This is a genomic window from Porphyrobacter sp. THAI-01a (assembly GCF_056868655.1).
In genome coordinates this window covers 387,871-444,402 of the sequence record NZ_CP180579.1, presented here as the reverse complement: position 1 = coordinate 444,402, position 56,532 = coordinate 387,871, and the positions used below count along the sequence as shown (strand labels likewise).

53 protein-coding genes (2 of these 53 cut by a window edge) are annotated in these 56,532 nt (G+C 65.2%); 32 read left to right on the top strand and 21 right to left on the bottom strand.

The window, feature by feature from the left end; translation table 11 throughout:
• The 5 genes from ACMX37_RS02155 to ACMX37_RS02135 all read left to right on the top strand — a co-directional run.
• On the top strand, positions 1–860 hold the 3' portion of the coding sequence (locus ACMX37_RS02155; protein ID WP_483147327.1) for a trypsin-like serine peptidase. The gene continues 352 nt to the left of window position 1, outside the view; only the last 860 of its 1,212 coding nucleotides appear in the window; its start codon lies beyond the left edge, outside the window; it ends in the stop codon at positions 858–860.
• Complete coding sequence (locus tag ACMX37_RS02150; RefSeq protein WP_483147326.1) at positions 857–2,284, top strand: hypothetical protein; 1,428 nt, start codon at positions 857–859, stop codon at positions 2,282–2,284. The genes ACMX37_RS02155 and ACMX37_RS02150 overlap by 4 nt, the downstream gene beginning before the upstream one ends.
• A gap of 114 nt (positions 2,285–2,398) precedes the next feature.
• Positions 2,399–2,743: a DNA-directed RNA polymerase subunit omega gene (gene rpoZ, locus ACMX37_RS02145; protein WP_073976062.1), complete on the top strand. Its 345-nt coding sequence runs from the start codon at positions 2,399–2,401 to the stop codon at positions 2,741–2,743.
• A 186-nt stretch (positions 2,744–2,929) separates the two neighbouring features.
• Positions 2,930–3,661, top strand: a complete 732-nt coding sequence (locus ACMX37_RS02140; protein ID WP_483147325.1) for a ParA family protein — start codon at positions 2,930–2,932, stop codon at positions 3,659–3,661.
• Between the two features lie 61 nt (positions 3,662–3,722).
• Positions 3,723–4,772 (top strand): DUF3667 domain-containing protein, encoded by a 1,050-nt coding sequence (locus ACMX37_RS02135; RefSeq protein ID WP_483147324.1) that lies wholly within the window; start codon positions 3,723–3,725, stop codon positions 4,770–4,772.
• A 66-nt stretch (positions 4,773–4,838) separates the two neighbouring features.
• On the opposite strand, the gene ftsH is transcribed toward ACMX37_RS02135, so the two are convergent.
• Together ftsH and ACMX37_RS02125 are read right to left on the bottom strand one after the other, a co-directional pair.
• The gene (ftsH, locus tag ACMX37_RS02130; protein ID WP_483147323.1) at positions 4,839–6,797 is read right to left on the bottom strand and encodes an ATP-dependent zinc metalloprotease FtsH; all 1,959 of its coding nucleotides are present in this window, start codon (positions 6,795–6,797) and stop codon (positions 4,839–4,841) included.
• Between the two features lie 108 nt (positions 6,798–6,905).
• Positions 6,906–7,568, bottom strand: coding sequence for a TetR/AcrR family transcriptional regulator (locus ACMX37_RS02125; RefSeq protein WP_483147322.1), 663 nt, complete (start codon positions 7,566–7,568; stop codon positions 6,906–6,908).
• A 94-nt stretch (positions 7,569–7,662) separates the two neighbouring features.
• Between ACMX37_RS02125 and ACMX37_RS02120 the strand changes: the two genes are divergently transcribed.
• Genes ACMX37_RS02120 through ACMX37_RS02105 form a run of 4 tightly spaced genes read left to right on the top strand, consistent with a single transcriptional unit; the run spans position 7,663 to position 11,983 of the window.
• Positions 7,663–8,799, top strand: a complete 1,137-nt coding sequence (locus ACMX37_RS02120; RefSeq protein WP_483147321.1) for an ABC transporter permease — start codon at positions 7,663–7,665, stop codon at positions 8,797–8,799.
• A gap of 14 nt (positions 8,800–8,813) precedes the next feature.
• Positions 8,814–9,545 (top strand): ABC transporter ATP-binding protein, encoded by a 732-nt coding sequence (locus ACMX37_RS02115; RefSeq protein ID WP_483147320.1) that lies wholly within the window; start codon positions 8,814–8,816, stop codon positions 9,543–9,545.
• Positions 9,546–9,580: 35 nt separating this feature from the next.
• The gene (locus ACMX37_RS02110) at positions 9,581–10,567 is read left to right on the top strand and encodes an efflux RND transporter periplasmic adaptor subunit (protein WP_483147319.1); all 987 of its coding nucleotides are present in this window, start codon (positions 9,581–9,583) and stop codon (positions 10,565–10,567) included.
• Positions 10,568–10,570: 3 nt separating this feature from the next.
• Positions 10,571–11,983 (top strand): efflux transporter outer membrane subunit, encoded by a 1,413-nt coding sequence (locus ACMX37_RS02105; protein WP_483147318.1) that lies wholly within the window; start codon positions 10,571–10,573, stop codon positions 11,981–11,983.
• Between the two features lie 10 nt (positions 11,984–11,993).
• Here the strand turns inward: ACMX37_RS02105 and ACMX37_RS02100 are convergent, their stop codons facing one another.
• A complete protein-coding gene (locus ACMX37_RS02100) occupies positions 11,994–12,443 on the bottom strand; it encodes a MaoC family dehydratase (RefSeq protein WP_483147317.1) in 450 nt (149 codons plus the stop codon).
• Positions 12,443–13,525: a CaiB/BaiF CoA transferase family protein gene (locus tag ACMX37_RS02095; RefSeq protein WP_483147316.1), complete on the bottom strand. Its 1,083-nt coding sequence runs from the start codon at positions 13,523–13,525 to the stop codon at positions 12,443–12,445. Before ACMX37_RS02095 ends, ACMX37_RS02100 begins: the two co-directional genes overlap by 1 nt.
• Positions 13,526–13,666: 141 nt before the next feature.
• On the opposite strand from ACMX37_RS02095, the gene cysD reads away from it, so the two are divergent.
• The 7 genes from cysD to wecB all read left to right on the top strand — a co-directional run bounded on the left by cysD (position 13,667) and on the right by wecB (position 22,394).
• On the top strand, positions 13,667–14,569 hold the full coding sequence (cysD, locus tag ACMX37_RS02090; protein WP_483147315.1) for a sulfate adenylyltransferase subunit CysD: 903 nt from the start codon (positions 13,667–13,669) through the stop codon (positions 14,567–14,569).
• Positions 14,569–16,479, top strand: a complete 1,911-nt coding sequence (gene cysN, locus ACMX37_RS02085) for a sulfate adenylyltransferase subunit CysN (protein WP_483147314.1) — start codon at positions 14,569–14,571, stop codon at positions 16,477–16,479. The genes cysD and cysN overlap by 1 nt, the downstream gene beginning before the upstream one ends.
• Entirely contained in the window at positions 16,476–17,225 is a 750-nt protein-coding gene (locus ACMX37_RS02080; protein ID WP_483147313.1) for a 3'(2'),5'-bisphosphate nucleotidase CysQ, read from the top strand. The genes cysN and ACMX37_RS02080 overlap by 4 nt, the downstream gene beginning before the upstream one ends.
• Positions 17,226–17,346: 121 nt before the next feature.
• The gene (locus ACMX37_RS02075) at positions 17,347–18,612 is read left to right on the top strand and encodes a nucleotide sugar dehydrogenase (protein WP_483147312.1); all 1,266 of its coding nucleotides are present in this window, start codon (positions 17,347–17,349) and stop codon (positions 18,610–18,612) included.
• Positions 18,613–18,614: 2 nt separating this feature from the next.
• Positions 18,615–19,865 (top strand): glycosyltransferase family 4 protein, encoded by a 1,251-nt coding sequence (locus ACMX37_RS02070; protein WP_483147311.1) that lies wholly within the window; start codon positions 18,615–18,617, stop codon positions 19,863–19,865.
• A gap of 94 nt (positions 19,866–19,959) precedes the next feature.
• On the top strand, positions 19,960–21,264 hold the full coding sequence (gene wecC / locus ACMX37_RS02065; protein ID WP_483147310.1) for a UDP-N-acetyl-D-mannosamine dehydrogenase: 1,305 nt from the start codon (positions 19,960–19,962) through the stop codon (positions 21,262–21,264).
• Positions 21,261–22,394: a non-hydrolyzing UDP-N-acetylglucosamine 2-epimerase gene (wecB, locus tag ACMX37_RS02060; protein ID WP_483147309.1), complete on the top strand. Its 1,134-nt coding sequence runs from the start codon at positions 21,261–21,263 to the stop codon at positions 22,392–22,394. The genes wecC and wecB overlap by 4 nt, the downstream gene beginning before the upstream one ends.
• A 9-nt stretch (positions 22,395–22,403) precedes the next feature.
• Here the strand turns inward: wecB and ACMX37_RS02055 are convergent, their stop codons facing one another.
• Entirely contained in the window at positions 22,404–22,949 is a 546-nt protein-coding gene (locus tag ACMX37_RS02055) for a hypothetical protein (RefSeq protein WP_483147308.1), read from the bottom strand.
• A gap of 317 nt (positions 22,950–23,266) precedes the next feature.
• On the opposite strand from ACMX37_RS02055, the gene ACMX37_RS02050 reads away from it, so the two are divergent.
• From ACMX37_RS02050 to ACMX37_RS02035, 4 genes are all read left to right on the top strand, one after another.
• Positions 23,267–23,983 (top strand): polysaccharide biosynthesis/export family protein, encoded by a 717-nt coding sequence (locus tag ACMX37_RS02050; protein ID WP_483147307.1) that lies wholly within the window; start codon positions 23,267–23,269, stop codon positions 23,981–23,983.
• Positions 23,984–23,987: 4 nt separating this feature from the next.
• Positions 23,988–26,201: a GumC family protein gene (locus tag ACMX37_RS02045; RefSeq protein ID WP_483147306.1), complete on the top strand. Its 2,214-nt coding sequence runs from the start codon at positions 23,988–23,990 to the stop codon at positions 26,199–26,201.
• Positions 26,202–26,274: 73 nt separating this feature from the next.
• Entirely contained in the window at positions 26,275–27,501 is a 1,227-nt protein-coding gene (locus tag ACMX37_RS02040) for a glycosyltransferase (RefSeq protein ID WP_483147305.1), read from the top strand.
• A gap of 14 nt (positions 27,502–27,515) precedes the next feature.
• Complete coding sequence (locus ACMX37_RS02035) at positions 27,516–28,484, top strand: glycosyltransferase (RefSeq protein WP_483147304.1); 969 nt, start codon at positions 27,516–27,518, stop codon at positions 28,482–28,484.
• Positions 28,485–28,488: 4 nt separating this feature from the next.
• Here the strand turns inward: ACMX37_RS02035 and ACMX37_RS02030 are convergent, their stop codons facing one another.
• Positions 28,489–29,250, bottom strand: coding sequence for a WecB/TagA/CpsF family glycosyltransferase (locus ACMX37_RS02030; RefSeq protein ID WP_483147303.1), 762 nt, complete (start codon positions 29,248–29,250; stop codon positions 28,489–28,491).
• A gap of 522 nt (positions 29,251–29,772) precedes the next feature.
• Between ACMX37_RS02030 and ACMX37_RS02025 the strand changes: the two genes are divergently transcribed.
• Positions 29,773–30,042, top strand: a complete 270-nt coding sequence (locus tag ACMX37_RS02025) for a spike base protein, RCAP_Rcc01079 family (RefSeq protein ID WP_483147302.1) — start codon at positions 29,773–29,775, stop codon at positions 30,040–30,042.
• The gene (locus ACMX37_RS02020; RefSeq protein WP_483147301.1) at positions 30,042–32,528 is read left to right on the top strand and encodes a SwmB domain-containing protein; all 2,487 of its coding nucleotides are present in this window, start codon (positions 30,042–30,044) and stop codon (positions 32,526–32,528) included. Before ACMX37_RS02025 ends, ACMX37_RS02020 begins: the two co-directional genes overlap by 1 nt.
• A gap of 25 nt (positions 32,529–32,553) precedes the next feature.
• On the opposite strand, the gene ACMX37_RS02015 is transcribed toward ACMX37_RS02020, so the two are convergent.
• Together ACMX37_RS02015 and ACMX37_RS02010 are read right to left on the bottom strand one after the other, a co-directional pair.
• A complete protein-coding gene (locus ACMX37_RS02015) occupies positions 32,554–33,939 on the bottom strand; it encodes an O-antigen ligase family protein (RefSeq protein WP_483147300.1) in 1,386 nt (461 codons plus the stop codon).
• A gap of 113 nt (positions 33,940–34,052) precedes the next feature.
• The gene (locus tag ACMX37_RS02010) at positions 34,053–35,495 is read right to left on the bottom strand and encodes a flippase (protein WP_483147299.1); all 1,443 of its coding nucleotides are present in this window, start codon (positions 35,493–35,495) and stop codon (positions 34,053–34,055) included.
• A 295-nt stretch (positions 35,496–35,790) separates the two neighbouring features.
• Here ACMX37_RS02010 and ACMX37_RS02005 point away from each other — a divergent pair, with 295 nt between their 5' ends.
• The 4 genes from ACMX37_RS02005 to ACMX37_RS01990 are packed head-to-tail and all read left to right on the top strand — an operon-like array spanning position 35,791 to position 39,943.
• Entirely contained in the window at positions 35,791–36,810 is a 1,020-nt protein-coding gene (locus ACMX37_RS02005) for a class I SAM-dependent methyltransferase (RefSeq protein ID WP_483147298.1), read from the top strand.
• A complete protein-coding gene (locus ACMX37_RS02000) occupies positions 36,807–38,165 on the top strand; it encodes a rhamnosyltransferase WsaF family glycosyltransferase (protein ID WP_483147297.1) in 1,359 nt (452 codons plus the stop codon). Before ACMX37_RS02005 ends, ACMX37_RS02000 begins: the two co-directional genes overlap by 4 nt.
• A gap of 10 nt (positions 38,166–38,175) precedes the next feature.
• Complete coding sequence (locus tag ACMX37_RS01995; RefSeq protein ID WP_483147296.1) at positions 38,176–38,835, top strand: class I SAM-dependent methyltransferase; 660 nt, start codon at positions 38,176–38,178, stop codon at positions 38,833–38,835.
• A 13-nt stretch (positions 38,836–38,848) separates the two neighbouring features.
• Positions 38,849–39,943 (top strand): acyltransferase family protein, encoded by a 1,095-nt coding sequence (locus tag ACMX37_RS01990; protein ID WP_483147295.1) that lies wholly within the window; start codon positions 38,849–38,851, stop codon positions 39,941–39,943.
• A 49-nt stretch (positions 39,944–39,992) separates the two neighbouring features.
• On the opposite strand, the gene ACMX37_RS01985 is transcribed toward ACMX37_RS01990, so the two are convergent.
• From ACMX37_RS01985 to rfbA, 5 genes are read right to left on the bottom strand one after another with little or no spacing between them, the layout of a single operon-like run.
• Positions 39,993–40,937 carry a class I SAM-dependent methyltransferase gene (locus ACMX37_RS01985; protein ID WP_483147294.1) on the bottom strand — a complete coding sequence of 315 codons (945 nt, stop codon included), beginning with the start codon at positions 40,935–40,937 and terminating at the stop codon, positions 39,993–39,995.
• A 57-nt stretch (positions 40,938–40,994) separates the two neighbouring features.
• Entirely contained in the window at positions 40,995–42,041 is a 1,047-nt protein-coding gene (gene rfbB / locus ACMX37_RS01980; protein ID WP_483147293.1) for a dTDP-glucose 4,6-dehydratase, read from the bottom strand.
• The gene (gene rfbD, locus ACMX37_RS01975) at positions 42,034–42,891 is read right to left on the bottom strand and encodes a dTDP-4-dehydrorhamnose reductase (protein ID WP_483147292.1); all 858 of its coding nucleotides are present in this window, start codon (positions 42,889–42,891) and stop codon (positions 42,034–42,036) included. The genes rfbB and rfbD overlap by 8 nt, the downstream gene beginning before the upstream one ends.
• Positions 42,888–43,433, bottom strand: a complete 546-nt coding sequence (gene rfbC, locus ACMX37_RS01970) for a dTDP-4-dehydrorhamnose 3,5-epimerase (RefSeq protein ID WP_483147291.1) — start codon at positions 43,431–43,433, stop codon at positions 42,888–42,890. Before rfbC ends, rfbD begins: the two co-directional genes overlap by 4 nt.
• Positions 43,430–44,326 (bottom strand): glucose-1-phosphate thymidylyltransferase RfbA, encoded by an 897-nt coding sequence (gene rfbA, locus ACMX37_RS01965; RefSeq protein WP_483147290.1) that lies wholly within the window; start codon positions 44,324–44,326, stop codon positions 43,430–43,432. Before rfbA ends, rfbC begins: the two co-directional genes overlap by 4 nt.
• Before the next feature lie 224 nt (positions 44,327–44,550).
• Between rfbA and ACMX37_RS01960 the strand changes: the two genes are divergently transcribed.
• Entirely contained in the window at positions 44,551–45,693 is a 1,143-nt protein-coding gene (locus ACMX37_RS01960) for a nucleotidyltransferase family protein (protein WP_483147289.1), read from the top strand.
• A gap of 62 nt (positions 45,694–45,755) precedes the next feature.
• On the top strand, positions 45,756–47,438 hold the full coding sequence (locus ACMX37_RS01955) for an ABC transporter ATP-binding protein (RefSeq protein ID WP_483147288.1): 1,683 nt from the start codon (positions 45,756–45,758) through the stop codon (positions 47,436–47,438).
• A 15-nt stretch (positions 47,439–47,453) separates the two neighbouring features.
• On the opposite strand, the gene ACMX37_RS01950 is transcribed toward ACMX37_RS01955, so the two are convergent.
• The 5 genes from ACMX37_RS01950 to ACMX37_RS01930 form a co-directional block, all read right to left on the bottom strand.
• Positions 47,454–47,735 carry a PqqD family protein gene (locus tag ACMX37_RS01950; RefSeq protein WP_483147287.1) on the bottom strand — a complete coding sequence of 94 codons (282 nt, stop codon included), beginning with the start codon at positions 47,733–47,735 and terminating at the stop codon, positions 47,454–47,456.
• Between the two features lies 1 nt (position 47,736).
• Complete coding sequence (locus tag ACMX37_RS01945; protein ID WP_483147286.1) at positions 47,737–48,585, bottom strand: hypothetical protein; 849 nt, start codon at positions 48,583–48,585, stop codon at positions 47,737–47,739.
• A gap of 10 nt (positions 48,586–48,595) precedes the next feature.
• A complete protein-coding gene (locus ACMX37_RS01940) occupies positions 48,596–49,723 on the bottom strand; it encodes a methyltransferase domain-containing protein (RefSeq protein ID WP_483147285.1) in 1,128 nt (375 codons plus the stop codon).
• A gap of 146 nt (positions 49,724–49,869) precedes the next feature.
• Entirely contained in the window at positions 49,870–49,992 is a 123-nt protein-coding gene (locus tag ACMX37_RS01935; RefSeq protein WP_483147284.1) for a lasso RiPP family leader peptide-containing protein, read from the bottom strand.
• Positions 49,993–50,029: 37 nt separating this feature from the next.
• The gene (locus ACMX37_RS01930) at positions 50,030–51,970 is read right to left on the bottom strand and encodes an asparagine synthetase B family protein (protein WP_483147283.1); all 1,941 of its coding nucleotides are present in this window, start codon (positions 51,968–51,970) and stop codon (positions 50,030–50,032) included.
• 10 nt (positions 51,971–51,980) lie between these two features.
• Here ACMX37_RS01930 and ACMX37_RS01925 point away from each other — a divergent pair, with 10 nt between their 5' ends.
• From ACMX37_RS01925 to ACMX37_RS01910, 4 genes are all read left to right on the top strand, one after another.
• Positions 51,981–52,457 carry a lasso peptide biosynthesis B2 protein gene (locus ACMX37_RS01925; protein ID WP_483147282.1) on the top strand — a complete coding sequence of 159 codons (477 nt, stop codon included), beginning with the start codon at positions 51,981–51,983 and terminating at the stop codon, positions 52,455–52,457.
• A 118-nt stretch (positions 52,458–52,575) separates the two neighbouring features.
• The gene (locus ACMX37_RS01920) at positions 52,576–52,839 is read left to right on the top strand and encodes a hypothetical protein (RefSeq protein WP_483147281.1); all 264 of its coding nucleotides are present in this window, start codon (positions 52,576–52,578) and stop codon (positions 52,837–52,839) included.
• Positions 52,840–52,976: 137 nt separating this feature from the next.
• A complete protein-coding gene (locus ACMX37_RS01915; protein ID WP_483147280.1) occupies positions 52,977–54,299 on the top strand; it encodes an O-antigen ligase family protein in 1,323 nt (440 codons plus the stop codon).
• Positions 54,296–55,018, top strand: coding sequence for a hypothetical protein (locus ACMX37_RS01910; protein ID WP_483147279.1), 723 nt, complete (start codon positions 54,296–54,298; stop codon positions 55,016–55,018). Before ACMX37_RS01915 ends, ACMX37_RS01910 begins: the two co-directional genes overlap by 4 nt.
• On the opposite strand, the gene mmsB is transcribed toward ACMX37_RS01910, so the two are convergent.
• The 3 genes in view from mmsB to ACMX37_RS01895 are tightly spaced (each overlapping or abutting the next) and all read right to left on the bottom strand, a layout consistent with a single transcriptional unit that may run on beyond the window.
• Entirely contained in the window at positions 55,015–55,881 is an 867-nt protein-coding gene (gene mmsB, locus ACMX37_RS01905) for a 3-hydroxyisobutyrate dehydrogenase (protein ID WP_483147278.1), read from the bottom strand. The two genes, ACMX37_RS01910 and mmsB, sit on opposite strands and share 4 nt — an antisense overlap.
• Positions 55,878–56,135: a hypothetical protein gene (locus ACMX37_RS01900; RefSeq protein WP_483147277.1), complete on the bottom strand. Its 258-nt coding sequence runs from the start codon at positions 56,133–56,135 to the stop codon at positions 55,878–55,880. Before ACMX37_RS01900 ends, mmsB begins: the two co-directional genes overlap by 4 nt.
• A protein-coding gene (locus tag ACMX37_RS01895) for an enoyl-CoA hydratase-related protein (protein ID WP_483147276.1) crosses the window boundary here: on the bottom strand, positions 56,132–56,532 show its 3' portion. It continues 394 nt past the right edge of the window; the window shows 401 of its 795 coding nt (coding positions 395–795); its start codon lies beyond the right edge, outside the window — the gene reads right to left on this strand; it ends in the stop codon at positions 56,132–56,134. The genes ACMX37_RS01900 and ACMX37_RS01895 overlap by 4 nt, the downstream gene beginning before the upstream one ends.

Sequence of the window (56,532 nt, the reverse complement as noted above, 5' to 3'; positions counted from 1 at the left end):
TCCAGAAGAACTGCAAACCTGACGCGCGAAGCAATTGCACGCTTGCTGAAACGCTTCGGCAAATCGCACCCGGTCTGCGGCCCCGCCCGGAAGACGCGGGATGCGTGACGGCCGCGAATGCGCTGTACGTGATAACGGAGGTTCAGCGCCGCACCTGGCACACCACGCAAGAGGCGGCGACGTGGGAGACAGAGTGCCTCTCCGAAGTCGCACAGTCCGAAATAGGCCGGACACAGGCTGGCCCGGCAAGCACGGACAGGCTTTTGTCTTCTGTCGGAATTCTGTTCATCGGCACCACCCCGCACTGCTCCGGGCTCCTTACGTCGGACGGGCACTTCATCACCGCTCGCCACTGCATCGGGATTGGTCCCTATGACAATCTCAGGGTTCGGCAGGCCAATACCAACGCCGTGCGCGGGATCAGGCGCATCGACCAGAATACCGCGCCTGGGGTACCGGGAGACTGGGCGGTGTTCGCGCTCCTCGACGCTCCCTTTGCGGGTGTGCGGGATTACAGCGTGGGCGTACCGAAGCCCGGCGATGCGGCCTATCCGGTGGGGATGTCGCTGGTGTCGGTCCACCGGCTTGCGCCGCTCACCGATGTCGCGGCAGTGATCCGCACGCCGAGGGATGGAAAATGCCGGGTCGTCGTGCCGGCGAATGACTGCCTGCAACTGGCCTGCCAAACGCTGCAAGGATTTTCCGGTTCGCCGATTTTCTCGATCCCCTCGGCGGGCGGAGAACCGGTTCTGGTCGGCCTGCTGAGTGGCGGCAGGAACGAGCGGTGCGAAACCCCCCACCTGCCGCGCGCAACCTTCGCCGTCCCGCAAGCTCTCGTCAGATCGGAAGAAAGCCAATGAAGAAGCTGTACAAGCGGGGAGTGCTGATGACCGCACTTCTTGCCGCATCCTCGATCCCGCTGCCGGCACAGGCTGCCAACAGCGATATCCAGGCGCGACTTGTGGTGAGAGACCAATGCGTCCTTGCCCAGAAGAAGTTCGCGGCCGAGGCTCGTCCGGCAGGGGACAAGGAAGCCGCCTTCGTGGCTGCGATCCTTGCCTCCATCGCAGGCTCTCTTGCCCAGTCCGCCGTGTCCGGCCTTGCCGGCGCAATCGACCGCGCATCGAGCGAAATGACCTTCAAGGCCACGGGCATCGATCGCTTCGACCATGGCAGGATCGTGATCGATGCGGAAAACAAGACCGCGCCCTACGCCTATCGCGATCAGCCGAAATGCGCGATCATCGCTGTGCCGGACGAGATCGACGGCAAGCCGGCGAAGAACGCGATACCTTTCGAGAACATCGGACAGGCAAAGGGCGTCAAGGAGGTCTTCCCAGGTGCCGATTCCTCCGCTTTCACTAAAATGCTGGAAAAGGAATTCGGCCTCAAACACGTGCCGCTCGCCTATGCCGAGATCGCGATCCTGCCGTCCGAGGACGATCTGCGCATCGAGCCGATTGCCGTTTGGTACCGGAAGGCTATGCCCGGTGCCCCGGCGTCGAAGGCGCAGCGCGCCGAACTGCAGGTGTCGCTGGCAACAGCGGGCTATTCGACGACCGGCGATGCGCTGGGCAGCGTCTATGCCTTCGCGCGCATGCAACTGCCCCCGATGCGTCCGGGCGACTACCTCACCCACGAGGCGCTGCGCTTCGCCAATCTGATCTCCCACGCCTCGCGGCCAGTGCGCGATGCCGACAAGACCGCCGCCGCCGGATATAATCTCGCTCATGCCAAGGCGATCACCGCCAAGGAGGAATTGGCCGGGGCCGAGGCGCAACTGGCTCTGGCCCGGGCGGAACTCGCGGACAAGAACACCGCCGTGAACCGTCTGGCGGTGGAAGCGCGTGACAAAGCTTTCGGAAAGGCACGCGAAGCGGCCGACAAGGCCGATTATGCCCGCAGCCAGACACCGCCGGATGGTGACCCTGATCTGTTCGAAAAGGGCAAGACCAATGCACGGGTCGCCTTCATCGTCATCCGCGACGAGAACAAGTTTGGTAAGGCGATCGCCAACGCCCTGGGTGCGCAGGCCGAGGCCGTCGGCACGGCGGTGAAGAACCAGCTCACGCCCGCTCCGGCCTGGGCTGCAACCGATACCGCCTATGTGACGGCGCAGGCCGGTCTCGACAGCGCGATGGCCACACTGGATGCTGCCATCGGCGAAGGCGATGCGCTCAAGATCGCCGCGGCCGAGGCGGCCGTGCGGGTCGCCAAGGCGAAGCTCAACGAGGCCGCGGTGGGTGCGGACCGGTTGCCTCCATTCCCCGACATCGCGGGCTAACCACCCGGCGGAGCGGAGCGGCGTCCGCCGCCCCCCTTTTCCTTGACTTCGCGCCCCCCGCACCCTAGCTGGCGCGCTTCCCGTATTTTTGCGATTCTTGCACAAGGCCCGCCCATGGCACGCGTTACCGTTGAAGATTGCGTCGACAAGGTTCCCAACCGCTTCGACCTCGTGCTGCTCGCCGCCCAGCGCGCGCGCGAGATTTCGGGCGGGAGCGAGCTGACCATCGATCGCGATCGCGACAAGAACCCGGTCGTGGCGCTGCGCGAGATCGCCGAGCAGACCATCACGCCTGCCGCCCTGCACGAATCGCTGGTGACGGGCCTCCAGAAGATCCTGCCCGACGACGAGGACGAGGCCGACGAGATCGGCTCGCTGAGCCAGTCGGCCGAAGCGCTGCGCATCACCGCCTCGGCGCCCGCGCGGACCTCGTCGCTGGGCGGCGACTACGACGGCTGATCAATGCCGCGATGCGGCGCCCCTGCATCGGCAGGGCGTCGCATGGTCGTTGGCGGGTCGTCGGCCTGCCGTCGTCACCTTTTGACCGTTTCGTGACCATCCTGCGCGAGCCTTGCCATCGGCGGTCCGCTCGCTATCCCTTGTTGCTGTAATCAAACGGTAACATTTCCGGGTGGGCGGGGGCGCATGGCTTCGATCGCGGTCTACAGCGTCAAGGGCGGGGTCGGGAAGACCACCCTCGCGGTCAATCTCGCCTGGGTCGCGGCGAGCGTCTCGCGCCGCAAGACCCTGCTGTGGGACCTCGACGCCTCGAACGGATCGGGCTTTCTGCTCGGGGTGGATCCGAGGAAAAAACGCAGCGCCGACAGCATCTTCGCCGACGGGAGCGACCCTGCCCGGCTGATCCGGCACACCGACTACACCGGTCTCGACCTGCTCCCGGCGGACGAGAGCATCCGCGCGCTCGACCGCCAGCTCGACCGGCTGGGCAAGAAGAAGCGCCTCGCCAGACTGACCGAGGGGCTGGCGAAGACCTATGACCGGATCATCTTCGATTGCCCGCCGGTGCTGAACGAACTCTCCGCCCAGATCATTCGCGCCGCGGACCTCGTGATCGTCCCCCTGCCGCCCTCCCCGCTCTCCGCTCGCGCCTTCGAGGTGGTGGTCGAGGAGGTGCGGGGGCAGGGCAAGGGGCACCCGCCGATCCTCCCCGTGCTCTCGATGCTCGACCTGCGCCGCTCGCTCCACAAGGCCGCGCGCGAGGCGAACCCCAGGTGGCCCGCGATCCCGCTGGCGAGCGCGGTCGAGCAATGCGCGGTCGAGCGCCGCCCGGTCGGCGCCTTCGCCCCGCGCTCGCCCGCCGCCCGCGCCATCGCCCAGCTGTGGACCGCGATCGAGCGCAAGCTCGCCAGCAAGTAGCTTTCGCGCCGGCAGAATTTGCGCTTATATCCGGCGCATCGGGGCCGAAGGGGTGCGCGCGATGAACGGACTTGGCGAGGGTATCGGCACGGTGATCGAGGGCGGGCTGATGTCCCGCGCGGTGGAACCGGGCGCGGGCGAGGCGGCGGCGCACCCGGCAGGGCCCGTGACCTGCGCCAACTGCAAGACGGTGTTCTCCGGCCATTTCTGCCCCGAATGTGGGCAGAAGGCGCATCTCCACCGCAGCCTCGCCGCGATCGGGCACGACATCATGCACGGGGTCCTGCACCTCGACGGCAAGCTGTGGGAGACCCTGCCGCTGCTCGCCTTCAAGCCGGGCGAACTGACCCGCCGCTACATCGCGGGCGAGCGCGCGAAGTTCGTCAGCCCGATGGCGATGTTCCTGTTCACGGTCTTCGCGATGTTCGCGGTGTTCCAGATGGTCGGCATCTCCGCACCGACCGATCTGCCGGTCGAAGCCTTGACCTCGGACGAGGGCGATCCCTTCCGCGAGGAGCTGCGCGAACAGATCGCCACGCTCGAGAAGGAGCGCACCTCGCTCCCCGCCGGCAACCCGCGCCGCGCCGAGATCGACGACGAGCTGAAAGGCCTCAACCTCGTGCTCGACAAAGGCATGGCCCAGACCCCGACGGGCGGCCGGATGACCGTCAACACCGGCAGCGCCTGGCTCGACAAGGTGCTGCTCGAGAAGTGGAAGAAGAACCCGGGGCTGATGCTCTACAAGCTCCAGACCAACGGCTACAAGTTCAGCTGGCTGCTGATCCCGCTGTCAGTCCCCTTCCTGTGGCTGATGTTCGCGTGGCGACGGCAGTTCAAGGCCTATGATCACGCGATCTTCGTGACCTATTCGCTGAGCTTCATGTCGCTGCTGTTCATCGTCATGTCGATACTCAGCACGATCCCCGATGGCGGCAGCTGGGCCGCGCTGCTGTTCATGTTCGCCGCACCGCTGCACCTCTACAAGCAGCTGCGCTACGCCTATGGCCTGTCGCGCTTCTCGGCGCTGTGGCGGTTCTTCGTCCTGCTGTTCTGCACGCAGATCGTGCTGGCGCTGTTCCTGCTGATCCTCGGCGTGCTGGGCGCGTTCTGAGCGCCAAGGCAAAGGGGCGCCCGGATCGTTCCGGACGCCCCCTCTGGTGATTGGCTGGCGGGCCGATCAGGCGCCCTGCGGTGCCTCGTCGCTCTTGCCGCCGAAACGCTTGCCCGCCTTGGGGATCGCCGAGCCGCGCACCGGCGCCGTCACCGAAGGCCCGCGCGGCGCGTCGGGACGGTCGATCCGGCCGTTCTCGAGCAGCGTGTTGATCTCCTCGCCGGTCAGCGTCTCGTATTCGAGCAGCGCCTGGGCGAGCAGGTGGAGCTGGTCCTCGTGGGTCTTGAGAATATCGGTCGCGCGCTTGTGGGCGCCTTCGACCAGGCCCTTGATCTCGTTGTCGATCAGTTCGTTGGTCGAGCCCGAACGGAAGGTCCGCTGCGCCGCGCCCATGCCGAGATAGCCTTCGGACTGCTCCTCGTACTGGAGCGGGCCGAGCTTGTCCGACATGCCCCACTGGGTCACCATGTTGCGCGCAAGGCTGGTCGCATACTGGATGTCGGACGAGGCGCCGGAGCTGACCTTGTCGTGGCCGAAGATGATCTCCTCCGCCACGCGCCCGCCCATCGCGACCGAGAGGTTCGCGTGCATCTTGTCGCGGTGGTATGAGTAGCTGTCGCGCTCCGGCAGGCGCATCACCATGCCCAGCGCGCGGCCGCGCGGGATGATCGTCGCCTTGTGGATCGGGTCGGAGGCGGCCTCGTGGACCGAGACGATCGCATGGCCCGCCTCGTGATAGGCGGTCATCTTCTTCTCGTCGTCGGTCATCACCATCGAGCGGCGCTCGGCGCCCATCATGACCTTGTCCTTGGCGTCCTCGAACTCCTGCATCGCGACGAGCCGCTTGTTGCGGCGGGCGGCGAGCAGGGCGGCCTCGTTAACGAGGTTGGCGAGGTCCGCGCCCGAGAAGCCTGGCGTGCCGCGCGCAATCACGCGGGGGTTCACGTCGGGGGCGAGCGGCACCTTCTTCATGTGCACGCCGAGGATCTTCTCGCGCCCGTCGATGTCGGGCACGGGGACGACCACCTGACGGTCGAAGCGGCCCGGACGCAGCAGCGCCGGGTCGAGCACGTCGGGGCGGTTGGTCGCGGCGATGATGATGATGCCTTCGTTCGCCTCGAAGCCGTCCATCTCGACCAGCAGCTGGTTCAGCGTCTGCTCGCGCTCGTCGTTCGAGTTGCCGAGGCCGTGACCGCGCGAACGGCCCACCGCGTCGATTTCGTCGATGAAGACGATGCAGGGCGCGTTCTTCTTGGCCTGTTCGAACATGTCGCGCACGCGGCTCGCGCCGACGCCCACGAACATCTCGACGAAGTCGGAACCCGAGATGGTGAAGAAGGGCACGCCCGCCTCACCCGCGATGGCGCGGGCGAGAAGGGTCTTGCCGGTGCCGGGCGAGCCGACCAGCAGCGCGCCCTTGGGGATCTGGCCGCCGAGCTTGGAGAAGCGCTGCGGATCGCGCAGAAACTCGACGATCTCCTGAAGCTCCTCGCGCGCCTCGTCGATGCCGGCGACATCGTCAAACGTCACCCGGCCCGAACGCTCGGTCAGCATCTTGGCCTTGGACTTGCCGAAGCCCATCGCGCCGCCGCCGCCGCCCTTCTGCATCTGCCTGAGGGCGAAGAAGGCGATCCCGAGGATCAGGATGAACGGCAGCGAGTTGAGGAGGATGAACAGGAACACGTTCTGTCCCTCGCGCTGCTTGCCGGTGAAGCGCACGCCGTTCTCTTCCATCAGCTTGGTGATCTCGACATCGTTCGGCACGGGGACGGTGCTGAATGTCTCCCCGTTCTTGAGCGTGCCGGTGATGAGCTCCTCGCCCATCTGCACGTCCTGCACCTCGCCCTCGGCGACCGCGGCGCGGAAGTCGGAATAGCGGATGCCGGTGCCGCCCGTCTGGCCGGCGTTGCTGAACATCGTCACCACCAGCAGCAGGGCAAGGAAGATCCCGCCCCAGATCATCAGCTGCTTGACCCAGGGATTGGGGCCTTCGCCTTGCGGCTGGGGATCGTTCGGCTGGCTCATGGCGGCGGATTCCTTTCGTCAGCCTCGCAATGTAGGATGCAGGCGGTGAATGGCAAGATAATGCGCGCGCACGACCGGGCTCGCATTTTTCGAACAGACTGATGCGAATTATCGATCTGGGGTGGTGCCGTAGGCGCGGAGGAACACCTCGACGGCGCCGTCGATGCGGCGGTCGCGCTCCTCGGGGGTCGGGATCGCGCCGAAGCGCCGCTCGAGATCACCCATGCCCTTGACCATCGCCACGAACTGCTCGGCTGCCAGCATCGGATCGGCGATGGCGAGCTCGCCCGCCGCGGCGGCATGGGCGAGCCAGGCGGCGAAGCCCTCCTTCATCCGCCACGGTCCCGCCTGGAGAAAGGCGATGCCGAGCGCCGGCTCGGCCTCGGTCTCGGCGGCGATGCGGCGTTCGAAGCGAATCATCTCGGGCCGCGAGAGGAAGGCGAAGATCGCCTCGCCGATCGCGGTCAGGCGCTCGGCGATGGTGCCCTGCGGCATCGCACCGATCGAGAAATGCCCGCGCATCTTCTCGCACTCGCATTCGACCGCCGCGGCGAAGAGCGCGCGCTTGTCGCCGAACTGGTTGTAGATCGTGACCTTGGAGACACCGGCATCGGCCGCGACCTGCTCGATGGCGGTGGCGGCGAAGCCGTGGTGGAAGAAGTGATGCGCGGCCGCATTGACGATCGCCGCGCGCTTTGCGGCATCGAGCGGCCGTCCGGCTTTCCGCCCGACAGGTTTTTTTTCAGGACTGGCTGAATGCCGGATTGACAAAATGAACGGCCCCGTTCAGTTAAACGCGTCCGTTCAATAATGCAGCGAGTCTCTCCCTCGCGCAACCCCAACAGCTGGCAAAGGTTCCGCCCACGTGCTCTGGATCGCCATCAGGATGCTCACCGGGGATGCCCAGAAGTTCTACGGGCTGTTGTTCGGCATCGCTTTTTCGACCCTGCTCATCACCCAGCAGATGACGATCTTCGTGAACCTCGTCGAACGCGGGGCGAGCGGGGTCTACAACGCGCCCGAGGCGCAGGTGTGGGTGATGGACCCGGTCAGCCGCACCACCGACGTCAGCTACGCCATGCCCTCGACCGCGCTCGACAAGGTGCGTTCGGTGCCGGGGGTGGAATGGGCGGTGCCGCACCTGCGCGCTGTCGCCAATGTCCGCACCAAGGACGGCGATCTGGAAGGCGTCGCGGTGATCGGCGTGGACGATGCGACGCTGATCGGCCTGCCCAAGCGCATGGCGGTGGGCGACAAGTCGGTGTTCTTCGCCCCCGATACCGTGGTGATCGACGATGTCGGCACCACCCGGCTCTTCCCCAGCGCCGAGGCCGCGATGGGCCAGCGGCTCGAACTCAACGACCAGCGCGCGGTGATCCGCGGCGTTTCCGACGCGATCCCGAGCTTCACCAGCACCGTGGTGCTCTACACTCGTTATTCGAGCGCGCTGAACTTCGTCCCGGGCACCCGCAACCGGCTGTCCTTCGTGCTGGTCGGCATCTCGCCGGGCGAGACCCCCGAGGGCGTCGCCGCGCGCATCGAGGAGGCGACCGGGCTGAAGGCCGAAACCCGCGCCGAATTCGCCCGCGCCGGGGTCGACTTCATCATCGAGAACACCGGCATCCCGACCAATTTCGGCATCACAGTGTTCCTCGGCTTCGTGGTCGGCGTGGCGATCGTGGGGCTGACCTTCAGCCTGTTCCTGCGCGACAACATCAAGCAGTTCGGCGCGCTGAAGGCGATCGGGGTGACCAACAGCAAGATCGTGCAGATGGTCGCGGCCCAGGCGGGGATGGTCGGCTCGATCGGCTATGCCCTGGGGGTGATCGGCACGGTCGCCTTCATCAAGGGCTTCGGCTCCAACCCCTTCTTCAAGGGCTTCTACATCCCCTGGCAGATCCCGCTGATCAGCCTTGTCGCGGTGGTCGTGATCCTCGCCATCACCGGCTTCATCGCGATCCGCTCTGTCCTGAAGACCGAACCGGCGGCGGTGTTCCGGTGAGCGAGACGAGAACCATGGATACGAGCACCATCGGCGGCTGCGCCCCCGAAGCGGCGATCTGCGCGCGCGGCATCACCCGCGATTTCGAGGCCGGGCAGACCACCATCCGCGTCCTCCACGGCATCGACACAGACATCCGCTCGGGCGAGCTCACCTATGTCGTGGGCGAGAGCGGGTCGGGCAAGACCACCCTCATCTCGATCATGTGCGGCATCCTCTGGCCGACCGAGGGCGAGGTGAAGGTGTTCGGCACCGACATCTACAAGCTGTCCGACACCGAACTGGTCAAGTTCCGCCTCCAGAACATCGGCTTCATCTTCCAGCAGTACAACCTCATCCCCTCGATCGACGTCGCCTCAAACGCGGCCGTGCCGCTGATCGCGCAGGGAATGCCGCGCGAGGAAGCGCGCGAGCGGGCCAAGGTGCTGCTCGACAAGCTCAACATCGGCAACCAGGCCGACAAGCTCCCGCGCCAGCTTTCGGGCGGGCAGCAGCAGCGCGTCGCCATCGCCCGGGCGCTGGTGCACGAGCCGCGCCTCGTGGTGTGCGACGAGCCGACCGCCGCGCTCGACGCCTCCTCGGGCCGCCGCGTGATGGACCTCCTGCGCGAGGTCGCCGTCGCGCCGGACCGCGCCTGCATCATCGTCACCCACGACAACCGCATCTTCGATCTCGCCGACCGGATCATCGTTCTGGAAGACGGGCGCGTCACCCATGACGGGACGGAAATGCCCGATGACCACTGAGACCCCCTCCCCGCTTCAAACCGTCCGAGGACACCATGCTGCGTAATGTGAGCTTTGCCCGCCAGATCCTGCCGGCCGCCGCGCTGATCGGCATCGCCGTGGCCGTGTGGCTGATCCTCGTCGGCCTGCCCGACCGCTCGACCGCCGAACCGGCCGAACAGCCGCCCAAGGCGGTCGGCGACCTCGCCGGCAAGCCGCGCGTGGCCGGCGCGGGGATCGTCGAGCCGGCGAGCGAGGTGATCGACATCGGCTCGGCGCTCTCGGGCCTCGTCACCGAGGTGCGGGTGCGCCCGGGAGACCGGGTGGCCAAGGGCGAGGTGCTGTTCACCGTCGATGCCCGCGCCGCCCGCGCGCAGCTCGACCAGGCCGAAGCCGCGATCCGCGAGGCGCGCGCCTCGATCGCCGAGGCGGGCGCCGCGCAAAGGACCGCGCGCCAGCAGCTCGATCTCTACCGCAACCTCGCCGATCCCGCCGCCGTCAGCCGCTCGGAAGTGATCCGTGCCGAAGGCGAGGAGGCCGCCGCGACCAGCCGCCTCGGCCTTGCCCGCGCGCGCCTTGCCAGCGCCGAGGCCGCCGCCGCCGCCGCCCGCACCGAGATCGAACGCCTCACCGTGCGCGCGCCGATCGCGGGCGAAATCCTCGCCGTGAACATCCGCGCGGGCGAATTCGTCGCGACGCAGGGCGGGGGCAACAGCCAGCCCTTCATCCAGATGGGCGAGACCAACCCGCTCCACGTGCGCGTCGACATCGACGAGAACGAGATCGCCCGCGTCGCACTGGGCGAGCCCGCCGTCATCTCCCCGCGCGGCGCGGCCGAGATGCACGTCAAGGCCACCTTCGTGCGCGCCGAGCCGCAGGTGGTGCCCAAGCGTTCGCTCACCAACTCCGCCGCCGAGCGGGTGGACGTGCGGGTGCTCCAGCTGATCTACGCCCTGCCGCCCTCGGAAGCCTTCCGCGTCGGCCAGCAGATCGACGCCTTCATCCCCGCCAAGGCCGGCGCGGCCAACGCGTCGGAGGGCTGAGCCATGCGCCGCCTCCCGCCTCTCGCGGCCGCGCTGCTGCCGCTCGCCCTTGCGGCCTGCGCGCTCCAGCCTGCGCCGGAGATCGCCACCCCGACCCCCGACCTGCCGCCCGCCTTCTTCTTCCGCCCCGAAGGCGGGGCCGGGACGGAGCTTGCCGCGCTGCTTCCGCAGGGCGACCCGGCCTGGCAGACGCTCTCGCAGGCGGCCATCGCCGAGGGGCCGAGCCTTGCCGAGGCGCTCGCCCGGATCGACACCGCCCGCGCCGGTGCCCGCCGTGCCGGGGCCGAGCGACTGCCCAACATCACCGCCGATGCCGACGTCACCCGCAACCGCATCAACCCCGCGCAGTTCGGGCAGGCGGGCCAGCAGGGCTTCATCCCGCGCGAACAGACCTCCTACGGGGCCAACATCAATGCCAGCTGGGACATCGACCTGTTCGGCCGGCTGAAGGCCGAGGAACGCGCCGCCCTCGCCCGGATCGACGCCGCCTCCGCGCAGGCACAGGGCGTGCGCCTCGCCCTGCTGGCCGAGATCGCTGCGAGCATCACCGACTGGCGCACGCTCGATGCGCGCGCCGCGGCGATCGAGGCCGATGCCGCCGCCGCGCGCCAGCTTGCCGCGCTCGCGAAGACGCGCGAGGACGCCGGGATCGCCCCCGGCTTCGACCGCGTGCGCGCCGATGCGACCGCGAGTTCCTCGGCCGTGCGTCTCGCCGCGCTGGAGAGCGAGCGGGCACGGCTGGTCGGCCGGCTGGTGACGCTGACCGCGCTCGATGCCGCCGCCGTGCGCGCCGCACTCGCCGCCCCCGCTCCGGCGCTGGCCCTCGGTTCCGCGCCCGCCGCCCTGCCCTCCGAGCTGCTTGCCAACCGGCCCGATGTCGCCGCGGCCGCCGCGAACCTCGCCGCCGCCGACGCCGACCTCGCCGCCGCCGCCCGGGCGCGCTTCCCGCGGATCACCCTGTCGGGGGTGATCGGGCTGCTGTCGTTCCGCCCGCAGGATTTCTTCGACGATTCCCTCGTCGGCACCCTTACCGGCGGGATCGCCGGCCCGCTGCTCGATTTCGGGCGGGTGGGCGCCGGGATCGATGCCGCCGCAGGCGACAAGCGCGCCGCCTTCGCCGCCTATCGCGGGGCGGTGTTCACCGCTCTGGGCGATGCCGAGGCGGCCTATGGCACCGTCACCGCCGCCGATGCCGAGGCGCGGCTTTCGGTGGACGAGCGCGACCAGCTCGCCCGCGCGGCGAGCCTAGCCGAGACACGCTACCGCGCAGGGCTGGCGAGTTTCCTCGAAGTGCTCGAGGCCCGCCGAGCCGCCGACGCCAGCGGCGAACGCGCGGCGGCGGCCCTAGGCCGCGCGGCGCGGGCGCGGATCGTCCTGTGGCAGTCTCTCGGCGGCGAGGTGACGGCAGGACAATAGCCAAGCCGGATCAGGGCCGGCGCTGGATCAGCGCCGACCGCTCGCAGCGGCACACCACCTCGCCCCGCTGGTTGTGCATCTCGTGCACCCAGGTGACGATCCCGGCATCGGCGCGCGACTTGCTCTCGCGCAGGTCCTTCACCTCCGACGTCGCGCGCAGCGTGTCGCCGATGAACACCGGCTTGGGCGTCACCACCTTGTCGAAGCCGAGATTGGCGACCAGCGTGCCGAGCGTCGTCTCCCCCACCGACAGCCCGACCAGCAGGCTGAAGGTGAAGGTCGAATTGACAAGGATCTGCCCGAACCCGCTCGCCTTGGCCGCCTCCACGTCGATGTGGAGCGGCTGCGGGTTGTGGGTCATGGTCGAGAACAGCAGGTTGTCGGTCTCGGTCACGGTGCGGCGGATCGGGTGTTCGATCCGCTCGCCCACGGTCCATTCCTCGAAGAACTTGCCCGCCATCAGGCCTCGCTCCCCCAGCGCGCCACGACTTCGGCGCCGTCGTCGGCGCTCGATCGGACCGCCCCCGGGGTGCGGCTGAAGCGCGGCGCGGGGGCGGTGTGCCAGATGCCGTCATGCTCTACATAGGCTCCGCGCGCCTTCATGTGCGGATGCTCGCGCGCCTCCTCGATGCCGAGCACAGGCGCGAAGCAGGCGTCGGTGCCCTCGAGCAGGTCGCACCATTCGGCCCGCGTCTTCGTGGCGAAGAGCGCCGCCAGCTTCCCGGCGTAGTCGTCCCAGTTGGCCGGGTTCATCTGGCCCTGCGCCAGCTCCTCCGGCGCGCCCGCGCGCTGGAGCAGCTCGGCGTAGAACTGCGGCTCGATCGACCCGAGGGAGATTTCCTTGCCGTCGGCGCAGGTGAAGCAGCGGTAGAAATGCGCCGCCCCGCCGAGCATCCCCTTGCCGCGTTCGGTGGACAGATGCGGCAGGTGGCGCACGCCGAAGAAGAAGCTCATCAGGCTGGTCGCCCCGTCGACGATCGCGGCATCGACCACCTGCCCCTTGCCGGAGCGTTCGCGTTCGTAGAGCGCGGCCATGATCCCGAAGGCGCAATACATCGACCCGCCCCCGAAATCGCCGACGAGGTTCTGCGGCGGGGTGGCAGGCTCGCCCGCCTTGCCGACCGCCGCCAGCGCGCCGGTGATGGCGATGTAGTTGATGTCGTGCCCGGCGGCCTGCGCGAGCGGCCCCTCCTGTCCCCAGCCCGTCATGCGGGCGTAGACCAGTCGTGGGTTGGTCGTCAGCAGGTCATCGGGCCCCAGTCCCAGCCGCTCCATCACCCCGGGGCGGAAGCCCTCGATCAGCACGTCGGCGCTGGCGACGGCGGCGCGGACCTGCGCCTTGCCCTCCTCGCTCTTGAGATCGATCGCCAGCCGGTGCCGCGCGCGATCGACCACCGGATTGGTCGACACCGCCCCCGGCCGGTCGATCCGCACCACCTCGGCGCCCAGGTCGGCTAGCAGCATGGCGACATGCGGCCCCGGCCCGATCCCGGCGAATTCAAGAACGCGAAGACCGGCAAGCGGCCCCTTCGGCTGGCTCATGTGATCTCTCCCTTTGGGCCAGCCATAAGCAAGCCGCCTTCGGGAGAGCAAGTGCCGACATTGCCAGCCCCCAAGGCGGGCCATTGGCAGGCAAAGGCAAAATTGCTTGTTGCCCCGCGCGCAGCCTATACCTGCACCGCCATGCGCAATCTGACCCATCTCGAACGGCTCGAGGCCGAGAGCATCCACATCTTCCGCGAGGTCGTGGCCGAGGCCGAGAACCCGGTCATGCTCTATTCGGTGGGCAAGGACAGCTCGGTGATGCTGCATCTGGCGAGGAAGGCCTTCCACCCCGCGCCCCCGCCCTTCCCCATGCTGCACGTGGCGAGCGGGTGGGATTTCGCCGACCTGCTCGCCCACCGCGACCGCACGGTGCGCGAATATGGGCTGAGGCTCATAATCGCCCAGAACGAGGACGCCGAGGCGCAGGGGATCAACCCCTTCGACACCGGCAGCGCGCTCTATTCGCAGGCGCAGCTTACCGATCCGCTCAAGCGCGCTCTCACGCAGCACGGCTTCGACGCGGCCTTCGGCGGCGGACGGCGCGACGAGGAGAAGGCCCGGGCCAAGGAGCGCATCTTCTCCTTCCGCAACGCCGCCCACCGCTGGGACCCCAAGAACCAGCGCCCGGAACTGTGGAACCTCTACAACGCCAAAAAGGCCAAGGGCGAGAGCATCCGCGTCTTCCCGATCTCGAACTGGACCGAGCTCGACATCTGGCAATACATCGCGCTGGAGAAGATCGACATCGTGCCGCTCTATTTCAGCAAGCCGCGTCCGACGGTGGAGCGCGACGGGATGCTGCTGGTGGTCGACGACGACCGCTTCCGGCTGGAGCCGGGCGAGGAGCCGGTCACCCGCTCCGTCCGCTTCCGCACCCTCGGCTGCTACCCGCTGACCGGAGCAACCGAGAGCACGGCCACGGAAATGAACGACATCATCCAGGAGATGCTGCTCGCCACCGGATCGGAACGCCAGGGCCGCGCGATCGACAAGGGCCAGTCGGCGAGCATGGAAGACAAGAAGCAGGAAGGGTATTTCTGATGAACGACCATTCCTCCTTCCGGACCGACGCCCTCATCGCCGAGGATATCGACGCCTATCTCGACGCGCACCAGCACAAGAGCCTGCTGCGCTTCATCACCTGCGGCAGCGTGGACGACGGCAAGTCGACGCTGATCGGGCGGCTGCTCTACGACAGCAAGATGATCTTCGAGGACCAGCTTGCCGCGCTGGAGAGCGACAGCCTCAAGCACGGCACGCAAGGGCAGGAGATCGACTTCGCGCTGCTGGTCGACGGCCTTGCCGCCGAGCGCGAGCAGGGGATCACGATCGACGTCGCCTACCGCTTCTTCACCACCGAGAAGCGCAAGTTCATCGTCGCCGACACGCCGGGGCACGAACAATACACCCGCAACATGGCGACCGGCGCCTCGACCGCCGATCTCGCGGTGATCCTGATCGACGCCCGGAAGGGCGTTCTCCAACAGACGCGGCGGCACTCGTATCTCGTCCACCTGCTCGGCATCCGCCATGTGGTGCTGGCGGTGAACAAGATGGACCTCGTAAGTTACGACCAGCAGGTCTTTGACCGCATCGTCGCCGACTACCGCGCCTTCGCCACGAGCATCGGGATCGCCGGCTTCACCGCCATCCCGATCTCCGGCTTCAAGGGCGACAACATCACCGCGCTCTCGGCCAACACCCCGTGGTATGCCGGCCCGACGCTGATCGGGCATCTCGAGACCGTCGAGGTCGATGCGACAGCGGCGCAGACGCAGCCGTTCCGCATGCCGGTGCAGTGGGTCAACCGCCCCGACCTCGACTTCCGCGGTTTCGCCGGCCAGATCGCCAGCGGCACCATCCGCCCGGGCGATCAGGTCAGGATCGTGCCCTCGGGCAAGACCAGCACGGTCGCGCGCATCGTCACCTTCGACGGCGACCTCGAGGAGGCCGTGGCGGGCCAGTCCGTCACGCTCACCCTCGCCGACGAGGTCGATTGCTCGCGCGGCGATATCATCGCGGCTGCGGGCGACCCGCCGCAGGCCTCGGACCAGTTCTGCGCGACCTTCGTGTGGATGGACGAGGAGGCATTGAAGCCCGGACGCGGCTACTGGCTGAAGATCGGCACCCAGACCGTCACCGCCACGGTCCAGCCGCCCAAGTACGAGATCGACGTCAACTCCCTCGAGCATCTCGCGGCCAAGACCCTCGGGCTCAACGCCATCGGGGTTGCCGAGTTCGCCACAGACCGCCCGATCGCCTTCGAGCCCTACGAGACGAACCGCCAGCTCGGCGGGTTCATCCTGATCGACAAGTTCACCAACGCCACGGTCGCCGCGGGGATGATCGCGTTCAACCTGCGCCGTGCGGACAACGTCCACTGGCAGCCGGTGAGCATCACCCGCGATGACCATGCGGGCATGAAGAACCAGAAGCCGCGCGTGCTGTGGTTCACCGGCCTCTCGGGCTCAGGCAAGTCGACCATCGCCAACGAGGTCGAAAAGCAGCTGTTCGTGATGAACCGCCACACTTTCCTGCTCGATGGCGACAACGTGCGCCACGGCCTCAACCGCGATCTCGGCTTCACCGAGACCGACCGGATCGAGAACATCCGCCGCGTGGGCGAGGTCGCCAAGCTGATGGCGGATGCCGGGCTGATCGTGCTGACCGCCTTCATCAGCCCCTTCCGGGCCGAACGCGAGATGGTGCGCAAGATGCTCCCCGAAGGCGAGTTCGTCGAGATCTTCGTCGACACCCCGCTGGAGGTCGCAGAGGCGCGCGACGTCAAGGGCCTCTACAGGAAGGCGCGCGAGGGCAAGCTCAAGAACTTCACCGGGATCGACAGCCCTTACGAGCCGCCCGAGAACCCGGAGATCCGCGTCAACACCGTGGACATGACGCCGGAAGAGGCGGCGCGCTACATCATCGCAAGGATCCTTCCGCTCAAATGACCCTCGCCGATCTCGATGATGCCGCGCTCGCCGCCAGGCTTGCGCTCGAGGCCGGGCGCCTGCTGACAGAGGTGCGCGAGGCTTCGGGCCTCGCCGGGAAGGCGCTGGGCGAGCGCGGCGACCGCGACGCCAACCGTTTCCTGTGCGAGGCGATCCGCGCCGCGCGGCCCGGCGACGGCCTGCTCTCCGAGGAGGAGAAGGACAATGCCGCACGCCTCGCCAAGGCGCGGGTGTGGATCGTCGATCCGGTCGACGGCACGCGCGAATACAGCGAGGGACGGACCGACTGGGCGGTGCACGTCGCGCTGGCGATCGACGGGGCCCCCGTGCTCGGCGCGGTGGCGCTGCCGGGGCTGGCGGGCGAGGTGGTCCTGCGCTCCGACCGCCCCTCCCCCTTGCGCCCGATGGCCTTACGGCCCCGCTTCGTCGTGAGCCGCACCCGTCCGGCGCGCGAGGCCGAGGCGGTGGCGCGGGTGCTCGGCGGAGAGCTGGTGCCGATGGGCAGCGCCGGGGCCAAGGCGATGGCGGTGGTGCGGGGCGAGGCGGAGGTCTACCTCCATTCCGGCGGCCAGCACGAATGGGACAGCTGCGCGCCGGTTGCCGTCGCCGCGGCGCACGGCCTGCACTGCTCGCGCATCGACGGGTCGCCGCTGATCTACAACCGGCCCGACACCTTCATGCCCGACCTGCTCGTCTGCCGCCCGGAGCTGGCGGGCAAGGTGCTCGACTCCATCGGCGCGGCCTGATGTAGCCGCACGACCAACTGCCCCGCACCTGCGTTGACCTGAGTAGGTGTGATTTGCTCCCCCATGCCTCGCTTGCTAACCCCTCGGGGAAGGTGGGGTCGCCTACCACCGGGGATCATCAGTGAAAGTTGCCATTTTCGGACTTGGATACGTCGGCTCGACGGCGGCTGGTTGCATTGCAAGCCAAGGCCACACCATAGTAGGGGTGGATGTGAGCGAGGCCAAGGTCGCCACGCTCAACGCGGGCCGAGCACCGGTGTTCGAACCGGGGCTCGACGATCTGCTCGCCCAAGCCCACGCCGATGGCCGGATTTCGGCGACCGTCCGGCTGACCAACGAGCTCGACGATTGCGACATGGCGATCGTGTGCGTCGGCACGCCCAGCGGCGTCGATGGCGCGCACAACATGAGCTACATCGCGCAGGTCACCCGTGCGATCGCCGCCGCGGTCAAGCCGGACCGGGCGGCGCCGCTCACCCTCGTCTACCGCTCCACGATGCGCCCCGGCTCCTGCGAGAACATCATCTGGCCGATCATCGAGAGCCATCTCGGCGAGGCCGCCAGCCGGGCGGTCGAACTGGTCTACAATCCCGAGTTCCTGCGCGAAGCCTCTGCCATCGAGGACTTCTTCAACCCGCCCAAGATCGTCATCGGCACGCTCGGCGGAAAGCCGTCCGCCAACATGGCGAAGCTCAACGAGGGGATCGATGCGCCGGTGTTCGAGGTCGGCCTGCGCGAGGCGGAGATCACCAAGTTCGTCGACAACAGCTGGCACGCGGTCAAGGTCGCCTTCGCCAACGAGATCGGGCGCGTGTGCCAGAACCTCGGGATTTCCGCGAAGGAGGTCCACGCCATCTTCAAGAGCGACACCAAGCTCAACCTTTCGGCCTATTACACCCGCCCGGGCGGCGCTTTCGGCGGATCGTGCCTGCCGAAGGACGTGCGCGCGCTGCAATACATCGCTGCCGACACCGGCTCGTCCACGCATCTGGTGGATTCGCTCATCCGCTCGAACGAGGCACACAAGCATCACCAGTTCCTGCACGCCACCCGCGGGCTTGAGCCGGGCGCCAAGGTTCTGCTGGTCGGCCTCGCCTTCAAGATGGAGACCGACGACCTCAGAGAAAGCCCGGCGGTCGACATGGCGCGCAAGCTGCTCGAGGCGGGCTTCGATCTCGACATCTACGATCCCAAGGTCGCACCCGACAATCTGGTGGGCCAGAACCTCGGCTATGCCTATTCGGTGCTGCCGCGCATCGACGGGCTGATGGTGACGAAAGCCACGGCCGAGAGCCGCGACTACGCGCGGATCATCGCGAGCAACCGGCTGGTCGACACGCTGGCGGTCGACCGCGACAAGATCGTCGATACCAGCATCATCGCCTGAGGATGAGCGCCCCCGCCTCCCTGAACGCCGAGGAAGGCATTCCCGCGACCATTCCGGGCGAGCCGCTCAAGGGCCGGCACGTGCTGATTGTGGTCGAGAACCTGCCCCTGCCATTCGACCGGCGGGTGTGGCAGGAGGCGCGCACCCTGAAGGCGGCCGGCGCGCATGTCTCGATCATCTGTCCCACCGGCAAGGGCTACGAGGCACGCTTCGAGCAGATCGACGGGATCGACATCCACCGCCACCCGCTGCCGCTCGAGGCCAAGGGCGCGGCCGGCTTCCTCCTGGAATATAGCGCGGCGCTGTTCTGGGAAACGGTGCTGGCGTGGAAGATCCACCTCAAGCGCCGCATCGACGTGATCCAGGGTTGCAACCCGCCCGACCTGATCTTTCTCGTCGCCCTGCCCTTCAAGCTGCTGGGCACGCGCTACATCTTCGATCACCACGACATCAATCCCGAGCTTTACGAAGCCAAGTTCAACAAGCGCGGGTTCTTCTGGCGGCTGATGCTGCTGTTCGAGAAGCTGACCTTCATGGCGGCGGACGTGTCGATCGCCACCAACCACTCCTACCGGACAATCGCCATCGAGCGGGGCGGGATGAAGCCGGAGCGCGTCCACGTGGTGCGCTCGGGGCCCGATCTGTCCAAGCTCAGGCGCGTCGATCCGGTCCCCAGCTGGAAGAACGGCCGGGCGCACATGGTCGGCTATGTCGGGGTGATGGGCGAGCAGGAGGGGATCGACCTGCTGATCGATGCGGTCGAGCACATCGTGCGCAGGATGCAGCGCGAGGACATCCAGTTCGTGCTGGTGGGCGGCGGACCGGCACTGGCGGAGCTGCGCGAACTGGCTGCCAGCCGCGGGCTGGCCGACTACATCACCTTCACCGGACGCGCGCCCGATGCCGATCTGTTCGAGGTGCTCTCGACCATGGATCTCGGGGTCAATCCCGACCGCGTCAATGCGATGAACGACAAGTCGACCATGAACAAGATCATGGAATACATGAGCCTCGGCAAGCCGATGGTGCAGTTCGACGTGACCGAAGGGCGCTATTCGGCGCAGGACGCCTCGCTCTATGCCGCGCCCAACGATCCGGCCGACCTGGCCGAGAAGATCGTGGCGCTGGTCGATGATCCGGAGCGGCGCGAGCGGATGGGGGCCTTCGGCCGCGAGCGCGTGGTGAACCAGTTGAACTGGCAGCACCAGATCGCGCACTTGCTGGCCGCCTACACCCAGGCCCTGACGAAGTAGCCCGTACCCGGATGGTAAAATCGCGGGCAAGCCTAACGCGATTTTAAGGGCTTTGCGACCATGCCACCGGCTGACAACCGGGACAGGACCTCGCATGAACGCTCCCTTCGATGCCGCCGCAGCGCTCGGGCACAAGGCGCTTGGCCAGCCCGCGCCGGACCATCAGGTCGCGGTGATCGGGCTAGGCTATATCGGGCTGCCCACCGCTGCGCTGCTGGCCAGCTACGGCTGGAGCGTGTGCGGGGTCGATGTCTCGCAAGCCGTGGTCGACACGGTCAATGCCGGCGGGGTCCACATCGAGGAACGCGATCTCGACCGGCTGGTGCATGACGCCATCACCGCGCAGACGCTGGTCGCCTCGACCCAGGTGCCCACGGCAAGTTTCTACATGATCGCCGTGCCGACGCCGCTCGGGGAAGGCAAGTCGCCCGACATCTCCTACGTCGAAGCCGCCGCCCGTGCGATCGCGCCCAAGCTGATGCCCGGGGCCTGCGTCATCGTCGAGAGCACCTCGCCGGTCGGCACCACCGAGCGGGTGGCCGAGATCATCGCCGGTCTGCGCCCCGATCTGGTCGTGCCGCGGGACGGGGACGAGGGCGATGCCGACATCGCGCTCGCCTATTGCCCGGAGCGCGTGCTGCCCGGCCGGATCGTCAACGAACTCGTCCACAACGACCGGGTGATCGGCGGCGTCACCCCGGCCTGTGCCGAACGCGCGGCGGTGCTCTACACCAGCTTCGTGCGCGGCGACTGCCTGACCACCACCGCCCGCGTGGCCGAGACGGTGAAGCTGGTCGAAAACTCGTTCCGCGACGTCAACATCGCCTTTGCCAACGAACTCTCGATGATCGCCGATGCGATCGGGGTGGACGTCTGGGACGTGATCCGGCTGGCCAACCGCCATCCGCGGGTCAACATCCTCCAGCCCGGCCCCGGCGTCGGCGGGCACTGCATCGCGGTCGACCCGTGGTTCCTCGTCGCCGGCGCGCCCGAGGCCGCGCGGCTGGTGCGCACCGCGCGCGAGGTCAATGATCACAAGGCCGTGCACACGGAAGGCCGGATCCGCGCGCTGCTCGACGCTGCGCCGGAAGGCAAGGTCGCGCTGCTCGGCCTTGCGTTCAAGCCCGACATCGACGACTTCCGCGAAAGCCCCGCGCTCGAGATCGCCGAGGCACTCTCCCACACGCACGGCGACCGCATCCTTGTGGTCGAGCCCTTCACCGAAGAACTGCCCGCCGCCTTCGAGGGCACGGGCGCGCAGCTCGTAACGCTTGACGCGGCGCTCCGGCAGGCGGACATTGTGGTGGTGCTGGTCGATCACACCGCCTTCAAGCACCTCGGGCCCGCCGATCTTGCGGGCAAGCTGGTGTTCGACACGCGGGGTATGCTGCGCCGATGACGGACGGAAGCGGCAAGCCGCGCATCCTCGTCACCTTCGGCACGCGTCCGGAAGCGATCAAGATGTTTCCGGTGGTCTTTGCCCTGCGCGCGACCGGACGATTCGACGTGAAGGTCGTGGTGACAGCCCAGCACCGCGAACTGCTGGATTCGGTCCTGGCGCTGGCAGGGCTGGTCCCGGACGTCGACCTCGATCTCATGCAGCCCGACCAGTCACTCGATGCACTTTCGGCGCGCCTCATTGCGCGTTTCGGTGCAGTCTTGGACCAGTTGAGGCCCGATCGTGTGCTGGTGCACGGCGATACTTTGACCACCATGATAGCCAGTCTGGCGTGCTATTTCCGGCGGATTCCGGTGGGTCACGTCGAGGCCGGCTTGCGCAGCGGCGACATCTATTCGCCCTGGCCCGAAGAGGTGAACCGCAAGGTCACGGGTGTGATCGCGGACCTGCATTTTGCCCCGACCGAGACCGCTGCGGCCGCATTGCGCGCTGAGAACGTGAATGAAAAAGCCATCCACGTGACCGGCAATACGGTGATCGACGCCCTGCTTTTCGCGCAACGGAAAATTGCCGCCGACCCTTCCCTGGCACCCGCCATCGCGCCGCTAAAGGCGCGGTTCGCGGGCAAGCGGATCATTGCCGTGACGGCACACCGAAGGGAGAATTTCGGCCCCGGAATGGCGCAGATTGCCAAGGGTCTGCAACAACTTGCATCGCGCGAGGATGTCGCGATCATCTATCCGCTGCACCCCAACCCCAATGTCGCGGGCGTGATGCGGCCGGCGTTGTCGGGGCGTGACAATATCGCGCTGATCGACCCTTTGGACTACCTGGATTTCGTCGCGATGATGGCGGCGTGCGACATCGTCCTGACGGATTCGGGCGGGATCCAGGAAGAGGCGCCCAGCCTTGGCAAGCCGGTCCTCGTAATGCGTGACACCACGGAAAGGCCGGAGGGCATAGCTGCCGGAACGGCCCGGCTGGTCGGCCCGAATGCGGCCGCCATCCTCGAGGAGACCTCGCGGTTGCTGGACGATCCATTCGCCTATCTGGCGATGTCGAGGGCGCACAATCCCTATGGCGACGGCAAGGCGGCGGAGCGCATCGCCGCGCTGCTCGCTCCGGCGTGACGCCGCGCCTCAGGCCTTCGCGCCGCTCACCACCAGGCGATAGCGAAACGCGCTCGCCAGCACAGCGATGCTGAGCCCCATATCGGTGATCCAGTTCATCTTGAGCGGGCCGTAAAGCAGTTCGTCGACCGAGTGCAACGACACCAGCCGGAGCACCGCCAGAAAAATCATCCCGCCCGTGCATCCGATCGCGACAATCGCGGCGAGATTTCGCCTGCCTCTCACGCCTTTGGCCGCGAAATAGAATATGCCTGCCGCAATTGCTGCGGCCGTCAGGAACACAATGGCGAAAAGCGGACCCTGCAAGGCGCGACGCGTCTCGTAAGCGCCCTCACTGTAAAGCGCCGTGCGCAGGTTGACGCGCATGAGCTCCTCGATGCCGAAAACCCGCATCAGCGCGAGCACGACAAAGACCGCAGCGATCGCTGCCCAGCCGACCCGATGCCAGGCAATCTGCTGCCGAGACGACGCAATCCAGAACGCCGCCAAGGCGGCTGCAGCGACGAGCAGATACAGCCCAGCCGCCACGAGACTGAGGACAGAAGGTCCCACCATTAACTCCGTTTCGCGTCCCGCACCGCGATGCCGGCGATGACGCGAAGGGCGCCGACAATCGGCAATCTACCGGCCCCTCGCCGCGACGCAAGCTCCCCCGCTCGCCTCGGACACAGGAAGGCGGGCATCAGAATCCAACCATCACCAGCTCCGCATCCGGATCGGCTCATGGCGCGTCCGGGGCGCTTTGTCGGATTCGGAACGCGTTTCAGAGGCGACCGGCCGGTCCTTGCGCGAGAGGCGGGCTTTATCGTGTTGCGCTGCGAAAATCCTGCCGCTAAGCCTCCGCCGGACATAGCTGTTGGGGGAAAGTCACAATGACGAGACATCGCGCGCTCGCTACGTCAGTCAGCCTTGCTGCTTGCGTCGTGCTGCCGGCCTGCGCATCGACGCCGGACCCTGTGATCGGCATGGCCGCCTCGCAGCCGGTCGCCGAGCTCGGGCAAGCCAACTTCAGCGTTTCCCGCTCCGGCGTATATGCGATCCGTCCCGCAGACGAGCTTTCGGTCGTGGTGTTCCGCGAGCCGGAACTTTCGCTGCAAGCCGTGCGTGTCGGTGTCGAGGGCAATATCTCCCTTCCCATGATCGGCTCGATCCCGGCGGCCGGCATGACCGCCAAGGAGTTCGAGCAGGACGTCACCCGACGGCTGGCCGCAGCGGGCATCAAGAACCCGATGGTGAGCGTGAACATCGCCGAGTATGCCTCGCATCTCGTGACAGTCGAGGGTCAGGTCGACAAGCCCGGGGTCTACCCCTTCCAGCCCGGCGCCCGCCTCTCTGCGGCAGTGGCCTTGGCCGGCGGCGCCAAGCGGGCCTCGAAGGAGGAGCAGCTGGCTGTGTTCCGCGAGACGCCCGACGGCATCATGGTTGCCAAATTCGACTATAAGCAGGTGCGTCAAGGCACGATGCTGGATCCCGTTCTGCAGCCCGGCGACCGCGTCGTGATGGGCACAGACGGTCTTTCGCAATTCTGGGAGGACCTGCTCAAGGCGCTTCCCGCATTCGGTGTCTTTGCAGTAGCGGGCTTCAATTAAGAACATGACCGAACGTCCCATCATGGCCAACCCTGAACCCGCAGGACAGGGCACGTGGCTTGATGCCTATATGCCCGATCGTCAGCTGGCGGTGCAAAGCCAAGGCAACCAGCTGATCAACGTTGCCCTCATCCGGGGGATCCTGTTCCGGCAGCGCTGGCTGGTCGCTGGCGTGCTTTTTGCTGCAGGCGTTCTGGGGCTTGTCGTCACGCTGCTGATGACCCCGATGTACCAGTCCACGGCGAAAGTGAGCGTCAAGCCATTTGCCGATGTGATCGTCGAGGGCCAGGTGGACCAGGGTGTCCCGTCCAACCAGATTTACGAATATCTGTCCACGCTGGTGGAACGGATCAAGAGCCGACAGCTTGCCGCCGTGGTGGTGGACGACCTCAAGCTAGCCGAACGCATCGACCTTCTCGGCCAAGATGTCGAAGAAGCTCGCGCGCCGGGCATGAATGACGAACAATGGCGCAACGCCAAGCGCGAAATGGCGATCTCGATGGTGGCCGGTTCGGTCGTGGCCGAGGCGCCGCAGGCCAACTGGGTGATCGAGATTGGCGTGCAAATGGAAAATCCTGTTCTCGCCGCGGAAATCGCGAACGGGTATGCTGCGGCATTTGTCGCGTCGGATACCCGCTCGTCGGTAGAGAGCAACAAGTACGCGCTCACCTATCTCGCGCAACAGATCGAACAGACACGCATCCGCCTCCAGAGCGCGGAACAGGCGGCCAACGAATATGCGCGCGCGCGCGGAATCATCGTGCAGCCCGTCATCGGGGGCACGGACAGCGAGGAATCCAGCAGTGCGGCGACACTCACGTCCGCAAAGCTCGCCAGCATCAACCAGCGTTTCATCGATGCCCGCGCAGCGCGCATTGCCGCGGAGGAACGTTGGAGGGCGGTTCAATCTCTTTCTCCTGCCCAGTTGCCGGAGGTGCAGAACAGCGCCTCGCTCCAAGGGCTTGTCGCCGACCTGACCGCGAAGCGCGCGGAACTTGCCGAGCTGCGCCAGCGCTACAACGACGATTTTCCTCAGATCGCCAACCTCAAGGCGCAGATCGATGCGATCAACACCCAGCTCGAACGCAGCTCAGCTGACGTAAAGGCGAACCTGCGCAACCAGTTGGTCATTGCCCGCAATCAGGAAGAGGCCCTGTCGCGCGAACTGGGATCGCTGACGAACACGACCCTCGTCGAGCAGGACGAGAAGGTGCAGCTCAGCGTTCTCGACCGCGAGGCGCAGGCGCTGCGCGACCAGCTCAAGATCCTGCTGGATCGCTACAACGAAGTGAGCAGCGCTGCCAACGTCAACCCCGGCACGCTGCAACTTCTCGATGCGGCGCTGGTGCCGACTTCGCCCTACTCGCCCAACCTCATTCGCAACCTGACGATCGCCCTGGCTCTCGGCTTTGCACTGGCTGCGGGTCTTGCAGTCCTGCGCGAGGCTTTCGACGATCGCATCAGGTCGCTCGAGGATGTCGAGGACAAGCTGGGCCTGCCTTTCCTCGGTCACACGCCGTATGTTGCCGACCGGGACATCACGATCGACGGCGCCAACCGGTTCAGCGCGCTGATGGAGGCCTACTCCTCGATCAGAGCAGGCATCGACTTCTCGCTGCCGCGCAGCAGCAACGTGATCCAGATGACCAGCAGCCAAGCCGGCGAAGGCAAGTCGACCACGGCTGTGGTGCTCGCCGAAATGTTCGCGAGCTTCGGTCGCAAGACCCTGTTGGTCGATGCCGACCTGCGCAGGCCCTCGGTACCCAAACTGCTCGGCATCGAACGGCCCAAGGTCGGACTCGTCGAAGTCGTTCTGGGTCACGTCGAGCTTGAGACCGCAATCGTCAAGGGCATCCACGACAACCTCGAAATCCTGCCGATCGGTGAGATTCCCCCCAATCCGACCGAAATTCTCGCGTCGAAAGAGTTCGAGCAATTCATCGAAAGCTGTCGCGGCAAGTACTCTCTGGTCATCTTCGATTCCTGCCCGGTGATGGGCCTCGCGGACGCCCCCATGCTCGCGCGGTTGGTCGACGCCACTGTGTTCGTGCTTGAGGCCAACACGATGCCGTTCAGCCGCGCCCGCGCTGCCATCCGGCGAATCACAGCCGCAGGTGGCAAGACCATCGGCGCCATCCTGACGAAATACCGGGCACTCGAGGCCGGTCAGTCGTACGACTACCAGTACACCTATTACCAGTACGGCCCCCGCGACTAGGTCGACGCACAGGGCAGTGGCAGAGCTTGTGCCCGGAGCCGACCTAGCGTCAGGGACAGAAGCCGGGACAGTCATGTCGGACCCCGAACGAGCGAAATCAGGGCTACCGCAGATCCTGCATCTGAGCGCGGACTTCCCTGACCTCATCAATCCGGCGAAAACACCCGTTATTGGTCGCCTGATCGATCTGGTCGATGACCGCTTCGGTCATCAGGTGATTTCGCTGAACCGTCGCAATCCAAAGCTCGGAGAGCTTCCGGGGTTGGTGGCCAACCGTCTGCCGCCAGTGGACGTCGAGAGCATTCGAGCTTTCGACAGGGGCCTGTGCCTCGAGTATCTCGCACCCGCCAAGGGCGTTCTTCATGCAACCGCGCTTGATCGGCTGGCCGAGTGGGTGGTCGAGCGCCTGTCTGCGGAATCGGCTATGCCAGACCTCGTGATCGGGCATAAGCTCACCGTCGAGGGCCTCGTTGCCCGAAAGGTCGCAGGCCGGCTCGGCATCCCATACGCTCTGACTCTTCAGGGCAACACGGATGAGAAGATCCTGTCACTGCGGCCCGACCTTTCGGCACGGTTCGGTGCGGCCTATCATGATGCAGCCTGTGTTTTTTCCTTCGCTCCCTGGGCCAGACGCGCGGTGGAGCGACGCCTCGGTACGCGCACGGGCCTGACGCTCGATCTGCCCTGCCCGACCGTTCATGACGCGATCCGACCGCCTGCAGCGGACGGCACGTCGATCATCAGCGTCTTTCATCTGTGCAATTACCGGATCAAGAACCTGGCAGTCCTCGTCGAAGCAGCGCGCGAGATCGGAGCGACAGGGCAGCCATGCGATCTACGCATCTATGGAGGCGGGAGCCCGGAGGACACCGCGCACTGCCAAGCGATCATCGGCGATGCGCCGGGCGTCAGTCTGATGGGGCCCCGCAATCAGGAGGAGCTTGGCGCGATCATGAACGCTGCAGTGGCCTTCGTCATGCCCTCCCGGCGCGAGTCCTTCGGCCTTGTCTTCATCGAGGCCCTGTTCGCCGGCCTGCCGATCATCTACCCGAAGGGTGCGGGTGTCGACGGCTACTTCGACGGCCTGCCCTTTGCCATCGGCGTGAATGCTCGCAGCGCGGCTGAGGTGCGCGAAGCCATCCGCCATGCGATCCGCCGCGAAAACGAACTCAAGGAGGCGCTGCATGAGTGGCAACAGGCAGGCGGACTTGAGAAATTTTCGCGCGCAGCAATCGCCCGGACGTTTGAAGCCGGACTGGATGCGGCCTTGCGCTCCCAGCGCCTGGCACGGCAGCACTGAGGCAGCACAGCATCATGCCTGACGGGCAAAACGGAGCCTCTCCGGATCGATGCGGCGAACTGGTGCCAGACGCCAGCATCGTCATTACGACCTACCGCCGGACCGCCATGCTGGCCGAGTTGCTCGGCGCCCTACGCCCGCAGCTGCGCGATCACGCCGTGGAAGTCATCGTCGTCGACAATTGTCCGGATGCCAGCGCACAGGATCTGGTCAGGGGAGAGGGTGACCCGGCGTTGCGCTATGTTCACGAGGAGCGCAGCGGCGTGGTCCATGCCCGCAACACCGGAGTCGCAGCCGCACGCGGCACCTATGTCATCTTCCTAGACGATGACGAAGTGCCCGGCAGGGGCTGGCTCGACGCGTGGATGAGCCAGGCCGATGGTCGGACCGATATGAGCTTCGGGCGGATTGCTCCACGGTTTCTTGCTTCCTGCCCACCCGGGCTGGTCGCGCAGGTGAAGCGCAACTTCAGCCGCGACATGCGGAAGGCGACAGGCGAGGATATCTCCCATCTCTGGGCTTATCTCGGCACAGGGAATGCCATGTTCCACAGGGCACGTTGCCTGAACCGGAAAACACCTTTCGACCTGCGCTTCAATTCCCGTGGTGGCGAGGACGTATGGTTGATCCGTAGGCTCGTGCAAGAGCAGCACAGGCTCGTCTGGAACGATGAGGCAATCGTCGAAGAACTCGTGCCGGCGGATCGCATGACGTTGCGCTCGCTCAGAACCCGGCGTTTCAACCAAGGTCAGTTGCGGTGCATCCTGATGTATGGAAACGGTGGTGTTGGCGGGGTGTTGCGGGTGCTCCCGTGGATGCTGGTCGGGGCCTTGCAGTTCGCGATTTTCCGTACAGGTGCATTCGTCGCGACGGGGCTGGCCCCCACGCAGGCTCCCGATCTGCTGTGCCGCGCAAGTGGCGGGGCTGGCAAGCTCGTTTGGTGGCGCAAGGCGCTGATGCGCAGCTACGGCAACGACTCGTAAGCGGTCAGGACCGGCGCCACCGGGAGACGATGACGAGGATCTTGGGTCCGGACAGCAAATACCGACGCCAGAGCCGGCGCGGCTCTGTCAACAGCCGGAAAGCCCACTCGAGCCGCGCATACTGCATCCATCGGGGCGCGCGCGCCTTGCGCCCGAGCAAGAATTCAAGGGATGCGCCAATGCAAACGGCAACACCGCGCATTCCTTCGATCGCCATAACTCGGTGAGCGATAATCTCGCTTCTGGGCGCACCGATCGCGAACAGGATATAGTGCCACGGCTGGCCGGCCAGAAACGCCTCGATCTCGACGATCGCGCGCTCGTTCTCAAGGATGCCCATCGGCGGAATATGCTGATGGAGGTCTATGTCAGGAAACATGGAGTTGAGATCTGCCAGCATGCTGGCGTCACCCCCGACCAGCGCCACCTTTCGTCCATCGAGCCAGCCGTTCTGGAAGAGATAAGCGGTCAGATCACTACCCGTCACGACCTCCAGATCAACGCCGCGGAGAAATGCGAGGGCCTGCAGAACCCGGCTGTCGCAAAGACGCAATGCGGCGGCTTGATAAGCGCGGCGGAAGCGCTCCGTCACGTCGCCCGCGCGGCTTTCATCATGCAGCATGACGATGTGATCGACGTTGGGCGTAACCACCAGAGACACGCTGTCATGCAGCGATAGGCGATCAAGCTCACATGCTACCTCGGCATAGGTCGCATGCACAAAGTCGAGGCCTAGGAATTCGTTGGTGCGCAAATCGATCGACATCCGAGCACCGGCCAACCCTTATCCATTCTTTTCCCGAACAATCACCCGTAGCAGGGCATCATCATGTCGACTGGGCTTCGCGCTTCTCGCCACCGGTCATGAGACATTGACGTGACGACAGGCCGACGATCCTCCCCAAAGCGCCGTTAGCAGAATTATACGGCATTGTAAGGCTCCACCGGATTCCACGTATATTCGATGGGCGAATAGGTGAGCTTGGCGCAAACCCGAGATGCCTGGTGTGCGGAGCAGCCGCCTTTGGTTACCTGCAGGCACCAACAAGCCCTCTCGTCTTACATAAAAACTTGGAATGAAATTTGCGAGGACGACACGATAGTGCGCCGCATGATCACGAATTTCCACCATAGCGGCGAATTAACGGACGTCCTTGCACCAAGCATAGAAAATATCAGAGCCCGCAATTTAACGCCTGTCGCCGCAATTGAAGGATTTTTTTGATTTTCCTACTTATGAAGCAATGAATACCGAGACGCCTCCTAGTCCCACTTCGAGGAGTCGCTTATGCCCGTCGACAACTTCAATACCGCCCTTGATAGCCTTGTCGCTCCTGCCCGCCACTGCTTCCCGATCGTGCCACACGATGTCTCGGCGCTCCCGCGACTACCGAAGGCGCTCTATATCGGCAGTGGCGGCAATATCGTGGTGCGCGCCGTCGACAGCGATCAGGATGTGACGTTCGTCAACGTCGCCAGCGGCACCATCCTCGACATCCGTGCCCTTCATGTCCGTCTCAGCGGAACGACCGCTGGCAACATGATCGGTCTTGCCTGATGGCACGCTTTGGCTACGGCTTCGGCGGGGGTCGCCGACACAACCTCAGCACCGAGAGCGGTGTTCTGACTCATCAGGTGATCAGCTACGGCGTCGCCTACAACTTCTCCGAACCTCGCGCCGCCGGACAGTATGCCAATGGCGACTGGTGGGTGGTGGGCCCCGTCTCGATCACCTCGATCTCGCCTGCCAGCACGCTCCAAAGCGGCAACAACGGACCCGTCGGCAGCAGCGGCGGCGCAGTGACAGCCTACACCAATCGGCAGGTTCACGGCACTCAGGTCAACCCCGGCAACCGAAGTTTTGCGACCGGGGGGCTGCTTGCCAACAACACGACGAACAGAGTGCAAGGGTGGGATAGCCTCAACGCTATCGGCGGGATTTTGTCGGCGCCCTACAGCGCCTCGGCGAATGTCGATCCCGGCTTTACCGGCGTGCCCCTGACTGTGGTGACTGGCAGCGTGGTCAAAATGGTCTCGCGCCTCACCGGCCTTCCGGTCAACAACCGCCCCGTCGGAAACGACATGGTGGTGCTGACGGTGGTGGACAGCATCCCGCCTGCCGATGCGATCCGCCCTGGTGTTTCCCGCACCGACAAGACCTCGCTGATCCGCCGTTCGCATTTCAACCTTGGCGTGTTCCAGAACCTCGCCCCGACCGCGAACGCCCCGACCTACGAGCAGGCGGTCGATTGGGTGGACCGCTATATCGAGACCTCGCAGCCCGACAGCATCAACAACGGCAATGCCAAGGCGATCAACAATCATCCTGAATATGGCCGCGACATCGGCAACAATCTGCACCGAGCGATGCTGTGTCTCCACCTGTCCAGCTTCACGACCCACCAAAAGATGATGCTGCTTTCGCACATGGCTACAATTGCTGACGATCTGGTGAGTCGCCATGAAGAAGGGTCGATTACCTTCGGCGCTGGTGGCGGCAACCAGTGGAAGCTGCCTGTGATCGCAATGTGTGCAGCCGCGCTTGGCTCCAACGTTCCGGCGACATGGCTGACTGCACTTTCGAGTGCCGAGCGGCTTGATTGGGCAGAGAACCGTCAGATTTTCACGGTGGCCGGTCCAGACATGGTGATCCCGCGCTTCACCGGCGACGGGCGTCCCCGCACGATCTACACCCCGCAGCAGGTGGGCGCAGCCGATTGGGGCGAGCAGCACACCGAGCAGCCGCAATACAGCGGGTCCAATTGGGACAGCTTTTACCGCGACATCGTGGCCTATTCGCTTCTCCCCGGCGTGCTGGCGGTCGAGTTGACGACCGGCGCAAAGGCGCTGTGGGACTTTCCGCAATTCTGGCTCTATTTCGATACGGTCTATGGTCGCCGCACCGAGGGCGGCGCGGGCAATACCGCGCTGCCCTTCACGCTGGAAATGGTCAACGCCTATCGCCCCGCCAAGACAGCGGCCCCGGCGATTGTCGAGGCCGGGGTGCGCGGCGCGGACATGTGGCTGCGCTGCGATCTGTCGCTTCTCGATAACGTCACCGCACCCGCGACCAGCGCCTTCACCGTGCTCGTCAACGGCTCGCCCGCTACCGTTTCGGCGGTGTCGATCTTCCGCCAGAACATCGGCCTGACGCTCGCCTCGCCCGTGACCGGGGTAGACGTTGTGACGGTCAGCTACACCGCCCCCGGCAGCAACCCGGCGCGCAGCGTCGATGGCGTGAACCTTGCCAGCTTCTCGGGGCAGGCCGTCACCAACCGCACCGAAAAGGTCGGCGGGACGAACAGCGCCTATCCCGTGGTTCGCTTCACCCCCGGTGTTACGCGCCGCCTGATGGGCGGGACCGGCACGCTGGCCGCTGCCAACTCGGCCTTGGGAACGATGGCCCTGATGCGCTTCCGCTTCCCGGCTGCGCCTGCCGCCGACACGATCATCTTTGGCGCACAGTCGGGCACGCCCGATCTGGTGATTGTCCTCACCACCACGCGCCGCCTCGAAATCCGCCTGCGCAATGCAGCAGGTTCCGTCGCCTATCGCGCGCAGACCCCCGTGCTTGCCGTCGATACCGACTACGATATTCTGTGGTCGTGGGACACCACCCGCATGACCAACACGCTTGGCCTCGATTGCTTCATCAACGGCGCGGCGCAGACCCTCAACTTCATCACCTGGACAGGCGGTGCGGGTGCGGTGGCGCGCTGGACCTTCGCCGCAGGTTCGGCGATCGGCGGCTATGCCTTCAATTTCGGCGGCACGACCTTCGACATGGGCGCCCTCTACCTCAACACGGTGGCGCGGGTGGACCTCACGATTAGCACCGAGCGCGACAAGTTCCAGCCCGCTGCAATCCTCACGCGCGGCGACGGGGTGACGGGTGCGATCCCTGCGCATTTCTTCGTCGGCACCGCCGACCAGTGGGCCGACACGTTCGGCATCCAGCGCGGCACCGGCAACCGCGCTTACCCCAGCTATGCGAACATCAGCCTTGGAACAGTGCAAGCGGTCAACGGGAGTGAGTGGAGGTAAAGCAGCGCTCTTGCCGCACCAGACATTACGCCGGAATAGCGTTCTGGAGCCTCATTCTCGTCAGCATGAGCCTGATCTGGCTCTGCATCTTCAGTACGCCGTTACCCCAGCTAACCATCGAAGCCAGGAAGGCCAAAAAAAACATGAAAACGAGGTTGGTCGAACCGAAGTAGTTCACCGTCTGCCCGACAATGAGATACACGAACATCGAGATGTTAAGCCCAATCATGAAAGCCTTGTCCTTCGGATTCAGGTTCGGAAGGATCACACCCAGTCGGATCATGCCGTAGGCAATCCCGAACAGCAGAAGAAGCGGAACAATCAGGCCATGACGCATGCCGAGAAGCAGGAAATGCGCATCCACGCTATCGCCTGTCATCCAGTATAGTCGTTCCCATTGACGATATCCGATGCCGAACCAAGGGTTGTTCGCGATGCTGATGGACCCATACTCCCAGATCAGCCGCCGATAATCCGCAGTTGCTGGGGTAAGCGTTAGGCGGGCTATCACCGAGATGATCCCGTTTTTGGAGGCCATATGGGTAGCCCACCCCAGCAATCCGATCAGCGATACAATCGTCCACCAGGAAATCTTCGGCAGATGCGGTTTGGCATGATATATGGCAATTGCACCGATGGCGATGATAAGGGCCAGAAACGCCGCAGAACTGAGTGAGAAGAAGCCGGCCAGCCCCACACCTACGCCGAGGATGTAAGGCCACGAGCGCAGGCCGCTGAAATAGTATATGGGAAGAAATGCGACCATCACTGCTCCCGCAAGAATCGGGTGCATGAAGGGGCCATAGGCGCGCAGCAGCCCGAGCCGGAATTCCTTCTCAAGGACGATGCGACCGGTCTCCTCCCCCCCCGCGAACTTGGCCATGTTGCCAAAAATCTCGGCTGCGAACGGCCTGTACAGAAGTTCGCCGGTGGCGCTTTCCACCACCAGCAATCCACCTGCGAACAGCACTGCGGGCAAGCCCAGCAGTAGCATTCGGCGCAAATCATCGGGGGTTTTGATACACACCCGTGCGACGAAATAGGACAGCGCCGTATCGATCACGATACCCGCGCCGCGCACCAACCCGCTTTCGAAACCGTAGATTAGAATGAAGGACAGCACCATCCAGAAGGCCATCGCTGCAACCGCGATGTCGATCGGGCTGATCGCGCCTTTCGCATTTCGCATCGTCATCCACAGCGCAGGGACCGAACAGAGCAGGACAGCCACACGATAGGCGTTGAAGCGCACCCCGAATACGAGAAATTCGACTTCCGGGGGAACCAGAAAGATCGAATACCAGACCACCAGTAGCGGAACGAGAGCCATCATGCTTACCGGTCGCGCGGCAGGAGCATGCCACGGCAGCTGTGCGGGTATGGCAGGCACACGCGGCATCGGCTGGGGCATCACGACTTCCACACGCTAGGCATCGCGCCGGACAAGGCCGGATCGATGTGATCGGCTCGCTCTCGTAGGCCAGAGATCAAGCTGGTTCAAGTCTGCAGCCCGTGCCGGGAGAGCTACGCGCGCCCGAGCCGCTGCGCGAACCAGTCGCGCGCCTGCGACGGCATCTGGAACCAGGTGATCACCAGCAGGAGGGAACAAAGAACGCTCGCGCCGCCCAGCCCCTGGATCCAATCGGGCATCCAGGGAGACCCTGCCATCGCCAGAGCGATCAGAGCCGCGGGGCCCGCAAGACGCCTCACGACCCCCGGATCGAAGAACCGGGCCTTGTGAAACAGCACGGCACAATCGATGATGACCCGCAAGGTAAAGGCCAAAGCGACGCCATACAGGCCGAACAGGATGCCCAATCCGTAAAGCATGGCAGCATAGACAGGTAGTTCGAGCAGGTGCAGAACTGCCGTGTAGCGCGAATTGCCGCGCGCCTGGATAAGGGCATAGGGAACGTTGGCAAGCGCGTTGACCCAGACGCCGATGATGGTGATCTGTCCGACGAGGATAGAGCGTGGGTCGAGATCGTCGCCCAGCCAGAGCCGCAAGAGCGGTTCGGCAAGGCAGATCAGGCCGATGACGATCAAGCCGAACAGCTGCCCGACGAGAACTACCGAGTCCTTGCCAAGAGCCACAGATTCAGCCTCGCCACGCGAAGCGAGGCGCGGAAAGAGCGCCTGCACCAAAGCCATGGGGAACATGACGGTCCGGGCGGCTATCTGCACGGGCACGGAGTAGGCGACGACGCCGGCCGCACCGATGACAGCGCCGATCACGACGCGGTCAGCCATGGTCATCAGCGGACCCACGATGGCTGTGACCATGATCCAGCTGCCGAATGAGAACAGGCGGCGAAGCTGGGCCATCGACGGGTTGAAAGGCTGGCTCTTCAGGAATACCAAAGCCATGCTCGAGACGATCGGAACAAGTCCGAGCGCTCTGCCCGCAAGCGAGGCCGCCAGAAGCCAGCCGAAATCCGCCGAGTGGATCGTCGCCACCAGCAGCGGCAGAACCTGGGACAGCAGATTTCCGATCGTGGTGCCGAGCGACACCACGCCGAACCGCTCGAGTCCGACAAGTGCGCCGGTTGAAACTCCGGTCAGCATGATGACCGGCACGCAAAGTGCGAAAAGCCATGCCGCAGAGACAACCTCGCCTCTCAGTTCGGCTCCAGCATCGAAGTACGACTGGAAGAAGACCGAGGCAACGAGATAGACAAGGCCGCCGCCGACCACTGAAATCACCGCTGCGCCGCCCAGGGCCGACCACACCACGCTCGCCCGCTCGCCGGGCGTTGCATCCGGCATGGCGGAGATCCTTTGGGTAAGCGCCCGGCCCAGCCCGAAGTCGGCTTGGCCGAAATAGCCAAGCAGCACCAGCGCCAGCAGCAGCGCCCCATAGCGTTCCGTGCCCACGACCGAGAGATAGAAGGGGACAGTCGCGATGCTCACCAGCACCCCGCTCAGGGTCGGCAGCAGATTGAGCACCGAGTTCTTGGCAAGCGCCATCAGATAACGCTCCGCGGTGGCATGCAAATGTGCTCTGCCGCGCAGTCACCCCTATCCTGGGGCGGACAACGGCGGGCCACTGCCATGGCAGGTAATCTCACTCGGTCCGCCCCATCAGGTGTCGTATTAAACCACTTGCCCGGGGCTATTGCCTGTGCGAGACGCGTTTCGCAATCGGGAAAAGGCCAAGCCAGCTGGCTGCGTCATTGGCCATCCCGGTTCGCATCCGCCTCTCTGCTCTAGGTCGCCGCAAGAGAATCCCGCTGTCTTACTTCAGGGCTGATCAGGAAACGACATGGATGGCCTTCCGAGCGTCGATGCGCTGGCCAATTCCGTTGATGACCAAAGCCTGGAAACCTGCCCGCAGTGCTTGTACTGCGGGAGTGATAAAAGGCTTGGGGGCGTCGAACGGGTCGGCGACATTTTTTTCGAAGCCGACCCCGGCCTATTCGATTTTCACCGCTGCGGCGATTGCGGATCCCTCTGGCTGGCCAAGCGCCCGACAGGCGAACGGCTGCTGAGAGCCTACGACAATTACTACACGCATGGCGCCGAAAGCGGATCCGATGCCGCCACTTCGGGCCTTCGCGGATGGGTGCGGGCAGCCTATTTCCGCAGCCGGTTCACCAATGCCGCTGGGCCACTCGACCGGCTGGTCGGAAAGGTAATTGCCCAAAGCGGCTATGACACCACCGGGCTCGACAAGGGCATGCGGTTCGTTCCTGCGCCCCCTGCCAAGGTCCTTGATTACGGATGCGGCAGCGGAAAGTTTCTTCTGCGACTGCAGCGGCTGGATTATGAACTGCACGGGGTAGAATACGATCCGCACCTGCTTACGGCGCTTTCGGACGTCGGGATTGCGATCCACGATGTCGCGGGTCTCGCGGGCGATAGCTGGGACGCCGAGTTCGACCATATAACATTGTCGCATGTGCTGGAGCATGTGCCGGACCCGGTACCCCTGCTGAAGCGTCTGTTCGGCTGGCTCAAGCCTGGTGGCAGCCTTTATCTCGAGCTTCCGAATGCCGGTGCGACGGGCCTTGCTATCTTCGGGCCTAACTGGCGCGGCCTCGAAGCGCCGCGACATTTCGCGCTCCCGAGCCGCGCCGCACTCGCCGAAGCACTCGAGCACAATGGTTTCGTGGTGGAGCGGCAGCAGATCGACCGCTCGGTCCGCAGCTGGATGTGGGATGTATCGCTCTCCGCCAGTCCCGCAGACAGGCACGAGGCGCTGCGGCAGGCAATGTCCGAAGCGCCGCCGGAAACCGAAACCAACGCGGAGTTCCTGACAATTTTGGCGCGAAGGCCGGCGTGACGCAGCAATCCCGGGCACGCGCCTTTCTCAAGCAGCACCTCCCGCCGCAGCTCAAGGCGCTTTACCAGCGCCTGCGCGAATCTGTCGCGCCGCCGCCGATCGACGACGTCGTGCTTGCCGACTACAGGGTGGTGCCCGATCGGGAGCCCCGCCCCCGCCTCACGCTCGTGCTGCCGATGTTGCTCAAGGGCACGGATTTCGGCGGCACAGCGACCGGGATTGATCTTTTCACTCGCCTTTTCCTTGCGGTCAGTGCCGCAGTGAAGGACATCGACCTGCGCGTGCTCGTGACGGACGTGGTGGCAGAAACCGATACCGGCATGATCGCCGGTCCGGCCGCCAAGGCAGGTCTTCATATCCGGCCAGACCAGATTGAACTGGTGCCCAGCACTTCGGCACAGGTCGCCGTCCGGGCCCATGAAATATTCGTGACCTACAACTGGTGGGTGACGCTCAATTTCGCCAAGGTCCGCGATGCGCAATCGAGGTTGTTCCTGTCGGCACCCCAGCCGGTGCTCTGGCTGATCCAGGATTATGAGCCGGCGTTCTGGAACTTCTGTTCGGCGCATCTTCTGGCACGCGAAGCCTATGACACCACCGCCCCGCTCTGGGGATTGATCAACAGTTCAAACCTTGCCGAATACATCGCCTTGATGGGCCATTGCCCCGCGCGAAGCTTCGTATTCGAACCGGTGATCCCGGATGCCCTTCGCCCCTATCTTGACCGCGTCGGCAGCGCGCCGCGCGCCAAGCGCATGCTGGTCTACGGCCGCCCCGGCGTCGAACGCAACTGTTTCCCCGCACTGGTGCGCGGCCTCAAGCGCTGGGCGCGCGATTACCCAGAATACGCCGACTGGGAGGTGCTGTCTGCCGGAATGGCGCATGCGCCGGTCGACTTGGGCGACGGGCGCCAAATGGTATCGGTCGGCAAGCTTTCGATCGAGGCCTACGCCGAACTCCTGCTCACATCGGCGGCGGGGGTCAGCCTGATGGCATCGCCCCACCCCAGCTATCCGCCTCTGGAAATGGCGCATCTCGGGGTTCGCACGGTGACCAATGCTTATCTGTGCAAGGATCTTGCGTCATTCCACCCCAACATCAGGTCGCTTTTCTCCATCGCCGAGGAGCCTCTCGCGGCTGCTATGGCAGCGGCCTGCGCAGCCTCGGCAGAGCCCCCGGCGACCTATGCTAATCCCTCCTACGTGAGCACCGATCGCTATCCCTTCCTAGGCGAGCTGGCCGGCGCGGTTGGTGCCGTACTGTGTAGAGATGCAGACTGGCAAAGCTTGATGGATCAAACCCAAAACGCACCGGCCCGGCCGGTGGCTGGAGACCACGCCAATGGCGCGACGTAACACACCTGCCATGTTCGAAAAAGCCCAGACCCGGTTCCGGGCGGCGCGGTTCCGGCAGGTCCAGACACTGATCGAACAGCTCGTGAGGCAACACGGCAGCATCCGCGTGCTCGATGCGGGGGGGCGCGCGGAATACTGGAACATGCTTTCCCCTGCGCTGGCCGGGAAGGTGCACCTTACCATCCTCAACTATTCCGAGGAGCTGGAGGATTACAGCGAGGGCACCCTCGCCCATGTGCAATATGAGAATGTCAGCGGCGATGCATGCGACATGCCGCAATATGGGGACGGCGCGTTCCACCTCGTGCACTCCAATTCGGTGATCGAGCACGTGGGCAGCTTCGGCAAGATGATTGCCTTCGCCAAGGAAGTCCGCCGCGTGGGGCAGGCCTATTATGTGCAGACACCCAATTTCTGGTTTCCGGTCGATCCGCATAACGCCGTTCCCTTGCTCCATTGGCTGCCTGATCCGATCCGCATCGGGATGGAGACGCGGTTCAACGTCGGCCTCAATCGCAGGACGGATTTCGCCGAGGCGGCCGAACGGCTCGACAGCTGCCGCATGATCAGCCAGGGGATGATGCGGCAGCTGTTTCCCGATGCGCGCCATTCGGCCGAACGCTTCGCGATGGTCTTCAAGAAGTCGCTGATCGCGACCCGCGCCGCCTGACGGAGCCGCCCCGATGCGCTGTTCGGCCCCTCGGCTGGAGAACATCCTGCAGGGCCGCGACAACAATCTTAACGCGATCCGGATGGTCGCCGCGACCATGGTGCTCGTCAGCCATGCCTGGGCGATCGCTTGGAGCGTCGCCGACCCTCTCTACCGGCACATCGGGGTTACCGGTGGCGAACTTGCGGTCTCAGGTTTCTTCGGCATTTCGGGATTGCTCATCGCACGTAGTTTTGATCGGCGACGAAGCACACTGCGCTTTATCCTAGCGCGCGTGCTTCGCCTATACCCGGCGCTTGTGGTGGTGCTCGTCCTCACACTGTTGGCTGGAGCTTGGTTCACGACGCTCACGAGCGAAACCTATTGGGCACACCCCGAGACCCGGGCCTATGTGCCGGCCAATCTGAGCCTTTACTTTCTGCAGTATCCGCTTCCCGGAGTCTTTGAGACCAATCCATATGGGCCTGCGATCAACGGGAGCCTGTGGACCCTCGAATTCGAGGTCGCGTGCTATCTCGGAGTGGTGGTGCTTGGCTTGGTAGGACTGCTGCGAGCGCGCTGGCTGATGGTTGGCGTGCTGGTGCTCGCGACGCTATTGCGACTGTTCTGGGGGACGATTTCGGGGCTCGGCCTGCCGCTACCTGCCGCTCTCGCAATCTGGCTTGGGCCGTTCTCCCAGCTTGCCTTCCCCTTTGTGCTCGGCACCTTTGCCTATGTCTGGCGGACGCATCTTCCGATGTCCGGTTGGATCGCCTTGCTGTTGTGGCTGCCGGTATCGTTCATGACCCCCGGCGTGCTCATGAAAACCATAATCATTCTGGCGCTGGTCTACTCGACCTTCTGGCTAGGCTTCGTTCCCAAGGGGCGGCTACTCGCCTACAACCGGCTGGGCGATTATTCCTACGGTGTCTACATCTATGCCTTCCCGGTGCAGCAGGCGGTCGCCTTTCTCGTGCCGGGCGTCTCGCCGGCGGGCAACATCGCGTTGGCCTTCCCCGTGACGCTGGTGCTGGGAGTGCTGTCCTGGCACCTGGTGGAAGCCCCCGCGCTGGCCGCTGTCGGCCCGCTGGCCGACATACTGACGCGCAAGAGCCAGCCGAGCGGCTAAGGGCCAGCGGAAACGAAGTGCCCGAGCCAGAATTGGCTAACCCCGGTGTCTAGGACAGAACCTTGAACCAGAACGCGCCGGGCTCGGCCTCTGGATGCTCTTGCAGGATTGGAAAAGCCGTGCGCACAACGTCAGGATAGCGATGGTTTATCCAATTCATCGCCAGTACCGTCCGATATCTTGAAGCGTTGGTTAGTAACACTTCGAGCAAATACTGCTCATTCCAAAGCCTCCGCTTTATGCGCAACCATTCTTCGGGATAATCCCTCGGCGTAAAGATGTCATGGACGTGCACATACACCCCCGCAGCCAATCGCGGGATGATCTGCTGAAACTCGACCAATACGTCGCCGAAAGGCCGTATCACGTGACTGCTGTCGATAAACAGCATGTCGTCCGCTTCGAGTTCGTCGAAAAGCGCAAGTGAGATATCCTGCACACGTTCGCGGATGATCTCGGGACCGAGCTGTTCAAGCCAGGGCATTTCATACGGTTCGACACAGACATGACGGCATGAATAGGTCGGATCATCGACCGTGTTGGCAACAATAGCCTTATGAGCCACTCGTGAGGAATTGCCCGAACCAATTTCAAAAAAGCGCTTGGGCTTGAAATGACGGATCATTGCATAGAGCAAGTCCGCATCGCCATACGAATACTGTGATCCATCGTATGAAAAGTCTGAAGAGGAACCAGATTTCTCCGTCAAACTTGCAAGTTCGTCCTGAAATCTCAACTTCCCAATTAACTCAATCTGGCTCTCTTCGTACAGGTCTACGCCTGGCAGATCCCGAGGTCCCGTGACCTCTGCCGGAAGGTCTGCGTTCGCATAGGTAGGGTGATAGTAATGGGTCGAGCGTAGCTGCACACCAATTCGGTCGGCTTGCTTTTGAAAAAACGGAAAGTTGCCCGGAAAGTTTCCAACAGCACGCAACAGGGGGCCAGTTATCAAAATGATCAAGGTCGCCAGAACGTCAGCAAATTTAACAAGCATGTCTGCTACTCCTTAAATTCGCTGGCGCTACAAGTGCCCCTTTTAACTTGCCGCTCCCTATAACAGCGGACGCCACCAGGCTTCGTGGTCGAGATACCAGCGCAGGGTTTGGCGCAGGCCGTCCCCGAAGCCGTGCGCGGGCGCATAGCCGAGGTCGCTGCGGGCCTTGGTCTCGTCGATCGCATAGCGGCGGTCGTGGCCGGCGCGGTCGGTGACGAAGGTCTTGAGGCTGCTGGTCGGCTCGCCCCTGGCGGCCGGCGCATCGGGATAGCGTTCGGCGAGGCCCTCGACCTCGGCAAAGGCGCGGTCAACCTCGGCGCAGATCGTGTCGATCACGGTCATGTTGGGCAGCTCCGCCCCGCCGCCGATGTTGTAGGTCTCGCCCGGCACGCCATTCACAAGGCACGCTTCGATCCCGCGACAGTGATCCTCGACATGCAGCCAGTCGCGCACGTTCATCCCGTCGCCGTAGATCGGCAGGTTGCGCCCGTGGAGCGCGTTGAGGAGGAACAGCGGGATGAGCTTTTCGGGATACTGGTAGGGCCCGTAATTGTTCGAGCAATTGCTCGTCGTCACCTCGAGCCCGAAGGTGTGGTGATAGGCGCGCACGAGGTGATCCGACGCGGCCTTCGAGGCCGAATAGGGCGAGTTCGGCGCATAGGGCGTCGTTTCGGAGAAGGCCGGATCGCTGGGCCCGAGCGAACCGAACACCTCGTCGGTCGAGATGTGGTGGAAGCGGTGATCGACGCCATCGCCCGCCAGCCACACGGCGCGCGCAGCCTTGAGCAGGCTGTTGGTGCCGAGGATATTGGTGTCGATGAAGGCATCCGGCCCGCTGATCGAGCGGTCGACATGGCTTTCCGCGGCGAAGTGCACCAGCGTGGTGATGCCATGATCGCGGAGCAGGCGCTCGACCAGGTCGGTGTCGCGGATGTCGCCCACGACAAGCTCGGCATTGGGCGCGCCTTCGATGGTCGACCGGTTGCCCGCATAGGTCAGCGCATCGAGCACGATCACCCGGTCCTCGGGGTGCTTCGCGTTCCAGTAATGGACGAAGTTGCCGCCGATGAACCCGGCGCCGCCGGTGACAAGCACGTTAGCCAAGCTTTGCTTCCTCTTTCAGCATCAGGCGCAGATTTGTGCGCCAGTGGACCGGAACCTCGTCCAGGGCGGAGCGCGTCGCGCGGCAATCGAGCAGCGAGAAGGCCGGGCGCCGGGCCGGGGTCGGATAATCGGCGGTGGTGAGCGGACGGATCACCGGAATGCGCGGCAAAAGGCCGATTGCGTGGGCTTCCTCGGCGATGGCGACGGCGAAGTCGTACCAGCTCGCCACCCCGGCATCGCTGTGGTGGAAGGTGCCGCTGGCGCCTTTCCCTACGAGGCCCCAGATGGTGCTCGCGAGGCTTGTCGCCCATGTCGGCGCGCCGATCTGGTCGGCGACAACCCCGAGCTCGTCACGTTCCTTCATCAGCCGGATCATGGTGCGCACGAAGTTGGCCCCACCCGCCTCGTAGACCCAGGCGGTGCGCACGAGGACGTCCTCGGACCGCAAGACGTCCTCGCCTTCGGCCTTGGTGCGGCCATAGGCGGATTGCGGGTTGCGCGGCGCATCGGGCGCATAGGGGGAGGAGGAGGTGCCATCGAAGACATAGTCGGTCGACACGTGCACGACCTTCCCGCCCGTTTCCGCCATGGCCTCCACCATCGCGGCGACCGCGCCTGCGTTGATCGCGCGGGCGGTTTCCTCGTCGCTCTCGGCCTTGTCGACCGCGGTGTAGGCGGCGGCATTGAGGATCAGCTCGGGCGCTTCCACCGTGAGCCGGGCGCGCAGCATCGGCACATCGGTAAGGTCGCAATCGGCGACGTCGATCGCGCTGATCTCGGCCCAGGCCGGCGCAAGCCGCTGCAACGCGCCGCCGAGCTGGCCACCAGACCCGGTGATCAGAACCCTCATGCGAACACCGGCACGTCGGCGAGCGAGAGCCCGCGGGCGTCCTTGTCGGAAATGATCGGATCGAGGCCGGCCACCGACCATTCGATCCCTACCGCCGGGTCGTTCCAGGCGAGGGTGAATTCGCTCTGCGGGGCATAGGGCGCGGTGCACTTGTAGAGGAAATCGGTATCATCCTCGAGCGTCAGGAAGCCGTGGGCGAAGCCCTCGGGCACCCAGAACATCCGCTTGTTGGCGGCGCTCAGTTCCACGCCCACCCACTTGCCGAAAGTCGGCGATGAAGCGCGCAGGTCCACCGCGACGTCGAACACCGCGCCCTGCGCCACCCGGACCAGCTTGCCCTGAGGGCCGGGGTTCTGAAAATGCAGCCCCCTCAGCACACCTTTCTGCGAGCGACTGTGGTTGTCCTGAACGAAGGTCAGATCGAGACCGGCGTCGGCGAAGGCCTTCGCGTTCCAGGTCTCCATGAAGAAGCCGCGCGCATCGCCGAACACGCGCGGCTCGATGATCAGAACGCCCGGCAGGGCGGTTTCGATGATGTTCACGCGGGCACCGTCTCTTCCAGAACCTTGAGGAGGTATTCGCCGTAACCCGACTTTCGCAGCGGTTCGGCAATCTCGCGCAGGCGGTCGGCGGTGATGAAGCCCTGTCGCCACGCGATCTCTTCGGGGCAGCAGATCCTGAGGCCCTGCCGCTCCTCGGTGATGCGCACATAGGTCGCAGCGTCGAGCAGCGAGGCATGGGTGCCGGTGTCGAGCCACGCGAAGCCGCGGCCCATGATCTCGACCGCCATTGCGCCCTCATCGAGATAGAGGCGGTTGAGATCGGTGATCTCGAGTTCCCCGCGCGCCGAAGGCTTCATGTCCCGCGCCCTGTCGACCACGGTCTCGTCGTAGAAATAGAGGCCGGTCACCGCATAGTTCGACTTGGGCGCCCTGGGTTTTTCCTCGATCGAGATGGCCTTGCCCGCAGCATCGAACTCGACCACGCCGAAAGCCTCGGGCTCATTGACCCGGTAAGCGAACACCGTCGCGCCGCTGGTGCGCTCGTTCGCTCTCTGCAGGAGGGCGGGCAGGCCGTGGCCATAGAAGATGTTGTCGCCGAGGATCAGCGCGCTCGGCCCGCCGCGCACGAAGTCAGCGCCGATATGGAAGGCCTGCGCCAAGCCCTCCGGCCGGGGCTGCACTTCGTAAGATAGCGACACGCCGAAATCCGACCCGTCGCCCAGCACACGCTTGAACTGGTCGGCATCGTCGGGCGTGGTGATGATCAGAATTTCGCGGATCCCCGCCAGCATCAAGGTGCTGAGCGGATAGTAGATCATCGGCTTGTCGAACACCGGCATCAGCTGCTTCGAGACGCCGCGGGTGAGAGGGTAGAGCCGCGTCCCAGAACCACCCGCCAGAATGATGCCGCGCCTGTTCGTCTCGCCTGCCATACAAGAGTCCAATATCCAGAGCGGGAACAGCCCCTGAGCCCGGCGCTGCATTGCAGCACGCATGAGCCCGGTCAACGAGAAACTTGATCCCTTTGAGCAGGTCCGCTTTGTGCGCGAACTGCTTACATCCTAGCAATTGGCGGCATCTTGGCGCATGGCAACAAACAGGCGGACAGGGAGTGCCACGAGAGGCACGGGCCGCGACATGGTCTGAAGGCATGCCGTTGGATTTGATCGACACTTATCTGGCAGGTTGTACCAAGGCCTGCTTGCGCGGCACGCCATTGCCAGATTGGCCAGACGATTGGGATGAAGCTGGCGCTGAAGCCATTTGCGGGCGGATCAAGTTCCACGGCATAGCCCTGCTTCTGGCGCAAAACCCTGCCGGTATGCGCGGCTGGCCAGCTTCGGTGGCATCGGCAGTCAAGGACGAGGCCCGGTTGCAGGCCCTATGGGAACCCAGCCATCGCGCTGCGATCGCGCGGCTGCTGAATGCCATCCACGAGGTGGGGGTAAGAGCTGCGGTCATGAAGGGTACTGCAATCGCCTACGGTCATTATGATGATCCGGCCAAGAGGCGACGTGGGGACACGGATCTGCTGTTGCCCGGCGCGCGCAGGGCCTTGGTGCGATCGGTGCTGAAAGACTGCGGCTTTGCACCGTCCGGAGACCGTGGCCCGACGCAGGAGCCCTGGTTGATCGCGACGCGGGACGGCTTCAAGCACGAGGTCGACATTCATTGGCGCCTCAATGGCAGCCCGGCCGTATCGCGATTGCTGGAACGATTGTCCTGCGAGCAGCGCTTCATACCTCTTGATCGACTGGCACCCCACGCTTTTGCGCTCGGCCGGCTCGACAGCATCATTATGACCTGCGTCAACCGTTACTCCCACGCCTGTTTCGGATACCACGTCGAGGATAACCGTCCGGCCGACGGCAATCGGCTGATCTGGGCAGTCGACATGAAGCTGATGACTGAAGGGTTGGAGGCTGGAGAATGGGAGCTATTGGCCGAGCTTGCATTGTCGAGCGGCACGGCAGGTCTCGTTGCTGACGGTCTCGTGTTCGCGAAGGAAAGCATCGGGCTTGCGCTGCCTGAGGGATTTCTCGAGAAACTCAGCAAGGCGCCGATCAACGGGCCTGTTGCGGCATATCTTGGCGAACGCTCGAGCCTGAAGCGTTTCCGAAAGGACCTTGCGGCCTTGTCAACACTGACGGAATTCCTGCTGCTCGCACGGTTGCGGCTCTGGCCAGGCAGGCGCTTCATGACAGAGCGGTTCCCCGACGCGGAAGAGTGGCCCTTGTGGGTGCTGCGCATCCGACGACTTGCAGGCGGTGTCCTCAAGCAGTTCGGTCTGCGAGACTGACCCGTGCCGACCAGAATCCCCAGGCGTGATGTTGCTCCCGCAGACGCGCGATCTAGCGGGGGATGCCAGTGAATACGCGTTTTCTCATCGACCGTGCCCGCCCCCATTTCGGCGATCTTGCCCTGATCAGCGCCATGGCGCTGCTGGGCGCCTGTGCTGCGCTCGCGATCCCCTGGCTGGCGGGCCAGTTCCTCGGAGGGGTGTTCGGCGGAAGCAAGGGAGAGCCCGTCGATCTGACGCGCACCGTCGTGCTGCTGCTGGCCGCGCTGGTTGCTCTCACCGCGATCAACATCGTGGTGGCCGTCCTTTCGCAGGCGGCCTCGGGGCGCATTCTTGCAGGCTTGCGGAGCGAGACACACGCCCGCATTCAGGCGATGCCGATCTCCTTCCACGACCGCAGCAAGAGCGGCGATCTGCTGGCGTTGATGACCTACGAGGTCGGCAATCTCAGCGGATTTCTCACCGCCACGCTCGCGAATGTCCCGGCGATGCTGATGACCGCCGGCGGTGCGGTGATCCTGCTGTTCCTGATCGATCCAGCGATGGCACTGGTGGTGCCGGTGCTGGTGCCCGCCTTCTACATCGCAATGAAGCTTCTCGGTCGGCGCCTGCGCGTGCTCTCGCGCAAGGTCCGCAAGGCAGAAGCCGAATTGATGTGGACCGCCGAGAGCGATCTGGCGATGCTGCCCGCGATCAAGGCCTTCGCCACCGAGGGCTTCCACACCAGCCAGTATGACGCCGCTGTCGAGCGCGCGCGTGTTCTGAACCTCAGCCAGGCGCGAATCCTTGCCTTCATCGCCCCGCTGGTCGCGCTGGTGGCTGCGGTGGCGGCGATCGCCATTCTGCTTCTCGGCAGCGCCGCCGTTACCGATGGCAGCCGCACGCCGGGCGACCTGTTCGCCTTCCTGCTATATGCCGCACTCCTGACGCGGCCGGTCGCGGCGCTCGCGGAAACCTACAGCAGGTTCCAGATCGCCAAGGGAACGCTGGCGCGGCTCGAGGCAGTCTTCGCCAAGAACACCGAGCCGGGCTACGACCAGAGCGGGACGATCGGGCGGGCCCTCGGGGCCATCGCCTTCGAGCAGGTCAGCTTCGGCTATCCAGGACGGGGTCCTGTGCTCAACACGGTCGATCTAACGATCGCACCGGGGGAGATCATCGCGCTGACCGGCGAGAATGGCGTGGGCAAGTCGACGATGGTCCGGCTGCTGCTGCGCTTCTACGATCCCGATGCGGGGCGGATCACGCTGGACGGGATCGATATCGCGACATTGCAGGTGCAGGCACTGCGCCGCCAGTTCGGCTACGTCCCGCAGCGGCCGCTGCTGTTCAACGGCACCATCGCCCAGAACATCGCCTTCGGCATCGCCGATCCCGACCCGGCCGCCATCGAGCGGGCGGCACGGCTGGCGCAGGCGTGGGACTTCATCGGCGGCCTGCCGCGCGGCCTCGGCACGGAGATCGGGGACAACGGCATCCGCCTGTCAGGAGGTCAGCAGCAACGCCTGGCGCTCGCCCGGGCGCTGCTGCGCGATCCGCCGATCTTCATCTTCGACGAAGCGACAAGCATGTACGACCTCGAGGGCGAGGCGGCGTTCGTGGAGACCTGCATCGATGCGCTGAAGGGACGGACCGTGATCATCATCACCCACCGGCCGGCCAGTCTGGCGCTTGCCGACCGGATCATCGAAGCAACGCCCGCAGGCCTGATCACTGCCGCGGAGCGACCGGCGCACGGCGGTTGAGATCGCCTTTCGCGATCAGGCCGGATCGACTTCGACGAGACCCTTCTCTGCGAGCTGCTCAAGCAGCCGCACCAGATCCTGCTCGATCACGTCGCGCGGAGCATCGAATTCGGCTTCGACCACGTCGGCAAGGTCGGACAGACCCGCCGGACTGTCGGAAAGCCGTGCCCACACCCGGCTGCCGACCGGATCGAGCCCGAAATATATTCCGCTCACCAAGTCGAGCAACACCATTTCCCCGGCCACTTCGCGGGCGACCACGTCGTCCGAGGATTTATACTTCTGACTTCCTGACATTTTATCCCCCAGCCCCCACCAAACAGGCGGTCGTAGCTGCAATCACCTGCGGCAGTGCGGCATATTCGCGGGGGTAGTCAAGCGCGTAGCACCGGGTCTGCGAAGCCAGTCCCACAATGCGACTAAAATGAGCACGCAGCCGCGCCTTGTCCTCGACGTCCAGAACGAAGGAATGGGGGAGCAGCCGTTGCACCGCCGCCGGCGCCGGCAGCGCGCTGAGCGCCAGCGCCGCTTCGTGATCGGCTCCGAGCAGAAAAACGGCCGCGAGTGGCGCGGGCTCGGACCTGAACGACAGAGATGAGACATCGGCGACATCGACCTTGCCGGAGTCCTGCCCGTCCTCCGTCGCCATCCCGAAAAGGTAGGCTGCGCTGTCGGCAAAGAGCCGCAGCCCCGAGGCCTTCGGAATGAGCAGGTATCCATCGCGATCGGGCACGAGTTCGATCACGTCCTCGGTGAGCACGGGATAGCCCGCCTTGGCAAAGGCCCCGGCGAGAGTGGTCTTGCCGTCGCCCGATTGGCCGACGAAGGCGATCGCCCGGCCATCGACCGCCACGGCGCTGCCGTGCAGGAACAGCCCGCCATTGTGATCCCCGATCAGCGGCAAAACCGCATTGCGGAACAGGCTGAGGAAGTGGTCCTCCGCCACGCCAGGAACCGGCCAGCCGATTACCCTGGGCGTTACCGGGTCGATCTCGAAATCCGCCTCGTCCGGAAAGCGCAGCAGATACCCTTGCGGCACACGCCGGAACTCGGCCTTGACGCGATCGTCGCCCAGCACCCAGCGATCATAGGGTTCGCCCTTGAGCGGGGACTGGGCGCGCGGTGGCCTTTGCAGGAATTCGATCACGGGCGCAGGCCTAGATGCTGCAATCGCGCGCCAGCACTGACTTCACGAAGTCGCGGATGGCCTGTTCGGTCGGCAGAAGATCGGGACGCTGTTCCAGCACCCTGGCGATGATCGCCTCGCTCGAACGCTCCCCGTCGACCTGCGACAGCACGAAGGCGCGCGCCGCACCGAGGGGATTGAGCGCGAGCGGCCGGCCGGGATCCTTGACCAGATCGGCCGGGGTCAGCACCGTGCTGTTGAAGGTCGAGAGCCTGTGCGCCGGCGCATCACCGGGCGGCTGGATCGTCCAGGCGATCATGTTGTCGTCGGCGCGGAAGCGCAGAGTGATTCGCACCTCGTCACCCGCTTCGACCGGAAAGCTGTCCAGAGCCGGGAAGAAGGCCTGCGGGCGCTGGATGCTCGCCGGGTCGAGCGGTGAATTGGTCATGCGCACCTCGCCCGACAGCCGGCAGTCGAACCAGCCGGCAAAGCCGTCGAATCGGCCGGCGCGGGCCATGCGCAGGGTAGTCGCAAAGCGGAAGAAGTCGGGTGCATCATCGGCGAATTCGATACCGCCGAGCGACGCCGCCTCCCCCAGCAGGTCCGCAGGATCGAAGGCATGCGCGAACTTGACGTTGCGCGCCACCCCTTCGAGCCAGTGATACTGCACGGGAACCAGCGGCTCGCTCCACTGCGCCGCCTTGGCGCGACACGCGTCCGACGAAACGGGAGCGACCATGAGGTCGAGCGCCTCGGGAATCATCCTGCCGCCGGGCTTGAGGAAGCGTTTCCGCGCATCACGCATGAGGGCGATGATGCCGTAATCGAAGCCCATGAATCCGACGTGGTCGCAAATGATCAGGTCGACGCGTTCGGGAAGCGTGGTGCGAAAGGTCGATTCGGCAATCGAGGTGTAGCGATCGGCAAGACCCGCCTGCGCCATCGATTCGCGCGCAAGATAGATCGCATCGCTGCTGTCGATCCCCCAGCAATGCGATGCGCCCGCCTCGAGACAGAATAGCCCGAGCACGCCCACACCGCAGCCGAGGTCCGCGACGGTATCGCCCTCTCGCACAGTGGCGGCAATCGCTTGCCGGAACAGAGCATTGCGGCCCGGCAGGGTCAGGTAATGAATATGTTCGGCTAGAGCTTCGGTCATGGGCCTGGGCCAGCACCAGTTCAGGACGGGGTGTCGGCACCCGCAGGTTCCGATTGAGAACAAAGAAAAAGCCCGACCTCGATGAGGCCGGGCCTGATTCTGTTTCTAGCAGCGCGCCGAAACGGCAGAGCTATCCGTCGTCCGAATCAGACGCGCATCGTGCCGGTGTCACCGCGCGGACCGGCGCTACCACCGGTAAGATTGCGCACCGACCCGTACTCGACGAGCTTGGGGGCGCTGTATTCCGACTTGCCGAGTTCCTTGGTCATGGTCTGTCCCTTGTTCCCCAATCTCGGAGCGCGCAAGTTAATCGCGCCCCTTCAAAAATGCTGCAACCGCGTAAAGTCCCCATAGCTCCCAAACGCGCTCAGGGTCAATACTTAACTCGCCGCAATCGCCCACGAGCCTCTGCAAACCCTCCGGATCGACGAAGCGCGTCAGCGTATCGGCACGGTGCTCGCGCGCGTAGAGCCCGAAATCCCGCGTGATCCCCGCATCCGAGAATTCCGCCTTGGTCCTCCGGTCGACGATCGCATCGGGCATGATGCCGCGCATCGCCTTGCGGTGAACGACCTTGGTTAACCCCGCCTGCCGAAAGATCGACATGGGAGCCTGCGAGCAGAACTCGATGAACTGGCGGGTCTGCATCGGCTCGCGCGTCTCCACGCCGCTCTGCGCCCGTTGGCGCTGGAGGTAATCAAGCGCAAAGGCCTGAAAGGGCGAGTTCAGCCTGTTCCAGCTGCCATAGGCCCGCGAATCGTCGGGCGCCGATTCGAGGAAGGCTTCTTCAAGGACCAGCAGGCGCTCGCGCCATTCGGAGCGCATCCAGAACAGATCGTCAGGACTGCGATAGCGCCGTTCGCACCGCCGCCGCCGCATCGCCCGCCGGAGCACCGCAGGCGCGAGAGCAGTCGCACCGAATCGCAGCGCCAGCGGTAGCGTTGCGCGCCAGCCGCTCGCCCGGGCATCGCGTATCAATGCCGCCGCGAAGCCGGCGACATCGAGGGCGCCGACATACTCGGCGTAGTACTGGAGGTTCCCGTCGAGCCACTGGTCACCGCCGATGCCATTCAGAATGGCGCGCGACCCATCTGCGTTGATCCGCTGTTCGAGGCTTCTCAGGATCGCCGCGTTGGAGGGAAGCGGGACATCGGCATCGGCCTTCACCCTGCTGGTGAACCAGTCGAGCGGCGGGCGGAACAAGGGTACTTCGACGAGCGAACGGCCGCAATGTGCCGCAGCCGCCCGCGCGAAAGGCAACTCATAGGCCTCCGATTCCGGCTCGCCTGCCATCGTGTAGCCTTGCAGACCGGGCGCTGGCAGACGGCCTTCACGCTCCAGCCGGTCGGCGATGCAGTAGATCGACGAGGAATCGAGGCCACCGCTTGCAGCGATCGCCAATCTCCGGTGCGAACGGGCGGTCCGCCGCACCGCGTCGATCAGCATGGCGCGGTAATGGTCGACATAGTCTTCCTCGCGCGGATAGTGCAGCCTGACGGTTTCGGGCAGATGGTAGTACTGCCGCAGGTTGCGCGCCTCGCCATCGAAGCTCAGCCAGTGAGACTGCGGCACCCGTTCGAGCCCGTGCCAAACCGTGGCATCCCGCTGGTACCATTGCCCGGCAGCGATGCAGGCCAGGTAATCGAGATTGGGTTCGGGCTTCCGCGCTGCGGCAGCGACGATCGCCGCCATGTCAGAGGCGAACAGCAAGGCACCATCGTCTTCATAGACATAGAGCGGTCGCAGTCCCTGATGGTCGCGCACTGCATAGATGCGGCGGCGGCGCTGGTCGGCGATCACAATGGCGAACTCGCCTTCGAGGCGGTTCGCGCAGTCTTCGCCCCATCGTTCGTAGGCGCGCAGAACCAGTTCGGCGTCAGACCGGTTGCGCAGCACAGCGCCGCGCTCGGAAAGGTCGCGGCGCAGCTCTTCCCAGTTGGTGAGATAACCGTCCATCACCAGCGCAAGGCTGGCGTCCTCGCTGAGGTGCGGCTGCGCGGCTTCGAGCGATTCTGCGGTGGTGTGAAGCACATGCGCGCCAAGCGCGAAGGGCGTCGTCGCCCATGTCCCGCTTTCGTCCCGCAGCCGTTCGGACATGGCCGCCAGCATCCGGCCGAGCTGCCCCTCCCGCGCTGGGCCCGGTGCGAAAATGGCAGCAATCGCGGTCACGTGAACTCCCCGTCCTGACCTGGCCCGAGACACCACCCGGACCGCAGAACTCTTGGAAAGCGGCAGTCGGTGGTGCATTAGGCAAGCCATGGCACCCGCGCAATCCTCCCCGGTTCCGGTTTCGGGCAAGGCCCTGCGAGCGGGCGATGCCGGCTGGGCGCTGCCGATGGCGATGGCGGCCCTCGTCCGCCTAATCCGTGCCCGGATCGCCTTCGGACGCCTCGGCGCGCACGAGATTCCGGCGCGCAATGCCGCCGCGGCCCGTTCCGAGCGCCCTGGAATGGTCGACGAGCGGCTGGCCAACCGGATCGGCTTCATCATCCCGCGCCTCGCCAAGCGGTTGCCGTGGCGCAGCGATTGTGTGATCCAGGCGATTGCCGCGCAAGACTGGCTAGCCGAAAACGGGATGGCGAGCGAGATCCGAATCGGTGTCGAGCGACCGGATGATGGTCCCTTTGCCGCCCATGCCTGGCTGATTCGCGGCGACAGGGTCATCACCGGAGGCGATATCTCCCGTTACAGCCTGCTGCTGGGCGAACGAGACGGGGGGGAGCCGCAGCCCTGAGCAGAAAAATCGGCAGCCGGAAGGGGCGCGTTTACCATTGCGCGGCAATACGGGTTGCCAAGCTTGCTGCATTGCACTACGTAGCTTTCCGAAGGTTCCGATTGTGGGGATGGAAATGATGAAGACGTTTTCGCGCATGATGCTCGCCGCCGCTGCGACGACCCTCGCGGTCACTCCGATTGCCGCTCAGGCGGGCACCCGTGCCAGCGACAGCGGTGCGGTGTACTCGGTTTCGGCCCCGGGCCTCGGCCGTGCCGCCCAAGGCGAGAACGCCGCCAAGGGCTCGACCATCATCCTCGCGCTGCTTGCTGCCGTCGTGTTCGGTGCCGGCATCTACTTCGCCGCCGACTCGAACGACAACGGCCAGTCGCCCGGCACCTGATCGTCCGGCTCCGCCGAACGCTTATCAAGCTTTGACAGATAGCGCCCGGACTTCGGCCCGGGCGTTTTCTTTTGTGTTCCCACCCAACCGCTGTCCGAGGCCTCGTTTTGGAAAGACCTGCGGCTGATCGTCTCGGCTTGTTCGCCCTGTGCGCCCTGCTCTTTGCCGCCTTCGCATTCGGCGGCGGAGGCAGCCGCTTCGGAACTGCGAACCTCCTGGTGCAGCTGACGGCTCTGGTCGTCTTGGCCCTGCGCGGCGCAGCGGTGAGCCGCTTCTGGCGCGAATCGCCGCTCGGCCTGCGGATCCTGATCGCGCTTTCGCTGCTGCTGCCGCTGGCTCAGATCATTCCCCTGCCCGAACAAGTGTGGCGCGAGCTCCCCGGCCATGACCTCATTGCGCGCGCGTATGAAGCATCGGGCGCGAGCGGATGGATGACCTGGAGCGTCAACCCGCTGCGCACTCTCCTCGCCCTGAGCGCGCTGGTCACGCCGCTGGCCGTCGTGATGGCCGGCTGGACCGTTTCGCGGCACAATCTCGTGCTGGTCGGCTGGGGGGTGGTGAGCCTCGGCATCGTCACGACCGTAATGGGGCTGTTCCAGCTCAACCCGGCCGGCGAGAACTTTGCGCTGTTCGGCGCACGCGAGCCGGGCAGCTTTCTGCTCGGAACCTTTGCCAACCGCAATTCCACCGGGCTGCTGCTGGGCTTCTGCCTCGGGCTGGCGTGCCTCTTGCCTGCCCCGAGACCCCATCCCGCCATCATCTGGGTGCGTTCAGGGGTGGCCTTGCTGCTGCTGGTGACGATCATCCTGACAAAGTCCCGCACCGGCCTTGCCCTTGCAGCGATCCCGCTCGGCCTGGCGGCCTTCCGCGTTTGGGCCACGCTGCTGCAGCGCCGCGCTGCCGCAACCGGGCCGCGGCCGGGCCCCAACCCCATGCTGGTGGCGCTTGTCGCCATCGCCCTTGGAGCGACGGCGCTCGGCGGCCTCGTGATCGCGGCACCGGGTCGGGTCGGCGAAACGCTCCAACGCTTCGAGGCCAAGGACGATCCCCGCCGCTTCATCTGGGAGGATGCCGTCTATTCGGTCGAGCGCTACTGGCCGGCAGGTGCAGGGATGGGCAACTTCGACGAGGTCTTCCAGATCGACGAATCGCTCGAAAACGTGACCCTCCGCACCGCGGGCCGGGCCCATAACGACTATATCGAACTGGCGATCGAGGCCGGGCTTGCCGGGCTGGTGCTGGCGGCGCTGTGGCTCGTCCTGTGCCTCGTCATGGCATGGCAGGCCCGCCGCTCCGCCTTTGCCTGGACGGGATGGACCGGGGGCGCCTTCCTGCTTGCGATCGCGCTGCAATCGATCACGGACTATCCGCTACGCAACCAGTCGATCCTTGCCTTCGCCGGCTTCGCCCTGCTGCTGCTGGCGCGCGCCGCCACCGAACAGGAGGGCGGGCGCAGATGATCGGACGCATTCTCTGGATCGCGAGCCTCGCCGTACTGGGCATCGTCGTCACGGCGCTCCAGATCGACCGGCAGGCCGACATTGCCCCCGCGCTGGCCACGGCCGTGCCGGAGCCCATGCGGGGCTATGCCCAGGCCCGGATCGCACTCGAAGCGGTCGAGGGCGAGGATCCGGCTGCCGCGCTCGCAGCGGCAGAGACGCTGGTGCGTCGCCGCCCGATGCCGGCCGAGCACCTCTCGATGCTCGCCGCGGCCCAGGCAAAGGCAGGACAGGCCGAGGCCGCCGCCTTCACCATCCAGATGGCGGCCCGGCGCGGCTGGCGCGATCCGGTGGCGCAGGAGGCGGTGCTGCGGCTCGCGCTCGCCGCGGGCGACAAGCCCGAGGCGGCGCGCCGCTATGGCGCCCTGCTGCGGCGCCCTGCGACGCCCGACGCGCTGCTGACCGCCCTTGGCCCGGAGGTTTTCGGCGAGACCGGCGATCCCGCGCGCGACACTCTGGCGATGGTGATCGCAGGCGCGCCGCGCTGGCACAGCCAGTATCTGCAACGCGGCCTGCAGGTGCTGCCGCCCGAAGCTTTCGGCGAGATCACGGCGCTTGCGCTGGCACGCGGCGCCGGGTTCGCATGCGATGCGCTGGCGCCGGTGATCGAGAACCTGCGCCGCAGGGATCCGGCGGCGGCGGCACGGCTCGAAGGTCCGGCGCGGGATCGCTGCGTCTAGAGCGTCCGGATGACGCCCGAGAAATCGGTCGCCGCATTGTCCCTTGCGAATTCCTCGTAGATCGCGCGGGCGTGTTCGCCGAGTTCGACCTTGGCCCCCGCCCCTGCCGCCGCTTCCATCGCCAGCTTGAGGTCCTTGAGCATCAGTCCCGCGGCGAATCCGCCCTGATAGCCATTGTCGGCGGGGGTCACCGGACCCACGCCTGGGACGGGGCAATAGGAGGTCATCGACCAGCACTGGCCGCTCGAGACGCTCGAGATGTCGTAGAAGGTCTGCGGATCGAGCCCGAGCTTCTGCGCCATGGCAAAAGCCTCGCAGGTGCCGATCATCTGGATCGCGAGCAGCATGTTGTTGCAGATCTTGGCCGCCTGCCCGGTGCCGGGGCCACCCGCATGGATGACGGCCTTGCCCATCGCGGCAAGGATCGGCTGGGCGCGGGCGAAGGCCTCGTCCGACCCGCCGACCATGAAGGTGAGCGTGCCGCCAGCCGCCGCTGCGATGCCGCCGGAGACGGGGGCGTCTACCATCTGGTAGCCGTGGGCTTCGGTCACCGAGATCACCTCGCGCGCGGTGGCGACGTCGATGGTGGAGCAGTCCATCATGATTGCGCCTTCGGGTGCATGGCCGATCACGTCGTCCCAGTAGACCTGTTTGACGATCGCGCCATTGGGCAGCATCGAGACAACCGCCTCGGCACCTTGGCAGGCCTCCTTCGCGGTGCCGAAGGTCTGGCACCCGGCCTCGCGGGCGGCGGCGAGAGCGGTCTCGGAAAGGTCGAAGGCGCGGACCTCGTGGCCCGCCTTGACCAAGTTTGCGGCCATCCCGCCGCCCATGTTGCCGAGGCCGATAAAGGCGATCTTCATGTCAGACCTGCTTCCTCTAAAAGTCCATAGATGCTCACCGAAGTGAGAAGGATGCCGAAGATCGCTGACATCACCATCTGGAAGTGGTGAAGCCAACGATCAAATTTGGTGCGCGGAAGGGGCTCTTCGCCAGTCGCCTTGAGTATTGCAGCCTCCAGAAGGCTGATCGAGCCACCCTCCCGATCCGTCCACAGCCTCCAAGCCAGCCAGCAGAAGAACAAGCCGGCTGCAAGCAGCCCCAGCCCGAAGATCACCGCCCCTTCCACTGCCCTTCGCGCTTCTCGATGAAGGCGGCCATGCCCTCGGCCTTGTCCTCGGAGGCGGTGAGGATCTGGAAAATCCGGCGCTCGACGATCAGGCCCTGATCGAGGGTCATTTCGAAGGCGGAGTTCACCATCTCCTTGTTGGCGATGGTCGCCATCGGCGGCATGGCGGCGATGGTGGCGGCGGTCTTGAGGGTTTCGGCGATCAGCTCCTCATGCGGCACCACGCGGGCGACGAGATTGCTGCGCTCGGCCTCCTCGGCGCCCATCATCCGGCCGGTGAGGCACATTTCCATCGACTTCGACTTGCCGATCGCGCGGGTCAGCCGCTGCGAGCCGCCCATGCCGGGGGCAACGCCGAGCTTGATCTCGGGCTGGCCGAACTTCG

What these genes read in the sequence shown, in the direction of transcription:
- ACMX37_RS02150 (WP_483147326.1), top strand. Translation starts at nt 857, where the DNA reads ATGAAGAAGCTGTACAAGCGGGGAGTGCTGATGACCGCACTTCTTGCC.
- rpoZ (WP_073976062.1), top strand. Translation starts at nt 2,399, where the DNA reads ATGGCACGCGTTACCGTTGAAGATTGCGTCGACAAGGTTCCCAACCGC.
- ACMX37_RS02140 (WP_483147325.1), top strand. Translation starts at nt 2,930, where the DNA reads ATGGCTTCGATCGCGGTCTACAGCGTCAAGGGCGGGGTCGGGAAGACC.
- ACMX37_RS02135 (WP_483147324.1), top strand. Translation starts at nt 3,723, where the DNA reads ATGAACGGACTTGGCGAGGGTATCGGCACGGTGATCGAGGGCGGGCTG.
- ftsH (WP_483147323.1), bottom strand. Translation starts at nt 6,797, where the DNA reads ATGAGCCAGCCGAACGATCCCCAGCCGCAAGGCGAAGGCCCCAATCCC.
- ACMX37_RS02115 (WP_483147320.1), top strand. Translation starts at nt 8,814, where the DNA reads ATGGATACGAGCACCATCGGCGGCTGCGCCCCCGAAGCGGCGATCTGC.
- ACMX37_RS02110 (WP_483147319.1), top strand. Translation starts at nt 9,581, where the DNA reads ATGCTGCGTAATGTGAGCTTTGCCCGCCAGATCCTGCCGGCCGCCGCG.
- ACMX37_RS02105 (WP_483147318.1), top strand. Translation starts at nt 10,571, where the DNA reads ATGCGCCGCCTCCCGCCTCTCGCGGCCGCGCTGCTGCCGCTCGCCCTT.
- ACMX37_RS02100 (WP_483147317.1), bottom strand. Translation starts at nt 12,443, where the DNA reads ATGGCGGGCAAGTTCTTCGAGGAATGGACCGTGGGCGAGCGGATCGAA.
- ACMX37_RS02095 (WP_483147316.1), bottom strand. Translation starts at nt 13,525, where the DNA reads ATGAGCCAGCCGAAGGGGCCGCTTGCCGGTCTTCGCGTTCTTGAATTC.
- cysD (WP_483147315.1), top strand. Translation starts at nt 13,667, where the DNA reads ATGCGCAATCTGACCCATCTCGAACGGCTCGAGGCCGAGAGCATCCAC.
- cysN (WP_483147314.1), top strand. Translation starts at nt 14,569, where the DNA reads ATGAACGACCATTCCTCCTTCCGGACCGACGCCCTCATCGCCGAGGAT.
- ACMX37_RS02080 (WP_483147313.1), top strand. Translation starts at nt 16,476, where the DNA reads ATGACCCTCGCCGATCTCGATGATGCCGCGCTCGCCGCCAGGCTTGCG.
- ACMX37_RS02070 (WP_483147311.1), top strand. Translation starts at nt 18,615, where the DNA reads ATGAGCGCCCCCGCCTCCCTGAACGCCGAGGAAGGCATTCCCGCGACC.
- wecC (WP_483147310.1), top strand. Translation starts at nt 19,960, where the DNA reads ATGAACGCTCCCTTCGATGCCGCCGCAGCGCTCGGGCACAAGGCGCTT.
- wecB (WP_483147309.1), top strand. Translation starts at nt 21,261, where the DNA reads ATGACGGACGGAAGCGGCAAGCCGCGCATCCTCGTCACCTTCGGCACG.
- ACMX37_RS02055 (WP_483147308.1), bottom strand. Translation starts at nt 22,949, where the DNA reads ATGGTGGGACCTTCTGTCCTCAGTCTCGTGGCGGCTGGGCTGTATCTG.
- ACMX37_RS02050 (WP_483147307.1), top strand. Translation starts at nt 23,267, where the DNA reads ATGACGAGACATCGCGCGCTCGCTACGTCAGTCAGCCTTGCTGCTTGC.
- ACMX37_RS02045 (WP_483147306.1), top strand. Translation starts at nt 23,988, where the DNA reads ATGACCGAACGTCCCATCATGGCCAACCCTGAACCCGCAGGACAGGGC.
- ACMX37_RS02040 (WP_483147305.1), top strand. Translation starts at nt 26,275, where the DNA reads ATGTCGGACCCCGAACGAGCGAAATCAGGGCTACCGCAGATCCTGCAT.
- ACMX37_RS02035 (WP_483147304.1), top strand. Translation starts at nt 27,516, where the DNA reads ATGCCTGACGGGCAAAACGGAGCCTCTCCGGATCGATGCGGCGAACTG.
- ACMX37_RS02030 (WP_483147303.1), bottom strand. Translation starts at nt 29,250, where the DNA reads ATGTCGATCGATTTGCGCACCAACGAATTCCTAGGCCTCGACTTTGTG.
- ACMX37_RS02025 (WP_483147302.1), top strand. Translation starts at nt 29,773, where the DNA reads ATGCCCGTCGACAACTTCAATACCGCCCTTGATAGCCTTGTCGCTCCT.
- ACMX37_RS02020 (WP_483147301.1), top strand. Translation starts at nt 30,042, where the DNA reads ATGGCACGCTTTGGCTACGGCTTCGGCGGGGGTCGCCGACACAACCTC.
- ACMX37_RS02015 (WP_483147300.1), bottom strand. Translation starts at nt 33,939, where the DNA reads ATGCCCCAGCCGATGCCGCGTGTGCCTGCCATACCCGCACAGCTGCCG.
- ACMX37_RS02010 (WP_483147299.1), bottom strand. Translation starts at nt 35,495, where the DNA reads ATGGCGCTTGCCAAGAACTCGGTGCTCAATCTGCTGCCGACCCTGAGC.
- ACMX37_RS02005 (WP_483147298.1), top strand. Translation starts at nt 35,791, where the DNA reads ATGGATGGCCTTCCGAGCGTCGATGCGCTGGCCAATTCCGTTGATGAC.
- ACMX37_RS01995 (WP_483147296.1), top strand. Translation starts at nt 38,176, where the DNA reads ATGTTCGAAAAAGCCCAGACCCGGTTCCGGGCGGCGCGGTTCCGGCAG.
- ACMX37_RS01990 (WP_483147295.1), top strand. Translation starts at nt 38,849, where the DNA reads ATGCGCTGTTCGGCCCCTCGGCTGGAGAACATCCTGCAGGGCCGCGAC.
- ACMX37_RS01985 (WP_483147294.1), bottom strand. Translation starts at nt 40,937, where the DNA reads ATGCTTGTTAAATTTGCTGACGTTCTGGCGACCTTGATCATTTTGATA.
- rfbD (WP_483147292.1), bottom strand. Translation starts at nt 42,891, where the DNA reads ATGAGGGTTCTGATCACCGGGTCTGGTGGCCAGCTCGGCGGCGCGTTG.
- rfbA (WP_483147290.1), bottom strand. Translation starts at nt 44,326, where the DNA reads ATGGCAGGCGAGACGAACAGGCGCGGCATCATTCTGGCGGGTGGTTCT.
- ACMX37_RS01955 (WP_483147288.1), top strand. Translation starts at nt 45,756, where the DNA reads ATGCCAGTGAATACGCGTTTTCTCATCGACCGTGCCCGCCCCCATTTC.
- ACMX37_RS01950 (WP_483147287.1), bottom strand. Translation starts at nt 47,735, where the DNA reads ATGTCAGGAAGTCAGAAGTATAAATCCTCGGACGACGTGGTCGCCCGC.
- ACMX37_RS01940 (WP_483147285.1), bottom strand. Translation starts at nt 49,723, where the DNA reads ATGACCGAAGCTCTAGCCGAACATATTCATTACCTGACCCTGCCGGGC.
- ACMX37_RS01935 (WP_483147284.1), bottom strand. Translation starts at nt 49,992, where the DNA reads ATGACCAAGGAACTCGGCAAGTCGGAATACAGCGCCCCCAAGCTCGTC.
- ACMX37_RS01930 (WP_483147283.1), bottom strand. Translation starts at nt 51,970, where the DNA reads ATGCACCACCGACTGCCGCTTTCCAAGAGTTCTGCGGTCCGGGTGGTG.
- ACMX37_RS01925 (WP_483147282.1), top strand. Translation starts at nt 51,981, where the DNA reads ATGGCACCCGCGCAATCCTCCCCGGTTCCGGTTTCGGGCAAGGCCCTG.
- ACMX37_RS01920 (WP_483147281.1), top strand. Translation starts at nt 52,576, where the DNA reads ATGAAGACGTTTTCGCGCATGATGCTCGCCGCCGCTGCGACGACCCTC.
- ACMX37_RS01910 (WP_483147279.1), top strand. Translation starts at nt 54,296, where the DNA reads ATGATCGGACGCATTCTCTGGATCGCGAGCCTCGCCGTACTGGGCATC.
- mmsB (WP_483147278.1), bottom strand. Translation starts at nt 55,881, where the DNA reads ATGAAGATCGCCTTTATCGGCCTCGGCAACATGGGCGGCGGGATGGCC.